The organism is Hyphomonas polymorpha PS728 (genome assembly GCF_000685315.1).
GTDB lineage: Bacteria > Pseudomonadota > Alphaproteobacteria > Caulobacterales > Hyphomonadaceae > Hyphomonas > Hyphomonas polymorpha.
This window is the reverse complement of record NZ_ARYM01000013.1, coordinates 56,656-110,250: the sequence shown is the minus strand read 5'-3', so window position 1 is coordinate 110,250 and position 53,595 is coordinate 56,656. Positions and strand designations below refer to the sequence as shown.

61 protein-coding genes (1 of these 61 only partly in view) are annotated in these 53,595 nt (G+C 64.6%); 35 read left to right on the top strand and 26 right to left on the bottom strand.

The window, feature by feature from the left end; all coding sequences use genetic code 11:
- Positions 1 to 113: 113 nt before the first annotated feature.
- Positions 114 to 479 (top strand): PRC-barrel domain-containing protein, encoded by a 366-nt coding sequence (locus HPO_RS12300; RefSeq protein ID WP_035599153.1) that lies wholly within the window; start codon positions 114 to 116, stop codon positions 477 to 479.
- Between the two features lie 164 nt (positions 480 to 643).
- Positions 644 to 934: a TM2 domain-containing protein gene (locus tag HPO_RS12295; protein ID WP_035599252.1), complete on the top strand. Its 291-nt coding sequence runs from the start codon at positions 644 to 646 to the stop codon at positions 932 to 934.
- A 96-nt stretch (positions 935 to 1,030) separates the two neighbouring features.
- Here the strand turns inward: HPO_RS12295 and HPO_RS12290 are convergent, their stop codons facing one another.
- On the bottom strand, positions 1,031 to 3,931 hold the full coding sequence (locus tag HPO_RS12290) for a PKD domain-containing protein (protein WP_035599151.1): 2,901 nt from the start codon (positions 3,929 to 3,931) through the stop codon (positions 1,031 to 1,033).
- A gap of 277 nt (positions 3,932 to 4,208) precedes the next feature.
- Here HPO_RS12290 and HPO_RS12285 point away from each other — a divergent pair, with 277 nt between their 5' ends.
- Genes HPO_RS12285 through HPO_RS12270 form a run of 4 tightly spaced genes read left to right on the top strand, consistent with a single transcriptional unit; the run spans position 4,209 to position 5,869 of the window.
- Positions 4,209 to 4,685, top strand: a complete 477-nt coding sequence (locus HPO_RS12285; protein ID WP_035599149.1) for a VOC family protein — start codon at positions 4,209 to 4,211, stop codon at positions 4,683 to 4,685.
- A gap of 4 nt (positions 4,686 to 4,689) precedes the next feature.
- A complete protein-coding gene (locus HPO_RS12280) occupies positions 4,690 to 5,064 on the top strand; it encodes a cupin domain-containing protein (RefSeq protein ID WP_051612573.1) in 375 nt (124 codons plus the stop codon).
- On the top strand, positions 5,061 to 5,408 hold the full coding sequence (locus HPO_RS12275; RefSeq protein WP_035599147.1) for an ArsR/SmtB family transcription factor: 348 nt from the start codon (positions 5,061 to 5,063) through the stop codon (positions 5,406 to 5,408). The genes HPO_RS12280 and HPO_RS12275 overlap by 4 nt, the downstream gene beginning before the upstream one ends.
- Entirely contained in the window at positions 5,405 to 5,869 is a 465-nt protein-coding gene (locus HPO_RS12270) for an SRPBCC domain-containing protein (protein ID WP_035599144.1), read from the top strand. Before HPO_RS12275 ends, HPO_RS12270 begins: the two co-directional genes overlap by 4 nt.
- Here the strand turns inward: HPO_RS12270 and HPO_RS12265 are convergent.
- Positions 5,844 to 6,338, bottom strand: a complete 495-nt coding sequence (locus HPO_RS12265) for a GFA family protein (protein ID WP_084324301.1) — start codon at positions 6,336 to 6,338, stop codon at positions 5,844 to 5,846. The two genes, HPO_RS12270 and HPO_RS12265, sit on opposite strands and share 26 nt — an antisense overlap.
- A 116-nt stretch (positions 6,339 to 6,454) precedes the next feature.
- Between HPO_RS12265 and HPO_RS12260 the strand changes: the two genes are divergently transcribed.
- From HPO_RS12260 to recR, 6 genes are all read left to right on the top strand, one after another.
- Entirely contained in the window at positions 6,455 to 7,381 is a 927-nt protein-coding gene (locus tag HPO_RS12260; protein ID WP_051612571.1) for a peptidylprolyl isomerase, read from the top strand.
- 252 nt (positions 7,382 to 7,633) lie between these two features.
- A complete protein-coding gene (locus HPO_RS19795; RefSeq protein WP_051612570.1) occupies positions 7,634 to 8,920 on the top strand; it encodes a macro domain-containing protein in 1,287 nt (428 codons plus the stop codon).
- Between the two features lie 156 nt (positions 8,921 to 9,076).
- Entirely contained in the window at positions 9,077 to 10,111 is a 1,035-nt protein-coding gene (locus HPO_RS12250) for a ribonucleotide-diphosphate reductase subunit beta (RefSeq protein WP_035599141.1), read from the top strand.
- Between the two features lie 202 nt (positions 10,112 to 10,313).
- Entirely contained in the window at positions 10,314 to 12,050 is a 1,737-nt protein-coding gene (locus HPO_RS12245; RefSeq protein WP_035599138.1) for a DNA polymerase III subunit gamma/tau, read from the top strand.
- 15 nt (positions 12,051 to 12,065) lie between these two features.
- Positions 12,066 to 12,389 carry a YbaB/EbfC family nucleoid-associated protein gene (locus tag HPO_RS12240; RefSeq protein WP_035599135.1) on the top strand — a complete coding sequence of 108 codons (324 nt, stop codon included), beginning with the start codon at positions 12,066 to 12,068 and terminating at the stop codon, positions 12,387 to 12,389.
- A gap of 54 nt (positions 12,390 to 12,443) precedes the next feature.
- Complete coding sequence (gene recR / locus HPO_RS12235; RefSeq protein WP_035599131.1) at positions 12,444 to 13,049, top strand: recombination mediator RecR; 606 nt, start codon at positions 12,444 to 12,446, stop codon at positions 13,047 to 13,049.
- Here the strand turns inward: recR and HPO_RS12230 are convergent.
- Complete coding sequence (locus HPO_RS12230) at positions 13,046 to 13,702, bottom strand: hypothetical protein (RefSeq protein WP_035599128.1); 657 nt, start codon at positions 13,700 to 13,702, stop codon at positions 13,046 to 13,048. The genes recR and HPO_RS12230 overlap by 4 nt on opposite strands.
- Before the next feature lie 291 nt (positions 13,703 to 13,993).
- Positions 13,994 to 14,878 carry a hypothetical protein gene (locus HPO_RS12225; RefSeq protein WP_035599125.1) on the bottom strand — a complete coding sequence of 295 codons (885 nt, stop codon included), beginning with the start codon at positions 14,876 to 14,878 and terminating at the stop codon, positions 13,994 to 13,996.
- Positions 14,879 to 15,244: 366 nt separating this feature from the next.
- Between HPO_RS12225 and HPO_RS12220 the strand changes: the two genes are divergently transcribed.
- From HPO_RS12220 to HPO_RS12210, 3 genes are all read left to right on the top strand, one after another.
- A complete protein-coding gene (locus HPO_RS12220; protein WP_084324300.1) occupies positions 15,245 to 15,586 on the top strand; it encodes a UrcA family protein in 342 nt (113 codons plus the stop codon).
- Positions 15,587 to 15,886: 300 nt separating this feature from the next.
- Complete coding sequence (locus HPO_RS12215; RefSeq protein WP_051612569.1) at positions 15,887 to 16,513, top strand: energy transducer TonB; 627 nt, start codon at positions 15,887 to 15,889, stop codon at positions 16,511 to 16,513.
- A gap of 120 nt (positions 16,514 to 16,633) precedes the next feature.
- Positions 16,634 to 17,896, top strand: a complete 1,263-nt coding sequence (locus HPO_RS12210) for an SEL1-like repeat protein (protein ID WP_157532805.1) — start codon at positions 16,634 to 16,636, stop codon at positions 17,894 to 17,896.
- Between the two features lie 7 nt (positions 17,897 to 17,903).
- Here the strand turns inward: HPO_RS12210 and HPO_RS12205 are convergent, their stop codons facing one another.
- Positions 17,904 to 18,089, bottom strand: coding sequence for a hypothetical protein (locus tag HPO_RS12205; RefSeq protein WP_035599116.1), 186 nt, complete (start codon positions 18,087 to 18,089; stop codon positions 17,904 to 17,906).
- A gap of 138 nt (positions 18,090 to 18,227) precedes the next feature.
- Between HPO_RS12205 and HPO_RS12200 the strand changes: the two genes are divergently transcribed.
- Complete coding sequence (locus HPO_RS12200; RefSeq protein ID WP_035599113.1) at positions 18,228 to 18,605, top strand: energy transducer TonB; 378 nt, start codon at positions 18,228 to 18,230, stop codon at positions 18,603 to 18,605.
- Positions 18,606 to 18,711: 106 nt separating this feature from the next.
- Here the strand turns inward: HPO_RS12200 and typA are convergent, their stop codons facing one another.
- On the bottom strand, positions 18,712 to 20,544 hold the full coding sequence (gene typA, locus HPO_RS12195) for a translational GTPase TypA (protein WP_035599110.1): 1,833 nt from the start codon (positions 20,542 to 20,544) through the stop codon (positions 18,712 to 18,714).
- 179 nt (positions 20,545 to 20,723) lie between these two features.
- Here typA and pgeF point away from each other — a divergent pair, with 179 nt between their 5' ends.
- Together pgeF and HPO_RS12185 are read left to right on the top strand one after the other, a co-directional pair.
- Entirely contained in the window at positions 20,724 to 21,488 is a 765-nt protein-coding gene (pgeF, locus tag HPO_RS12190; protein WP_035599108.1) for a peptidoglycan editing factor PgeF, read from the top strand.
- 93 nt (positions 21,489 to 21,581) lie between these two features.
- Positions 21,582 to 22,520, top strand: coding sequence for a ribose-phosphate pyrophosphokinase (locus HPO_RS12185; RefSeq protein ID WP_035599105.1), 939 nt, complete (start codon positions 21,582 to 21,584; stop codon positions 22,518 to 22,520).
- 35 nt (positions 22,521 to 22,555) lie between these two features.
- On the opposite strand, the gene HPO_RS12180 is transcribed toward HPO_RS12185, so the two are convergent.
- Complete coding sequence (locus tag HPO_RS12180) at positions 22,556 to 22,840, bottom strand: hypothetical protein (protein ID WP_035599102.1); 285 nt, start codon at positions 22,838 to 22,840, stop codon at positions 22,556 to 22,558.
- An 88-nt stretch (positions 22,841 to 22,928) separates the two neighbouring features.
- Positions 22,929 to 23,639 (bottom strand): molecular chaperone DjiA, encoded by a 711-nt coding sequence (locus tag HPO_RS12175; RefSeq protein ID WP_035599099.1) that lies wholly within the window; start codon positions 23,637 to 23,639, stop codon positions 22,929 to 22,931.
- Positions 23,640 to 23,873: 234 nt separating this feature from the next.
- Here HPO_RS12175 and HPO_RS12170 point away from each other — a divergent pair, with 234 nt between their 5' ends.
- The 3 genes from HPO_RS12170 (at position 23,874) to HPO_RS12160 (ending at position 25,857) form a co-directional block, all read left to right on the top strand.
- Positions 23,874 to 24,404 carry a fasciclin domain-containing protein gene (locus HPO_RS12170; RefSeq protein WP_084324299.1) on the top strand — a complete coding sequence of 177 codons (531 nt, stop codon included), beginning with the start codon at positions 23,874 to 23,876 and terminating at the stop codon, positions 24,402 to 24,404.
- Between the two features lie 206 nt (positions 24,405 to 24,610).
- Positions 24,611 to 25,174, top strand: a complete 564-nt coding sequence (locus HPO_RS12165; RefSeq protein ID WP_035599233.1) for a fasciclin domain-containing protein — start codon at positions 24,611 to 24,613, stop codon at positions 25,172 to 25,174.
- Positions 25,175 to 25,314: 140 nt separating this feature from the next.
- Positions 25,315 to 25,857: a fasciclin domain-containing protein gene (locus HPO_RS12160; RefSeq protein ID WP_035599097.1), complete on the top strand. Its 543-nt coding sequence runs from the start codon at positions 25,315 to 25,317 to the stop codon at positions 25,855 to 25,857.
- A gap of 69 nt (positions 25,858 to 25,926) precedes the next feature.
- Here HPO_RS12160 and HPO_RS12155 read toward each other — a convergent pair whose 3' ends face one another.
- From HPO_RS12155 to petA, 7 genes are all read right to left on the bottom strand, one after another.
- Positions 25,927 to 26,403 carry a YybH family protein gene (locus tag HPO_RS12155; RefSeq protein WP_035599094.1) on the bottom strand — a complete coding sequence of 159 codons (477 nt, stop codon included), beginning with the start codon at positions 26,401 to 26,403 and terminating at the stop codon, positions 25,927 to 25,929.
- Positions 26,381 to 27,343: a hypothetical protein gene (locus HPO_RS12150; RefSeq protein ID WP_035599092.1), complete on the bottom strand. Its 963-nt coding sequence runs from the start codon at positions 27,341 to 27,343 to the stop codon at positions 26,381 to 26,383. The genes HPO_RS12155 and HPO_RS12150 overlap by 23 nt, the downstream gene beginning before the upstream one ends.
- A gap of 70 nt (positions 27,344 to 27,413) precedes the next feature.
- Positions 27,414 to 28,292: an S-methyl-5'-thioadenosine phosphorylase gene (gene mtnP, locus HPO_RS12145; RefSeq protein WP_035599091.1), complete on the bottom strand. Its 879-nt coding sequence runs from the start codon at positions 28,290 to 28,292 to the stop codon at positions 27,414 to 27,416.
- A 17-nt stretch (positions 28,293 to 28,309) separates the two neighbouring features.
- Positions 28,310 to 28,798 (bottom strand): GNAT family N-acetyltransferase, encoded by a 489-nt coding sequence (locus tag HPO_RS12140; protein WP_035599089.1) that lies wholly within the window; start codon positions 28,796 to 28,798, stop codon positions 28,310 to 28,312.
- Positions 28,799 to 28,814: 16 nt separating this feature from the next.
- Positions 28,815 to 29,774, bottom strand: coding sequence for a cytochrome c1 (locus HPO_RS12135; protein WP_035599086.1), 960 nt, complete (start codon positions 29,772 to 29,774; stop codon positions 28,815 to 28,817).
- Between the two features lie 25 nt (positions 29,775 to 29,799).
- Positions 29,800 to 31,260, bottom strand: coding sequence for a cytochrome b (locus HPO_RS12130; RefSeq protein WP_035599083.1), 1,461 nt, complete (start codon positions 31,258 to 31,260; stop codon positions 29,800 to 29,802).
- A 15-nt stretch (positions 31,261 to 31,275) separates the two neighbouring features.
- Positions 31,276 to 31,839 carry a ubiquinol-cytochrome c reductase iron-sulfur subunit gene (gene petA / locus HPO_RS12125; protein WP_035599079.1) on the bottom strand — a complete coding sequence of 188 codons (564 nt, stop codon included), beginning with the start codon at positions 31,837 to 31,839 and terminating at the stop codon, positions 31,276 to 31,278.
- A gap of 174 nt (positions 31,840 to 32,013) precedes the next feature.
- On the opposite strand from petA, the gene hemF reads away from it, so the two are divergent.
- The gene (hemF, locus tag HPO_RS12120; protein ID WP_241767913.1) at positions 32,014 to 32,934 is read left to right on the top strand and encodes an oxygen-dependent coproporphyrinogen oxidase; all 921 of its coding nucleotides are present in this window, start codon (positions 32,014 to 32,016) and stop codon (positions 32,932 to 32,934) included.
- 4 nt (positions 32,935 to 32,938) lie between these two features.
- Here hemF and HPO_RS12115 read toward each other — a convergent pair whose 3' ends face one another.
- The 6 genes from HPO_RS12115 to HPO_RS12090 all read right to left on the bottom strand — a co-directional run bounded on the left by HPO_RS12115 (position 32,939) and on the right by HPO_RS12090 (position 36,497).
- Positions 32,939 to 33,325 (bottom strand): type II toxin-antitoxin system death-on-curing family toxin, encoded by a 387-nt coding sequence (locus tag HPO_RS12115; RefSeq protein ID WP_035599077.1) that lies wholly within the window; start codon positions 33,323 to 33,325, stop codon positions 32,939 to 32,941.
- Positions 33,322 to 33,546 (bottom strand): AbrB/MazE/SpoVT family DNA-binding domain-containing protein, encoded by a 225-nt coding sequence (locus tag HPO_RS12110; RefSeq protein WP_035599074.1) that lies wholly within the window; start codon positions 33,544 to 33,546, stop codon positions 33,322 to 33,324. Before HPO_RS12110 ends, HPO_RS12115 begins: the two co-directional genes overlap by 4 nt.
- 109 nt (positions 33,547 to 33,655) lie before the next feature.
- Positions 33,656 to 34,861: a CCA tRNA nucleotidyltransferase gene (locus HPO_RS12105; RefSeq protein ID WP_035599071.1), complete on the bottom strand. Its 1,206-nt coding sequence runs from the start codon at positions 34,859 to 34,861 to the stop codon at positions 33,656 to 33,658.
- On the bottom strand, positions 34,848 to 35,201 hold the full coding sequence (locus tag HPO_RS12100) for a DUF6111 family protein (protein WP_035599069.1): 354 nt from the start codon (positions 35,199 to 35,201) through the stop codon (positions 34,848 to 34,850). The genes HPO_RS12105 and HPO_RS12100 overlap by 14 nt, the downstream gene beginning before the upstream one ends.
- A gap of 77 nt (positions 35,202 to 35,278) precedes the next feature.
- Positions 35,279 to 35,902, bottom strand: a complete 624-nt coding sequence (locus tag HPO_RS12095; RefSeq protein WP_035599066.1) for a CoA pyrophosphatase — start codon at positions 35,900 to 35,902, stop codon at positions 35,279 to 35,281.
- A gap of 7 nt (positions 35,903 to 35,909) precedes the next feature.
- Positions 35,910 to 36,497: a DUF1285 domain-containing protein gene (locus HPO_RS12090; protein ID WP_084324298.1), complete on the bottom strand. Its 588-nt coding sequence runs from the start codon at positions 36,495 to 36,497 to the stop codon at positions 35,910 to 35,912.
- Between the two features lie 75 nt (positions 36,498 to 36,572).
- Here HPO_RS12090 and HPO_RS12085 point away from each other — a divergent pair, with 75 nt between their 5' ends.
- Genes HPO_RS12085 through HPO_RS12060 form a run of 6 tightly spaced genes read left to right on the top strand, consistent with a single transcriptional unit; the run spans position 36,573 to position 44,264 of the window.
- Entirely contained in the window at positions 36,573 to 37,568 is a 996-nt protein-coding gene (locus tag HPO_RS12085; RefSeq protein ID WP_035599063.1) for an AAA family ATPase, read from the top strand.
- Complete coding sequence (locus tag HPO_RS12080) at positions 37,565 to 37,954, top strand: hypothetical protein (protein WP_035599060.1); 390 nt, start codon at positions 37,565 to 37,567, stop codon at positions 37,952 to 37,954. The genes HPO_RS12085 and HPO_RS12080 overlap by 4 nt, the downstream gene beginning before the upstream one ends.
- Positions 37,951 to 38,511 carry a hypothetical protein gene (locus HPO_RS12075; RefSeq protein ID WP_035599056.1) on the top strand — a complete coding sequence of 187 codons (561 nt, stop codon included), beginning with the start codon at positions 37,951 to 37,953 and terminating at the stop codon, positions 38,509 to 38,511. Before HPO_RS12080 ends, HPO_RS12075 begins: the two co-directional genes overlap by 4 nt.
- The gene (locus HPO_RS12070) at positions 38,498 to 39,364 is read left to right on the top strand and encodes a DUF58 domain-containing protein (RefSeq protein ID WP_035599053.1); all 867 of its coding nucleotides are present in this window, start codon (positions 38,498 to 38,500) and stop codon (positions 39,362 to 39,364) included. Before HPO_RS12075 ends, HPO_RS12070 begins: the two co-directional genes overlap by 14 nt.
- Entirely contained in the window at positions 39,361 to 42,228 is a 2,868-nt protein-coding gene (locus tag HPO_RS12065) for a DUF4159 domain-containing protein (RefSeq protein WP_035599050.1), read from the top strand. The genes HPO_RS12070 and HPO_RS12065 overlap by 4 nt, the downstream gene beginning before the upstream one ends.
- Complete coding sequence (locus HPO_RS12060) at positions 42,225 to 44,264, top strand: hypothetical protein (RefSeq protein WP_035599047.1); 2,040 nt, start codon at positions 42,225 to 42,227, stop codon at positions 44,262 to 44,264. Before HPO_RS12065 ends, HPO_RS12060 begins: the two co-directional genes overlap by 4 nt.
- Before the next feature lie 16 nt (positions 44,265 to 44,280).
- On the opposite strand, the gene HPO_RS12055 is transcribed toward HPO_RS12060, so the two are convergent.
- The 3 genes from HPO_RS12055 to HPO_RS12045 all read right to left on the bottom strand — a co-directional run bounded on the left by HPO_RS12055 (position 44,281) and on the right by HPO_RS12045 (position 47,217).
- Positions 44,281 to 45,630 carry an MFS transporter gene (locus HPO_RS12055; RefSeq protein WP_035599044.1) on the bottom strand — a complete coding sequence of 450 codons (1,350 nt, stop codon included), beginning with the start codon at positions 45,628 to 45,630 and terminating at the stop codon, positions 44,281 to 44,283.
- A gap of 119 nt (positions 45,631 to 45,749) precedes the next feature.
- Positions 45,750 to 46,241 (bottom strand): GNAT family N-acetyltransferase, encoded by a 492-nt coding sequence (locus tag HPO_RS12050; RefSeq protein ID WP_035599040.1) that lies wholly within the window; start codon positions 46,239 to 46,241, stop codon positions 45,750 to 45,752.
- Between the two features lie 70 nt (positions 46,242 to 46,311).
- Entirely contained in the window at positions 46,312 to 47,217 is a 906-nt protein-coding gene (locus HPO_RS12045; protein WP_084324296.1) for a GNAT family N-acetyltransferase, read from the bottom strand.
- Between the two features lie 242 nt (positions 47,218 to 47,459).
- On the opposite strand from HPO_RS12045, the gene HPO_RS12040 reads away from it, so the two are divergent.
- The 6 genes from HPO_RS12040 (at position 47,460) to HPO_RS12015 (ending at position 51,944) form a co-directional block, all read left to right on the top strand.
- Positions 47,460 to 47,900: a response regulator gene (locus HPO_RS12040; protein ID WP_035599038.1), complete on the top strand. Its 441-nt coding sequence runs from the start codon at positions 47,460 to 47,462 to the stop codon at positions 47,898 to 47,900.
- Between the two features lie 96 nt (positions 47,901 to 47,996).
- Positions 47,997 to 48,611, top strand: a complete 615-nt coding sequence (locus HPO_RS12035; RefSeq protein ID WP_035599036.1) for a rhomboid family intramembrane serine protease — start codon at positions 47,997 to 47,999, stop codon at positions 48,609 to 48,611.
- 14 nt (positions 48,612 to 48,625) lie between these two features.
- On the top strand, positions 48,626 to 49,753 hold the full coding sequence (gene zapE / locus HPO_RS12030) for a cell division protein ZapE (protein ID WP_035599032.1): 1,128 nt from the start codon (positions 48,626 to 48,628) through the stop codon (positions 49,751 to 49,753).
- Positions 49,754 to 50,164: 411 nt separating this feature from the next.
- Positions 50,165 to 51,061, top strand: coding sequence for an RNA polymerase sigma factor RpoH (rpoH, locus tag HPO_RS12025; protein ID WP_035599022.1), 897 nt, complete (start codon positions 50,165 to 50,167; stop codon positions 51,059 to 51,061).
- Positions 51,062 to 51,129: 68 nt separating this feature from the next.
- On the top strand, positions 51,130 to 51,462 hold the full coding sequence (locus tag HPO_RS12020; protein ID WP_035599019.1) for an RcnB family protein: 333 nt from the start codon (positions 51,130 to 51,132) through the stop codon (positions 51,460 to 51,462).
- A 125-nt stretch (positions 51,463 to 51,587) separates the two neighbouring features.
- The gene (locus HPO_RS12015; protein WP_084324295.1) at positions 51,588 to 51,944 is read left to right on the top strand and encodes an RcnB family protein; all 357 of its coding nucleotides are present in this window, start codon (positions 51,588 to 51,590) and stop codon (positions 51,942 to 51,944) included.
- A 15-nt stretch (positions 51,945 to 51,959) separates the two neighbouring features.
- On the opposite strand, the gene HPO_RS12010 is transcribed toward HPO_RS12015, so the two are convergent.
- Entirely contained in the window at positions 51,960 to 52,475 is a 516-nt protein-coding gene (locus HPO_RS12010; protein WP_035599016.1) for a hypothetical protein, read from the bottom strand.
- Positions 52,472 to 53,041: a hypothetical protein gene (locus tag HPO_RS12005; RefSeq protein WP_035599014.1), complete on the bottom strand. Its 570-nt coding sequence runs from the start codon at positions 53,039 to 53,041 to the stop codon at positions 52,472 to 52,474. The genes HPO_RS12010 and HPO_RS12005 overlap by 4 nt, the downstream gene beginning before the upstream one ends.
- A gap of 36 nt (positions 53,042 to 53,077) precedes the next feature.
- Here HPO_RS12005 and HPO_RS12000 point away from each other — a divergent pair, with 36 nt between their 5' ends.
- Positions 53,078 to 53,595: the 5' portion of a TrmH family RNA methyltransferase gene (locus HPO_RS12000; protein WP_035599013.1), read on the top strand. The gene runs 307 nt beyond the window's last position; 518 of the gene's 825 nt are visible here — the first part of the coding sequence; the start codon lies at positions 53,078 to 53,080; its stop codon lies beyond the right edge, outside the window.

Here is a 53,595-nt window from a genome sequence, read left to right as displayed (position 1 = left end):
AACCGATTTCTTGAGAAAACCCCGCCCCCATCCTAACAAAGTTTAACACAACCTATGCGGGCTCGCGGCGTTGGTCCCGTACAGCAACCCCGAAAAAAAAGGAGACGACCTTTATGCCGACCCCATCCGGACATACCAGCGCTATCCCCGCCAGCCGCACGATCGGCACCTCCGTCTACAACACTGCCGGCGACAAGATCGGCAAGGTGGAAGACGTGATGCTCGACAAGCTCGATAACTCCATCCTGTATGCTGTTGTCGGCTTTGGCGGCTTCCTGGGCATGGGCGAGAAGTACCATCCCGTTCCGTGGTCGACGCTCGACTACAACAAGGACAAGGATGGCTATGTCGTGCCTTTCACCAAAGAGCAGCTGGAAGCGGCCCCGGCCGATTCCATCGAACAGCTGACCAAGAATGACGGCTACGCCGCCCGCGACGCGGCCTACAACTACTACAAGGTCCAGCCCTACTGGCTCTGATCCCCTGCCAGTAGAGCCTGGATAGAAGGCGGTGGCCCCGGCCACCGCCTTTCCTTTTGCTCCGGGCCCCCAATTCAAAAAATTGCCGTTTTTCGATAAAAAGTTCTGGAAACGCTCCCGCCAGTTCCTATATGATAATCGATAAGACAGCAGAGGAGCCGAAAATGGCCTTCACCACCGAAGACATGATCCTGATCGAGCAGCGCGCCGCCAATGAGAAGAAGAGCGCCGGCGCCGCCTATCTGCTCTGGTTCTTCCTGGGCTGGATCTCGGCGCACCGCTTCTATCTCGGCAAGCCGGTCACGGCGGTCCTGCAGATCGTCAGCTATTTCTTCCTCATCGGTTTTGTCTGGTGGGTGCTGGATCTCTTCCTCATCCCGGCGATCATCGAGCAGAAGATGGATGCCGCCCGCTCCGACGCGGCCTGGTCCATCCGCCGCAGCCGCTACGCCTGACAAGGGCAATACCCCAGCGGCTGCCCTCCTCCCACAGTCGCGCCCCAAGGCCCCGGAGCTTCCCGCTTCGGGGCCTTTTCCATTTCAGCGGCGCCCTCAGGGGCCAGAGATGTGAAGCATCCACCGGTCAGCAAGGGTATATGCATCGGCAACCGCCAGGGTGGTCTGACCGTCTCCGGTGAAGAACACGTGGATCGGCTGGCTCGTCACCGGCCCGGATGGCCCGGAAACCGAAGGAATATCCCAGTAGCCCGTCCGCTCGAACGTCGTATCGGCGTAGTAGTTGATACGGCCGATAACCCGGCCATCCGGCGCCAATGCCTGCTCGGCGGTCGCCCAAATGTTCCGCTCGGTCGAATGGTCCGCGCCATAAACGAACAGAGCGTCCTGAAGGCTGTCCCGATAGAACATGTCAACGCTCTGATCGGCCGATGTGTTGAATACATTTCCGCTGGCTGCCAGGATGGCATCGCCATCCTCACTGATCCAGACATTTCCGTGCACGGCATAATGTCCGTGATACGGAAATCCACCGGTGGGGCTGCCGGGCATGCCGGTGAGCAGCCACTTGTCCATGCGCGACGGTGACGTATCGACCGTCGCCGAATATGCCCAGTCCCCATTCGGATGCAGGCGCATCTTCGACCCCGCGCGCGCCATTCCGCCCGCCTGGGCCGTTCCTGTGGCGAAGTCTATCGATATCAAGCTGGTCCACTGATCCCGGTTGGGGATGAGATGGGCCCTTCCCCTCCGATCGAGTACGATGTCGCCCCAGTCTGCCGAATACTCCACCGATTGCACCACCCTGCCTGTCTGCAGATCGACCAGGCTCGCCATTCCCGGATGCGAGATGGCGGCCGTCCCCCCATCCGGCGAAATGCCGATCCTGTGCGCAACTCTCGGAAGTGCGAGGCGCGTCTCGGACAGATCGTCAAGCTGCAGCAGGCGCAGCTCCGCCTTGTCATCGGCTATGTATACGAACAAATTCAGCGCCTTGGAGAATTCCGCATCCGCCGGATGCCCATCCATCCGGTAGACCATCGGCGCGCCGCCAGCGGCCACATCAATGGTTACGGTGCGCGGCCCACTCTCGCGCGCCCCATCGCTGGCGGTGACCGACATCACATAGCGCCCGGCCACCACAGGGGTGAACTGCAGCGCCGGTCCTGTCATGTCCGTCAACACTAGCGAACTCATCGCCGGCTGGCTCGTCAGGCTCCAGCTGAAGGTCAGCGGATTGCCCTCGGGATCAAAACTCGCCCCCGCATCAATGCGCACAGGCCGCCCTGCCCGGCCCGCCGTCTGTGTCTGGACGATCAGCGTCGGCGGGAAATCCAGCACTTCGGTCGAAGGCGTCTTGAATCTGAGAAGATAGTATTCCTGCGGATTGGTCAGATGGTCCTGCGCCAGAATGTGGACCTCATCGCGGGTCTGGCTCGGATAAACCGCCTTGGCATACAATTGCCGCCCGCTGTCGGACTCCGGCAGCGTCAGGACACCCGACTGCTGGCCGGTCGCTGCATCAAATATCAGGATCTGCGGGCTGAGGCTGCTGCCTCCATTCTCGGGCACGACAAACCAACGATGGACGAAACGGCTGTAGGCCGCCTGCGCCACGCTCAGGCTCGCCCCACCCTGCCGGGTGAGCTGATATGCAAAGGTCATGTCCGCAAGCGGATTATCCCGGAGGCGCAGGGTCACCCCGCATTTGCTGAGCAGCGAATTTCCATCTGCGGCAACCCAGGCGTCGCCACAAAAGTAGTAATCACCGTGGTAAGGGGAATCGTTTTGCCCGAGGATTTGCCCCGCATCGAAACTTATACGTCTTATATCAGCTGGAGAAACATTCCGGTCGGCAAAATAGATACGGCCTCCAGACGGGTGCATCTGCGGGCCTGACCCCTCGAATATGCTGACATAGGATACCGATGCGACACCAGCCGGGCTTATGGTCATCACATTGCGCCAGGAACCGCCGCTGCTCCGTGTTGTATAAATATATCCGTCATCGGCAATTGCCACGGAATGCATACTGCCGCCCGCATCGTGGGTCGCCATCACGGTGTAGGTGGAAAGATCGATGACGCTCACCGATGTTTCGTGCGCGACAGCTGCCAGGGCCCCGTTGGGCGATATGGCAACAGACGTACCCACCGCCGGAAGCGTCGTCACCGCCGCCTCCCGCCCATCCCGGATCACCAAGAGGGCGCGCTCATGCACGCTCACGATCACGCCGCCGCCGGGCTGCTCGGCAATATGCCGGAACGGCGCATTGAGCGTCTGGACCGCGTAAGTTGACACGCGCACCGTCTCGGTTTCCACCACCGTGGAGGTGTATCCGTCACTCGCCTCCAGCGAGAAGGCATAGTCCCCCGCCACGTCAAAGTTCAGGGATACGACTGCGCCCGTGAAACTCTGGCGCAGGTTTGACGCGTTCGGCGCCCGCGTCAGCCGCCACGTGAATGTAAGCGGATGGCCATTCGCATCGCTGGAGCCGCCCGCATTCAGCAGCACCTCGTCCGCCACCGCCGGACGTGTGGCTGACACCTCCGCCACCGCCACTGGCGCATCATTGGTCAGGGTCACCGTCACGGTGTCGGTATTCTCGGCGCCCGCCGGATCAACCACGCGCAGGCCGATCACATAGCTGCCCGGCGCCATCGCATTGAGGCGCGCGAGCGGCACGCTCTCCCCGGTGATCGTGGCATCGGCCCCGGCCGGCTCGGACACGATGGACCAGACATAGGAAAGCGGATTGCCGTCGGGATCGGTGCTGGCGCTGCCGTCGATCTGATAGCCGGTTGGCACAATGGCGGCGGTGAAGTCCGGCCCCGCAGACGCCACAGGCGGGCGGTTGGCGGGTGGCGGGGTGACGCCTCCCCCGTTTCCGCCGCCGCCGCCGGGCGCGCCACCGGTGCCGCCGCCTCCGCCACCTCCCCCGCATGCAGCCAACAGAAAACCGAGCGCAGCAACCGCTGCCGCAATACCAACCCGCACAGAAAGCCCCTCGTTTAGATTGGACCATCCTCCTCAATAGTTGCGGACGCCGCAATCCCAAATTTGTGAAAATATTGCGCCAATACCCTGTCCAGATTGAAATAATTAATTATTCCCCACCGGCGCGAACAGCCCTACCCCTTCACCCCAAAATAGCCCGGCCCGCGCCGGGCGCCCCCCTTGATCCAGACCCGGAATGCTTTGAACGAGAAGCGCGGGCCTTGACTAGATGTTTCACTTTTGTAGAAATATTATCAAGAAACGGAAGGAAACGCAGATGTCAGATTTCTCTCGCGGCAAGGGCGTCTCCAGCGCCGTCACCTATGTGGACCCCAACGCCGCCTTCCGCTGGCTGGAGGAAGCCTTCGGCTTTGAGCCGGTGATGGTGATCCTGGATGAGAATGAGCGCATCGCCCATTCGGAGATGGCCTTCGGCAATGGCCTCATCATGGTCGGCGGCGAATGGTCTGAAAACCATCGCAGCCCGAAAAGCCTTTCCGGCGTTAATACCCAGTCCGTCCACATACAGCTTGCGCCCGGCGAAGACATTGATGCCCATTGCGCCCGCGCGCAAAAGTCCGGCGCCGAAATCCTTCAGATGCCGGATGATCAGTTCTACGGAGACCGCACCTACCGCGCCCGCGACCCTGAAGGCCACATCTGGACCTTCGGCGTCACCGTCAAAAAGATGAGCCCCACCGAATGGGACAAGGCCGCCGGCGGCAGCCTCCACACCCGCACCCGGCTGGATTGATCCGATGCGTTTTGATCTGGAAACCACCTATCTCGCCATCGATGGCAAGGGCGAAGTCATCCCCATGCCCGTCACCGACACCTTCTGGCAGACGATTGACGCCTCCCCCGCCGCCACCCGCTCGATGCTGGCCGTCTACCCGATGACGGCAGATTGGGTCAGCTGGGAGCGGCACCCGGAGGGAGAGGAAGTGCTCGTCCTGCTCGAAGGCCATATCGAGATGCTGATGGATGATGGCAACCGCCAGACCGTCGCCGAAATGCGCGCCGGCACCACGCTGGTCGTGCCCGCCGGCGTCTGGCACCGCGCTCTGGTGCGCACGCCGGGCCGCCTGCTGGGCCTCACCTATGGGCCGGGCACGGATCATCGCCCGGCATGAACAGCGCCCGCCTCGATACCGTCTTCGCCGCTCTGGCCGATCCAGACCGCCGCCGCGCGGTGGAGCTGCTGGGAGAGCGCCCCCGCAGCGCGGGTGAGCTTGCCAGCGCGCTTGGCCTGGCCGCTCCGGCGATGAGCCGGCATCTGCGCCTTCTCAAACAGGCAGGCCTGGCGCAGGAAAGCCATCCGGAATTTGATGCCCGTGTACGGATCTATTCCCTGAAGGAGGGCGCCATGGCGGATCTGAAACTCTGGCTGGCCGAAACCGAAGCCCTCTGGACCGGCCAGCTCGCCGCCTTCAAGGCGCATGTCGAGGGCAAGGCAAAGGCGCGGAAAAAGCCGTGAGCGCGGTGATCGTCTCCCTCCGCGTCGCCGCCACCCCGGAAGAGGCCTTTGACATCTTCACCGCAGAGATTGCCGCCTGGTGGCAGCCCTCCGGCCTCTTCCAGCTTACCCCGCGCGGGGATGGCACGCTGAGCTTTGAGGAAGAAGTCCGCCTCATCACCACCCTCCCCAATGGCAAGGTGTTCGAGATTGGCCGCGTCACCGCCTGGCAGCGAGGCCAGCGCCTCGCCTTCTCCTGGCGCCAGGCGACCTTCACGCCAGACCAGATCACCCATGTTGACGTCCACTTCGAGGCGGTCGGCGAAGAAACCCGCGTCACGGTGGAGCATCGCGGCTGGGACACGATCCCTCAGGAACACGTCGCCCGCCACGGCTTTCCCCTCGCCGCCACCCAGATGCGGCTTGCCGAATACTGGCGCGCCCAGCTCGCCGCGCTCAGCCGGGCCCGTAGATCGCCGTGAAGTGATCCCACAGCGCCGCGCGCGTCGTGGTGAACGCCTCCACCACCAGCGCATCCGTGGCGGCCACCGCATCGGGCCACGCCTCCTCGACGAAGATGTGCGAGGTCGGGATCGCCCAACCGGCAGCGTCCAGCGTTCCGGCGCAAAGGATGATCAGGTCCGGCGCCACATCCGGCCCGTGCCACAGGCGCGTCCCGCAATGACGGCAGCGATAGATGGAGATCTGATTGCCGCTGCCCCCGGTGCGCCGGAAAAGGTCAAGCTGGCCAGAGGTCACCTCAAACCCGGCTTTCGCCACATGCAGGTAAACCCCAAACGGCGCCCCGGCGAGGCGCTGGCAATCCCCGCAATGGCAGGCATTCACCGCCATCGGCCGCGCGCGCACCCGGTAACGCGCCCGGCCGCAATGGCATCCCCCCTCCAGCGGCAGGGAGGGCAAAGGCGGGCGCAACACATCCATCCGTTTCATATTCAAATCTTGCGCCGCCCACACCGCCCGAACAAGCCCCGCTTTTGCATGGCTCGTTTCCGGCCTGGCTCCGCCGGCAATTGACGGGCGCGCGGGGGTGGCAGACAGTTGCGCGCATGAAACGCGCTCTTCTTGCCTCCGCCGCCCTTTTCTGTGCCGCCTGCGTCACATCCAGTCCGGTCCTGTCCGAAACTGTCCCGGAACTGACCGAAGCTGACCCCGGCTGGCGCGCGGTTGACCCGGAAAATCTGATCATCGTCACGCTGGAAACCGGCACGGTCGCGATCGAGCTTTTCCCGGACGCGGCCCCCGCCCATGCCGCCCAGATAAGGGAAGCCGTGCGCGAGGGCTTCTATGACGGGGAATATTTCTACCGCGTGGTCGAAGGCCATGTGGCTCAGGCCGGCCGCGAATTCGACATGGCCATCGCCGCCTGGCCCACCCTGCCCTTCGAGGCGGAACGCGCAGTCGCCGCCGAAGGCTTTGCCCCGCAGGGGAACGTAGACCTTTACGCAGAAGAAGTTGGCCACAGACAAGGCTTTGCCGTTGGCCGGGAGGGGGACAGGGAATGGCTTCTCAACTGCCCCGGCGCCCTCGGCATGGCGCGCGATACCAACCCCGAAAGTGGCTCCACCGAGCTCTACATCCCCCTTCAGCCGCGCCGCTATCTGGACCGGAACTACACCATCTTCGGCCGGGTGATTGACGGGATGGAATTCATCCACCGCCTGCCCCGCGTTGATCCGGCCACGGAAGAAGAAATGAACGCGATGATGGGGGAAGACGAGGAACTCGCCCATCAGATCAGCCAGTATCGCCGCTCCAAACTGGCGGATAACCAGATCATATCGGCCCGTATGGCCGCCGATATCCCCGTGGACAGCCGCCCGGCCTATGACGTCATGATGACGCCCTCCGCCGAATGGGAAGCCCTGAAAACCTCCAAGCGGGATTACACCGGCATCGCCGCCCTCGCCTACACCCCGCCCAAGGTGCTGGACATCTGCTCCCTCCCCGTGCCCGCCCGCCGGGCGGGGGAGTGACGCACGGATGGGCACTGCCCGGCCTCCGGCGAACCTTACGCATTTATAATCTCCCGCGAATCCATCCGGAAACAGAGCACTAGCACGCGGCCTCTCCTGTCGGGCGAAGCGGCGGAGCTCTCCTGTCTTGCCAGCCTTGCCGGGCCATAGTTTCGTTTTGGTTCGGGTGCCCCGGGCTGCCGGTCCGGGCGGGTGGGCTTTGCGCCTTGCGGCGGGGTGCCGGAATGGCTTCGAGAGGCAGGGCGTGTGAGCATGGCGTTCGAGGGAAAGTCGCAGGGCGAGGGCCGCCCCGCCGAGACCGAAGGCAAGACCCAGACCGGGCGGCGCTGCTTCGTCATCCTGCCCTATCCGGCCAGCGAGGAAGCCGCATCCGGACCGGATTTCGACGCGGTGTATGAAGAGCTTATCCGCCCCGTGATCGAGCATCTCAACCTCGACATCCTCCGCGCCGACCGGGTGAGCCGCTCCGGCCTCATCCATAAGGAGATGATCGAAAACCTGCTGGAAGCCGACGTTGTGATTGCCGATGTCACCCTCGGCTCGCCAGACGTGTTTTTCGAGCTCGGCATCCGCCAGACCGCGCGCCGGGCGGGCACCGTCATCCTGCGCCATGCGAAAAGCGCCGTGCCCCTTGCCATATCGGGCATGCGGGCGCTGGATTATGATCTGGACGCGCGCGGGGGCATCTCGCGCCAGCAGGTGATCGAGGATTGCCGCATCCTCTTGCGCACGCATGTGAGGAACAGCCTCGACAATCCGAGCACGGACAGCCTCGTCCACACGCTGATGCCGGGGATGGACGTCTCCCTGCCCGGCCGCATCATTCCTGAGCGGCGCTACATCTCCTACCGCGTTGGCCCACAGGGGCCAAAACCCTCGAAGCTGATCGAACTCGTCACCGGCGACATTGCCGACATTGACGACATGGATGTGTGGGTGAACCCCGAGAACACCCGGATGGAGTTTGGCCGGTTCCACGAAACCACCATCTCGGCCGCCATCCGCTATCTCGGCAGCCGGCGCGACCGGCATGGCTTTGTGCGCGACGACATGATCGCCCGCCTCCTGGCCCAGCGCGCCGGCGGCCACCAGCTGCGCACCGGGGTGGAGCCGGCCACCGCGCTGATCACGGAAGCAGGCATGCTCAGCCGGTCCAACAAGGTGCGCCTGCTGGTGCACACCGCCGCCTATCAGGGCGAGCCGGGGCGCGGCTACCGGCTGATCGGGGCCTATCGCAAATGCGTCAGCAACGCGCTGGCCGCCGTGGACGCGGAAAACCGCCGCTTTGGGGTCAGCCCGAAACGGGCGCTGAAATCGGTGCTCATCCCCCTCTTCGGCACGCGCAGCAGCGGGGAAAGCCCGCATGAACGCGCCCAGGGCCTGATCCAGACCGCCCAGCAATACCTCCTGAACTGGCCGGACTCCCGCATCGAGCGGGTGGCCTTCCTCTGCCATACCCAGGCCGACCTCGACCTCGCCCAGGCCGCGCTCTACCGGATGGGCCTGCGCGCGGTTGCCGTGCCGAGGGGCGCGCGCTAGGCAGGCAGGGAGGGGCTTTTTTGTGGGATTCGCTGGGGTGCGGCACATGCACATCTTGCGGTATTAACCCATTTTAAGCACTATATGTGGTGTGTTGAGTGTCCGAACCGGCCGGATTCGCCGGCCTTAACCGACCTGATGAATGGAGCCCGCCCCATGGCAAACGTAAGCAATGATCGCCCCGGCCTGCTGACGCCGAGCCTTGCCTACAAGCCCTTCCGCTATCCCTGGGCGTACGAGTTCTGGAAGAAGCAGCAACAGGTTCACTGGATGCCCGAGGAAGTGCCCCTCGGCGAGGACTGCAAGGACTGGGCGGTGAAGCTCTCGGACGCCGAGCGCAACCTGCTGACCCAGATCTTCCGCTTCTTCACCCAGTCGGATGTCGAAGTCGGCGCCAACTATATGGAACACTACATGCCGCTGTTTAAGCCGGTGGAAGTGTCCATGATGCTGTCGTCCTTCTCCAATATGGAGACGATCCACATTGCGGCCTATGCGCTGCTGCTGGAAACCATCGGCATGCCGGATTCGGAATTCTCCGCCTTCATGGAATACAAGGAGATGGCCGCCAAGCACGACTATCTCGGCCAGTTCGGCACGGAGACGAACGAGGACATCGCCCTGTCGATGGCCGTGTTCGGCGCGTTCACTGAAGGCCTGCAGCTCTTTGCCTCCTTCGCCATGCTGATGAACTTCCCGCGCTTCAACAAGATGAAGGGCATGGGCCAGATCGTTTCCTGGTCGGTGCGCGACGAGAGCCTGCACTGCGAGGGCATGATCAAGCTGTTCCACACCTTCTGCGCCGAAACCGGCGTGATGACGGACGAGCTGCGCGAGCGTATCCGCGAAAGCTGCCGCACGGTGGTGAGCCTGGAAGACAAATTCATCGAGCTTGCCTTCGAGATGGGCCCGGTCGAAGGCATGACCGCCGACGATATCAAGAACTATATCCGCTATATCGCCGACTGGCGCCTTGGCCAGCTGAAGCTGGAGCCGATCTACGGCATCACCAAACACCCGATCCCCTGGCTGACCGAAATCCTCAACGGGGTCGAGCATGCCAACTTCTTTGAGCAGCGCGCGACGGAATATTCCAAAGGCGCCACGAAGGGCGACTGGCACGGCGATGACGGCGTCTGGGGCCGCTTCGACGCCCGCCGGAAAGCCGCAGAGAACGTGCCGGCGGAGTGATCTGCTTCCAAAGCCCCTTCTCTCTTGGGAGAAGGGGTTGGGGATGAGGGGGAAAGCCCTCACCCGATCATGCTTCCTCTATCTTGCTCCCCCTCACCCCTGCCCCTCTCCCGCAGGAGAGGGGTGAGTTGCTCTGCGGAGGAGAAGCAGCTGAACTCCCATTTGCGCCCCAGCCCCGGCCCCGCTAAGGTCCGGCCGATCCATGAGCGCTGACGATTCCTCCACAGGCGATGACGCCACGGGCGCCCTTTTCGGGGGCGAGGACACGCCTGCGCGCGGCAAGGCGTATGAGGTGCTGGCGCGGAAATATCGCCCCCGCCGCTTTGAGGATCTGATCGGCCAGGAAGCGATGGTGCGCACGCTCTCGAACGCCTTCGAGACGGGGCGGATTGCGCATGGCTTCATGCTGACGGGCGTGCGCGGGGTGGGCAAGACGACCACAGCGCGCCTCCTCGCCCGCGCCCTCAATTATGAGCCCAAGGCGGACACCAAGGGCAAGAAGGGCAAGGCTTCGGGCCCCTCCATCCATCTGGACCCGCCGGGCGAGCATTGCGACGCGATCATGGCGAGCCGGCACCCCGATGTGCTGGAGCTGGACGCAGCCTCGCGCACCGGCGTGGCGGATATGCGCGACCTCCTGGACTCCGCGCGCTATGGCCCGGTTTCGGCGCGCTACAAGGTCTATATCATCGACGAAGTTCACATGCTGTCGAATGCGAGCTTCAACGCGCTTCTGAAGACGCTGGAAGAACCCCCGCCGCATCTGAAGTTCATCTTCGCGACGACCGAGATCCGCAAGGTGCCGGTGACGGTTCTCTCGCGCTGCCAGCGGTTTGATTTGAAGCGCCTCGATACCGGGGAACTGGCGGCCCATCTGGGCAGTGTGGCCCGCAATGAGGGGGCGAATGTTTCCGAAGAGGCGCTGGCGCTGATTGCGCGGGCCGCCGAAGGCTCTGTGCGCGACGGGCTGTCGCTGCTGGATCAGGGCATTGTTCAGACCACGGATGGCGAGGAAGTTTCCGGCGCCGCCGTGCGCGCGATGCTGGGCCTGGGCGACCGGGCCCGCCTCTTGGACGCGGTGGAGAAGGCCGTATCCGGCGACGCCAAGGGGGCCCTTGCCGAAGTGCGCGAGCAGGTAGCAGGCGGGGCAGACCCGGCGGTGATCCTGAAAGACATCCTTGATATTGCGGCCGATATTTCCGTGGCCCAGGTAACGGGCGATGACTGGACACCGGCCGGACCGGCAGATTGGGCAAACCGCACAAAGGCGCTGGCCCAGCGCCTGACCCCGGCGCAGGCGGCGCGCAACTGGCAACTGCTCCTGTCGGGTTATGGCGACCTGCAGGTGGCGCCGGACCCGGCGACCGCGCTGAACATGGTGATCCTGCGGCTGGCGGCGGCCTCCACCCTGCCCTCGCCGGAAGAGGCCGCGCGGATGATTGCCGAGGGGGCCCGGCCGCCGGGAAAGGATAGCCCGCCCCTTAAGGCCCCGCCGCAGGTGCCCGGCGGGATACACAGCTTTGCCGACATGATCGCCATGATGGACGCGACCCGCGAGGTGGCACTGCAGGTGGACACCGAACGTTTCGTGCGGCCTTCACGGTTTGAGCCGGGGCGGCTGGCCTGCGCGCTGGCGCCGGGGGCCCCGGCGGGCCTGCTGGGGCGGCTGAAGATATTCCTGGAAAGCTATAGCGATCTCGACTGGACCGTCGAGGAAGCCGAGACCGATGCTGAGTCCATGCGCGAGCGGGAGCGGCGGGAAAAGACCGAGCGGATTGAGGCGGCGATGCAGCATCCGCTGGTGGCGGCGACCCTTTCGGCGATCCCCGGCGCGGTGATCCTGGATGTGGGCCAGATGCCGCCGCCGCTTGAAATCGAGCCATCGCAGGACGATGTGGCCAGTAACATTATTCCTCTCAAAACCCGCCGGCCGGCCTGACGGAGACAATATCCCATGAAAGACCTCGCCCAGATCATGCAGCAAGCCCAGGCCATGCAGGCCAAGATGGCCGAAGTGCAGCAGAAGATCGAAAACACCGAAGCCGACGGCGTGGCCGGAGCGGGCCTCGTGCGCGTGAAGCTGCGCGGCAAGGGAGAGATGGTGTCCGTCACCATCGACCGGAGCCTGATGGGGGACGATCCGGAGATCGTGGAAGACCTGATCAAGGCGGCCCATTCGGACGCCCGCAAACGCCTCGACCAGGCGATGGAAGAGGCGATGAAATCGGCCACCGCCGGCTTTGGCGGCCTGATGCCGGGGTTCAAGCTGCCGTTTTAGGCGCAGACGCCGCCAGGATGACATACCCTTCAGACTCAGGCAGAAGCCCTTTCCATGTCCCAACGTTCTGCCGGTCCTGAGCTTCTTCGACTGATTGATCTGATTGCCAAGCTGCCGGGCCTGGGGCCGAGGTCGGCGCGGCGCGTGGCGCTGCATCTCCTGAAGCGCAATGACACGCTGCTGAAGCCGCTGGCCGAGGCGATGGCGGAAGCGGGCGCGAAGATCCAGAAATGCCATGTCTGCGGCAATTATGACACCGTGCAGCCCTGCGCCGTGTGCCAGATGCCGGGGCGCGATGACGGCGTGATCTGCGTGGTGGAGGATGTGCCAGACCTTTGGGCGCTGGAGCGCGGGGGCGCGTTCCGCGGGCGCTATCATGTTCTGGGCGGGGCGCTTTCCGCCATTGACGGGATCGGGCCGGAAGACCTTGGCATTGCCAGCCTTGTGGCGCGGATCGAGGCGGGGGGTATCCGCGAGGTGATCCTGGCCCTGAACGCAACAGTAGATGGTCAGACCACGGCGCATTATGTGGCCGACCTGCTGGCCGGGAAAGGCGTGGATGTGACGCGGCTCGCGCACGGGGTTCCCGTGGGCGGTGAGCTGGATCATCTGGATGACGGAACGCTGGCGGCGGCGCTGCGCGCGCGGCGCGGGCTTTAACCGGTATCCCGCCGCATCTGCAGCAGGGCGCCCTCAACCAGGCCCTGCACCTGCCCCAGCAATCGGAAATTCACGGCATTGTCACTGGCAGCGCGGGCAGCCTCAAAGCCCCGGCGCGACAGGATTGCTTCCGGGCCGGGCGCCAGAAGGCGGCGCATCCGCAGAATGTTCGCCTCCGGATCAAGGAAGACGGTTTCCAGCGCCCGGAGGCGGCGGACCAGCCGCGCCGTGGGCAGCAGCGTGTCTTCGGTGAGGGGCGGCGCGGCATCGCCGGGATTGGGGGTAGGCGGAGGAACTTTCTTACCGATGCGGCGGCGCGCATCTGGTTCCGTCAGGCAGAAAAGTGGGGCACTGATGCGGGCCGGCGCATCGGGTAGAGCCCTGCCGCTGGAAGCGGGCCGCGCCTTTGACGGCGAAACCTCTCTCGGTAATGCGCCGCGCGCGGCGGCAATCAGGAACAGGGCGCGGCGCGCCATGGCTTCGATGAAGGTAAGCTCTGCCGCGATGGCCTCATGCACGGGCCGGGGCAGAAAGACCGTGAAGCCGAACCGCCCAAGACCAAGACGCGGGACGAGCGCAACCGCCAGCATCTCTGCCGCAATCTGGGCAAAGCGAATGAGGCTGGTGGCCCAGGGAGCGAAGTCTGAACGCATGGGCATACTCTAAAGCCGGGCCCGGCGTGTTGGATAAGGCGGAGCGGCGGAGGGGGAAAGCCCTTTCCTTTCAGGGCGCAGGCGGGGAAACGGCCTGCGGATTGGGGCGCGCTTATCCCCCTTTCTGGCGGTGTCAGAACGCGGACATTTCCGGACACCTGCGGACAGGCCCGGACAGGCGGTGGACAAATCCGGACATTTTCGGACAAAACGGGGCAAGGCGCGGACGCGCCGGAAGGAACCCCGCCCCTTCCCGAGGAGAGAGACTTCAGAAGATCGTCTGCTGGCGGATCACTGATCCAGATCGGGGAATTTTTCCTGCAGGTTGACTATCATGCGGCTGAGGAAGCCGGCATTTTCTTCCGCGCCGCTGCCCCGGATGGCCGGGGCGGCGCGGCTGAAGGCGGCGGCATGGGCGAGCGCGGCGCGGGCATGTTTGCGGGCCTCCCCGGGGCGGAACTCGTTGGCATAGACGGCGCGGTTGAAATAGGAGGCGAGCGCCCAGTCGAAATAGGCAGCCCGCTCCGGGCAGGCCGCCTGCAGACGCAGGAGACGCCCGGAGATGCGGCCCACGGCGCCCGGATCGGCCGGCGCCTTGGACAGCGCGCGGGCCTCATATTCCGCGCCGCTGCCGCGATCTTCCGTATAGGGACAGGATTCCAGCGGGGCATCCTGCGCGAAGATCGGATGGACGCGTTCCATGCCCGGCGTGGTGGCCAGTACGGCAAGCTGCGGGATAATGACCGATTCCAGCGTCGTGAAGACCGGGCCGTAGAGATAGAGCTTCACCTCTGCGCCATCGGTACCGGTGACGACGGTGCCCGTGCCGTTGGCATAGGCGTGGTCGGCGCGCAGGGCCGCGTCATAGGCTTTGCTGAAAAGGGTCAGCTGGGTGCCGGGATCTGGCACGGCGCTGGCGAGGGAGACGAACAGGAGGGAAGCGAGGCCCTGAATATCGCTGCTGCCGGGACAATGGGTGGCGGCGATTTCGGCCGTCTCATAGATTTTTTCCAGCGTGGGGGCCGCGCCTAGCTCGATTGCGGCCTGCATATTGAACACGATCTGGGCAGCGTTTTCGGGGCAATCGGGGGCCGCAGGGGCGCCCTGCCCCGTCTCTGCCAGCATCGGGGCGGCGGGCAAACAGAAGAGGGCAGCCGCAAGGAGCGCGCGAATCATGGGGGCAATCTTCCTGTTGTTTCCGCCTGACTGTGGCGAGGCGGGCGGGGCCGCGCCAGCCCCTGTCTCGGGGGGCGGATTTCAACGCCTGTTCAAAGATTGGGCAGGTTTGCCTGCCCGCGGGGCAGTGAGGAGTGAACAACAGCGGTTTTGTTCAGAAGGGGGCCGATTGTCATTGCTTTGTCGCACCTGCGAGCTAATTGTTGCGATGCAGCATGAGCTGGGCCGCTCCGGTCAAGGCCATGGCGCGAGGCACCCCGTCCACCGGGACCCCGCCCCATACCGGAGCAGGATAAGCCCCCGGACGCGCTGCGGGAGGAGTTTTCCTGCCGGCAAGACCGGCGCTAACTCTGAAGGACTGATCCAATGCTGAAAGCTACCTCAATGATCCTGGCTGCTGCCATGGCTCTCACCCCCGTTGCCGCTGCAGGCTCGCTGAAGGAAGTGACCCTGTCGATGGACTATGATCCGGCCCTGCTGACCACCGAAGCTGGTGTCGAGACACTGGTTTCCGAGCTTGAAAGCAAAGCCCGCAAGCTGTGCTCGCAGCGCGTGCCGGCCCTCGGCTCGATCTATCTCGACGCTGATTGCTCCGCTTCGCTGGTGAAGGCCGCCGTGCAGCAGATCCATGCTGACCAGGCCAGCAGCGTTGAACTGGCGCCTGGCTTCCAGCGCCTGGCCGCTGTGGACTACGCGCTCGCCAACTGAGCCCCCCGATTTTCCGGAACAACGCCAGACCAATGTTTCCTCCCGGTCCGCGGCGTTGGAGGGGCCATCTGAGGCCAAGGGTGGCCCCTCACTCCGGCTTTGCCTTTCACTGTGCCTGAGCACAGGGCGCCCGGCTTTCAAGCCGGGATTGCGCCTGTCTCCACTTTGCCCTTGACGCAGCGTCACTCTTCCCTAGCGTAAATCTGGGCAGCAAGGGGCTGCCTCATCCGTGACCGGGCCATCAGAGCCCTGCCGGATACCGCCCGCAGAGCCGGGCCGCAAAGCTGGAGGAGAGACGACATGATTTCCATGAATACAGGACCCTACCGCCTGACGCTGGCCACGCTGATGGCGGCGCCGCTGGTCTATGGCCTGTTCCTGGCGGCCAATGCGCTGATCACGGTGCGCGAGGTGAACCTGGTGGCGAGCCCGCAGCGCGTGCTGGAAAAGGTGACGCCGCAGATTACCGAGCCGAGCAAACCCAACACGAAGCCCAAGCCCCTGCCCCTGGAGGTCGCGCCGAAACCCCCGCCGCCACCGCGCCCGGCGGTGGCCAGCGAGGGCCTGGTTCCCACCGGCCCGGTCTGGAGCGGGGATACGCCGGAGATCTTCGACATCGGCAAGATCACGTTCGGCGCCATCTCTGCCAGCCCGATTGACGGGCGCGATCTGGTGGCGGTGCGCCCGCCGATGCCGGTGATCCCGCCGGGCGCCATTTCGCGGGGAATTTCCGGCAGCTGTAACGTCTCCTTCGATGTGGACACGGCCGGGCGGCCGCAGAATATTTCGGCGCAGTGTACGGATAATGTGTTCCGGGCCGAGGCAGAACGGGCCGTGCGCCAGGCGGAATTCCTCCCCGCCATCCGCAACGGCCAGCCCGTGATCCAGAAGAATGCGGTCTACCCGATCGAATTCATCGTGGAGTAGCGGGCCCCGGGGCAGGCCTGCCCTGCCCCGGTTCTGCGGCTTTCCCCCCACTGCCCCCGGTGTTGACCCCTTGGGCGACGCCGCCAATAGTGCGCCGGGGTCGACAAGCGGGGCCAATGCATGAGGTTTGGATCGAGACTGGCAGGCCTCCTGGCGATGCTGGGAACGCTGGCGCTGATGCCGGCGGCGGCCGCGCAGGAGGCGGGCGCAGAGGGTGGCGTGCTGGAGGCGGCCTGCGGCGCGGGCGAAGCGGAGGCGTGTCTGGCGCTCGGGCATCTGGAGGCCGACGGGGAACGGGCGCTGGCGCTTTACCGGGAGGCCTGCGCGCTGGAGAGCGGGGCAGGATGCCTGGCTGGCGGCGCGCTGCTCTATGGCGGTCGCGGCGTGGCGGCAGATATTCCGGGGGCGGTGGATCTGTTCGAGCAGGGCTGCGGCCTTGGCGAGGGCGAAGCCTGCCTGCGCCTGGGCGGGGAGCTGGAATTTCCAGACTTTGGCGAGGCCGACAGCGCCGGCGCGCTGGAAGCCTATGCGCGCGCCTGTGAGGCCGGCCGGCCGGAGGGATGCGAGAAAGCGGGGATCGAGATGCCGGCAGCGCCTGTGGAGACGGTTGGCGCGCCGATGGCCCCGGCAGAAGCCGACAAGGACGCCGCCGTGATCGTGACGGCCTATGCGCCGCCCGCGGAGGATGAGGCCCCCGAAATGGGCGGGCCGAGCTTTGCGGCCGAGGCGCTGCCCGACCTCGATTTCGGGGCAGCGATGGCGGAGCCGGAGTTTCTGCCCGAGAATGAGGCAGCAGAGGCGACAGCGGAGAGGGCCGAAGACAGTCCGCCCTCGGAGGAAGATCTGGCGCTGGCCGAGGAGCGCCGGACGATGGCCGACGCCTGCGGGCGGGGCGATCTGGAAGCGTGCGAGATATTTGCCGCCTGGCTGCGCGATGGCACGGGCGGGGAGGCAGACCCGGTGCGCGCGCGGCGGATATTCTCCGTGATCTGTACCGAAGGCTCGGTCAAGGGGTGCTATGAGCTGGCCTGGATGATGTTTGATGCCGGGCAGGAACCGGAGGCGAGCCCGCTGGAGCTTTCGCGCGCGCGGTTCCTGTTTTCCGAGACGTGCAAGGCCGGGGTGATCGAAGCCTGCCTGCAGGCGGGCGATCTGCGCCGGGAGGGCGTTGGCGGCACTATCGATATCGCCGGCGCCGGGCGGCTCTATGCCATTGCCTGCGAGGCTGGGCTGGAGCCCGCCCGCCCGCTGGCGGCGGAGGGAACGCCGCCAGCGGCGGAGACCGCCGCGCCGGAGGAAGCGGACGAAGCGGCGGCGGCCTCAGAGGACGATCTGCCCGCGGACGAAGACGCCCCGGCAGAGGACGAGACCATTTCTGACTGAATGCAGCTTATTCGCTGGTGGGCGTGTGGTCTTTCTGGCGGGTTTTGCCGACGCCCATGACCATGCCGAGGCCGATCAGCGTGACCGCGCCAACGAGGATCCAGGTGAGCGCGATGCCCAGAAGGAACGCGCCATAGGCAAGGCCGCCGACGAACAGCAGGAAGCCGATCAGATAAATGGCAAAGGATGACATGACGAACTCCAGACTCCTTGTGATGAGGAGTTAAACGGCTGCCGGGCAGCAAGGTTCCTTTGTTCTTTTTCAGGGCTTGGCGCGCCGCGCTTGACGGCGGCGCCTATAGGGATACACTTTCCCGCGGAGGTGGCGCGCATGAACCGCTTGACGTTACTGATCGCCGCAGGCCTGGCGGTAGCGGGCTGCGCCACGCAGGAGGCCCTTGCCCCTGAGCTGGCTGCGGTCTGCCCTGTGCCGGCAATGCCCCTGGTTTTTCCGCACCCATACTATCCCGAAGCCGAAGCCCAGAATGGCTATGAGGATCGCTGCACGGTGCGCTTTGATGTCGGCGCGGCGGGCACGCCGGAAAATGTGACAGCGCGCTGCACCTACAAGGCCTTTGCCGACTCTGCCGAAGCGGCGATGCAGGACGCCCGGTTTGATCCGGCGCTTTCAAAGGCCCTGCCCCAAGGCGCCCAATGCGCGGGCTTCAACTTCGAATACAGCCTGGAGCCTCTGCCGGAGGCCTCCTGACGGGCAGAAGGACGGCATGAAAAAAGCCCTCCCCGGCCAGGGAGGGCTTTTTTGGGAGAGAGGGTCCCGGATAAGCGCTTTGCTCTTTCCGGGATGACACCGGAGCTTAAGCGTCGGCGCTCTGTTTGGAGCGGCGCTTGCGCTCGTTGGGGTCGAGGTAGATTTTCCGCAGGCGGATGTTTTTCGGGGTGACTTCCACGAGTTCATCGTCTGCGATATAGGCGAGGGATTTTTCCAGCGTCATCATCAGCGGCGGGGTGAGGCGGACGGCTTCGTCCGAGCCCGAGGCGCGCATGTTGGTGAGCTTCTTGCCCTTGAGGACGTTCACTTCCAGATCATTGTCGCGGTTGTGTTCGCCGACGATCATGCCGCCATACACCTTGTCGCCCGGATGGATCATCATCGGGCCACGGTCTTCCAGGTTCCAGAGGGCGAAGGCGATGGCTTCGCCCTGCTCCATGGCGATCAGCACGCCGGTATGGCGGCCCTGGATCTTGCCCTTGTGGGGGGCGTATTCCTGGAAGATGCGGTTCATGATGGCGGTGCCGCGCGTATCCGACAGAAGCTCGCCCTGATAGCCGATCAGGCCGCGCGTCGGCGCATGGAAGACCAGGCGCGTGCGGCCAACGCCCGAGGGGCGCATGTCGAGCATTTCGGCTTTGCGCTCGTTCATCTTCTGGACGACGATGCCGGAATGTTCGTCATCCACATCGATGATGACTTCCTCGATCGGCTCGAGCTTCTCGCCGCCGGGGCCTTCCTGCATGACGACCTGCGGACGGGCAACGCCAAGCTCAAAGCCTTCGCGGCGCATGGTTTCGATCAGGACGGAGAGCTGCAGTTCGCCCCGGCCGGAGACGGTGAAGGCTTCGGCATCGGTGGCGCGCTCAACCTTCAGGGCGACGTTGCCTTCGGCTTCTTTCTGGAGGCGGTCCCAGATCATCCGGCTCGTGACTTTCGTGCCTTCCGTACCGGCGAGCGGCGAATCGTTGACGCGGAACGTCATCGAGATGGTCGGCGGGTCAATCGGCTGGGCGGCGAGCGGCTCGGTGACCGAGGGGTCGCAGAAGGTATCGGCGACGTTGGCCTTGGTCATGCCGGCGAGGGAGACGATGTCGCCTGCGGAGGCTTCTTCGACCGGCACGCGCTCAAGGCCACGGAAGGCGAGGACTTTGGAGACGCGGCCCTGCTCGACGAGCTGGCCATCGCGCGAGAGTACCTTGATCGACTGGTTCGGCTTCACCGTGCCCGAGGCGATGCGCCCGGTCAGGATACGGCCGAGGAAAGGGTCTGCCGAAATCGTGGTGGCGAGGAAGCGGAACGGGCCTTCGGAAACTTTCGGGACCGGCACATGGTCGACGACGAGTTGGAAGAGCTCGTCCATGTTGGCGCGGGTCTCTTCATACTGTTTCGACATCCAGCCCATCTTGCCGGAGCCGTAAAGCACCGGGAAATCGAGCTGGTCGTCGGTGGCGTCGAGATTGGCGAAGAGATCGAACACTTCGTTGAGCACTTCATCGACGCGGCGCTCGGCCTTGTCGATCTTGTTGATGGCAACGATGGGGCGCAGGCCGAGCTTCAGGGCCTTGGACACCACGAACTTGGTCTGCGGCATGGGGCCTTCTGCCGAGTCGACGAGCACGATCACGCCGTCCACCATGTCGAGAATACGCTCCACTTCCCCGCCGAAGTCGGCGTGGCCGGGGGTGTCGACGATGTTGATGCGGTAGCCGTTCCATTCGACCGAGGTGGTCTTGGCGAGGATGGTGATGCCCCGCTCTTTTTCCAGATCGTTGGAGTCCATCATCCGCTCAGCCGTCTTTTCGTTGGCGCGGAAGGTTCCGGACTGTTTCAGGAGTTCGTCAACGAGCGTGGTCTTGCCATGGTCAACGTGGGCGATGATGGCAATGTTGCGCATCTTTTCGAGCGGCGTGGTCATAAGAATTGGCTTTCCGGCGGGCGGCGTTTGGGAGGAAAACGGGCGCTGTCTGGTGGATTTGGGCGCCCCCTAGCAGACATGCGGCGTTTTGCATATGGCAGAGCGGCAGGTTTTGACGCAGCCCCTGCAGCGGGGAGCGGGTCTTGACGGAGCCGCCGGGGACCGGCAGCACGGGAGGCATGAGCACGCCGCTGACCCCTGCCCCCCTGCTCTCCGGTATTTCCGGACTAAGTCATGGTTTCTTCGGGCGGCGCGGCGGGGTTTCCGGCGGGATTTATGACAGCTTGAACTCCGGCGAAGGCTCCGGCGATGATCCGCGCAATATTGCGGAAAACCGGGCGCGGATTGGCGCGGCAATCGGGGCGAAATGGCTGCTCTCCTGCTATCAGGTGCATTCCCCGGACGTGGTGCGGGTAACCGCGCCCTGGGACGAGCGGCCGAAAGCCGATGCGATGGTGACGGACCGTCCGGGGCTGGGCCTCTGCATCCTGTCGGCAGACTGCACCCCAGTCCTTTTTGCGGACCCAGATGCGGGCATTATCGGCGCGGCCCATGCCGGCTGGAAGGGGGCGATTGCGGGCGTTCTGCTGCGCACGCTGGAGGAGATGGAGGCGCTCGGCGCCAGGCGCGAGCGCATCCGCGCCGCCATCGGGCCGACCATCCAGCAGGCGAGCTATGAGGTGGGCCCGGAATTCCGCGATCAGTTTCTGAGCCAGGACAGCGCCAGCGAAGACCTGTTCATTCCCGGCAAGGGTGACCGGTTTCACTTTGACCTGCCGGGCTTCTGCCAGCGCCAGCTCACCTCTGCCGGGGCGGGCGAGGTGTTCAACCTTGGCCATGATACCTGCGCGATGGAGGAGATGTATTTCTCCAACCGGAGGCGAAATCTGCGCGGGGAGCCCGACTATGGGCGCAATGCGTCGGCGATTGTGTTGCTTCCATAGACCGCAGAGATTCCAGAATCCTGTGGCTTGCGACTCGGGCCGCCCTGTTACAAAAGCGTCGCGAACCCCGCCCGGTCACGAGAGAGCCCTCCCATGAAGCTGATTTCCTGCAACGCCAACCGGCCCCTCTCCGAAGCCATCGCCGATTATCTGGACATGCGGCTGACCCGGTCAGAGGTCAAAACCTTCGCGGATCAGGAAATCTTCGTCCGGATTGATGAGAATGTGCGCGGCGAGGATGTGTTTGTCATCCAGTCCACTTCCTTCCCGGCCAACGACAATCTGATGCAGCTGCTGATCACGATGGACGCGCTGCGCCGCGCCTCGGCCCGCCGCATCACCGCCGTGATCCCCTATTTCGGCTATGCCCGGCAGGACCGCAAAACCGATGGCCGCACGCCGATTTCGGCCAAGCTGGTGGCCAATCTGATCTCTACCGCAGGCGCTGACCGCGTGCTGACGGTGGACCTGCATGCCGGGCAGATCCAGGGCTTCTTCGATATCCCGACCGACAACCTGTTTGGCGGCCCGGTGATGGTGGACGACATCAAGGAACGCTACGGCAAGGAAAAGATCATTGTCGTCTCGCCTGACGTCGGCGGCGTGGTGCGGGCGCGCTCGCTGGCCAAGCGCCTGGACGACGCAGACCTCGCCATCGTCGACAAGCGCCGGCCGGAAGCGGGCAAATCCGAGGTGATGAACATCATCGGCGATGTGAAGGGCTGCCGCTGCATCATGCTGGACGATATGTGCGATAGCGGGGGCACGCTGGCCAACGCCGCCGCCGCGTTGAAAGAGCATGGGGCAAGCTCTGTTTCCGCCTATGTGACGCATGGGGTGCTGTCAGGCTCAGCCGTCAGCCGGATCGAGAATTCGGTTCTGGACGAGCTGGTGATGACCGACACGATCCAGCCTTCGGAAGAAGCGCTGAAATCAAAGAACATCCGCGTTCTGCCGATCTCGCCGCTGCTGGGCGAAGCGATCCGCCGGATTGCGAACGAGGAAAGCGTATCGAAACTGTTCGACCGCTGAGGGGACGGCCCCTCCCTGCTCCGGAATTTTGAAGTTTACTCGACCGTCCAGCCACGCGGCGTGCGGCGGGCTTCCAAGGTGATGGCGCCTTCCGGCATCGCTGACGCCTGCGAGGGGCCGGCGCGGCGCGCGGCGGTGAGACGCATGGCGATGGCCGCCGCGGCCAGCGTGATGCCGGCAATCGCCGTGACCAGAGCCACAAGGCCCGCCACCAGAACCAGCATCAGTCCGGCCAGCACCTGAACGGCGAGGGCAACGCCCATCCGCAAGGCAGTGAGCAGGCTGGCGACGGGATCGGAAGGGGCGCGTGTATGTACCATGTGTGTCACTTTCGCATCGCAAGATGGCGCGATGATGGCGGAGCGTCAACGCTGGTGAGGCATTCTGCGCGCGAACAAGGCAGCCGGGCTAATCCTGACGTACCAGCAGGCCGCGTTCAGCCCGGATCTTAGCATAGGCCGCCGTGATGGCCGCCGCCTTGGCATGGACGCTGTTTTCGAACTCGCGCGGGGCGCCCTTCTGGATGATCAGATCGGGATGGTGGTCTGCCATCAGGCGGCGATAGGCGGAGCGGATGACGGGAAATTCCGCGTCATGGGGCACGCCGAGCACATGATAGGGATCGTCCCGGTCTGGCCCCAGATGGCTGGCGCGGATGCGGCGGAAGGTGGCTTCGTTGAAGCCGAAGGCATCCGACACGGTGCGCAGATAGGTCAGCTCCGGCTGGGTGATGACGCCGTCAGCGCCTGCGATCTGGAACAGGCCATCGAGCACGCCTTCCAGGAGGCAGGGCCGGTCACTGTACCGCCGGCCGATGCGCCGGGCATAGGATTCGTAGCCCTTCACCGTCTGCCGGGCGAGATTGAATACCCGGCGGACATTCTCCGCCTCTTCCGGCGGGGCGCGGAAGACGCGGGCGAACACCATGATTTCCTGATCGGTGACATGGCCATCGGCCATCGCCATCTTGGCGCCGAGACCGACAACCGCCGCCGTGAAGCCGACATCATTGGCATCAGGCGCGCAACGTTCTCCATTCGGTTCCGGCGGGGGGGCCGGGTCCGGTCCGTGGTCAAACAGGCGTCTGCCGCTCTCGAGAAGTGTCGTCCATAAACTCATGATCAACCCTGAGTATAGCAGGGGTTCGACTGCCTTGGACAGAGACGGTTTCTGACAAGCACGTGAAGTAATCTCAGCCATACCCCGTATACGGGCGGGGGCGGTGATGGTTGCGGGGCGAGGAGATCATTAAAGTTCGGTCATCAAGTGAGCTATTTCGTATACGGCTCCGTATGCGAAACCAGCTGGAGAAAACTTCAGCGCGATTTTTCCAACTGACAGGACCGACGCCCCATGAAGATGTTTGTATCCGCAGCTGCTGCTGCGCTTCTGATCGCCCTTCCCGCCGCCGCGCATAACCATGGCGACAAGCCCGCCGCCGAAAAGGCGGACAAAGCCGAGTATGCCAAGGCGACCGCCGACATTGTGGACACAGCCGCCGCTGCCGGTTCGTTCACCACGCTGCTGGCCGCTGCCGAAGCGGCCGGCCTGGTGGACGCGCTGAAGGGAGATGGCCCGCTGACCGTGTTTGCGCCGACCGATGAAGCCTTCGAGAAGCTGCCCGAAGGCACGGTGGCGTCCCTGCTGCTGCCGGAGAACCAGGACCAGCTGGCCGGCATTCTCAAGCTGCACGTGATTGCCGGCAAGGTGAAATCGAAAGATCTCGCCGGCCAGCAGATCGAAGCAGAAACGCTGAACGGCACCGTCTCGATTGACGGGACCGACGGCGTGACCGTGAACGGCGCGAAAGTGATTTCCGCCGACATCAAAGCCTCCAACGGCATCATCCATGTCATCGACACGGTGCTGCTGCCGGCAGGCTGATCCTACCCCTCCCCTCCTCAGACACCCCGAACCTTGCCTGGGCAGCCTCCTCGCTGCCCAGGCTTTTTCGTGCGATTGGGGTATGCCCGGGACAAAAATTAACCATTTTGAAAGAATCCGCGCTTGCTCCGGGAACGAATCTTTCCGCGCGCCGTTTGATCTTCATCGAACAGAGAATCCACGCCGAGCTTGCCGGAGGATCGAAGATGAAGACGTTTGCCTTTGCTGCCCTCGCAGCCCTGATGATGAGCCCGGCAGCCTTTGCCGATGCCGACAAGGCCGCGCCCGCGAGCGCGAGCCTGCAGCTGGGCGCCGCCCGCGCCGTAGCCGCTGTGCCAGCAGCCAAAGGCGAGCGCGCGGTGGAGAAAGCCTCCAAGACCGGACGGTTCAACACGCTGATGGCCGCCATCGATGCCGCCGGTGTGCGCGATGATCTGGGGCAGATGGGCACTTACACTTTCTTTGCGCCAACCGATGCCGCCTTTGAAAAACTTCCCCCCGGCGCCATGGAGCGCCTGATGCGCCCGGAAAACCGGGATCAGCTGATCAGCCTGCTGCGCATGCATGTGGTGGCCGGCGAAGAACTGACGGCAGAGCGGATGCGCGGCGCTCAGATGACTGCCGAAACCCTGAACGGCCCGGTTGCCATTGACGGAACCGATCCGTCCACGGCCGTCTGGGTCAATGCCGTGACGGTGAGCGGACCCGACATCCGCGGACCGGACGGCGTTTTCGTGGGCATCGACACGCTGCTGTTGCCGACCGGCTGAACTGATAATTCCCGCCCGAGACAGCGCGGGGATTAAAGCTTGGTCATTTGGAGGAACTTGGCCGGGCCTCAATCGTCATTACTGCAGCGAGTGAGGCAACAAAGCCTGTTTTCAGCCAAATCCCGGAAAGGCGCGATCTCATGAAAAGCATCCTTCCCCTTGGCGCGGCCCTACTGCTTTGGGCGTCGCCCGTGATGGCCGCGCCGCAGACTGCAGGCGACGAACCCGCCCAGCAAAGCGCCGCGCAGGATAATCAGCCCACGAATGACCTGATTGAAGTGGCCAGCCATACCGGCGCCTTCAATACGCTTGTGGAAGCGGCGGTGGCAGCCGGGATTGAGGATGATCTGCGGGCAGAGGGGCCGTATACGGTCTTTGCGCCGACCGATGCAGCCTTTGCAAAATTGCCGGCCGGCACGGTTGACCGGTTGATGCAGCCGGAAAACCGGGGCGAGCTGATCAGCCTTATCCGGATGCATGTGATTGCCGGGGCGCGGCTGACGACGGCAGACCTGGCCGGGCAGCAACTGACCGCAGAGACCCTTAACGGCCCGCTGGCGATTGACGCTTCGGATGCGATTACCGGTGTGCGTGTTAATGATGCGTCGGTGACGCTGACCGATATTGAAGCTTCGAATGGCGTGATCCATGCCATCGATACCGTTCTCCTGCCGGCCAACTAGGCCGAAAGGAGAGTACCCCGTGTGTGGGCCCCGTCTGGACTTCAAATCCAGGCGGGGCTTGGCGAGGGATTACTCAGCGGCGGTTGTGGTGTCCGAAACGATGCGCCACTCGCCGCCGGTCTTGCGCAGGACAAGCGTGTAGAGGCCCCAGGGCTGCTCACCCTGCCAGTCGAGCTGCCATTTGCCATGGGCGATGGCGGCATCGGCCGAGAGGATTTCGATTTCATGATCGGTGGTGGTCAGCGTGCCCATCTCGGCGCCGGTGCCATAGCGCGCCTTGTAGCGGGCAAGCGTCTCGTCCCAGCCGCGCGTGATATTGCCACCCGAGGCAAAGCGCAGATCCGGCGAGCGCAGATAGCCGGCCATGAAGCCCTCGATGTCGCCCTGATTCCAGGCGGTATCCTGCGCTTCGAGCAGGCTGAGGATGACGGCTTCGTCAGCGGCGCGCTCGGCCGGGCTGACCCCCGAGGTGGCGCAGGCGGCCAGCAGCAGGAAAGCGGCGCCCGACAGCGCCGCGGTGAGCCTAGTTGGTACGCTGAGGATCATGGTCTTGCCCGGGGATGTCCTGTTCCTCCAGGGAGGTCTCGTCTTCATAGGTGTAGCCGGTGTCCTGCGGGGCGGCCTGTTGATAGGTGACCTCTTCAGCGGCAACCTGATCCTCTGGGCCCGGATCGTAGGCGGCGGCAGGCGCAAGCTCTGCGGCGTCATCATCTACCGGCGCGTCTTCTTCCTTCTTGCGGCCAAAGCCGAAGAGGCCGCCCTTGCCTTCGGGCTTTTCCTTCTCTGCCTTTTCCGCCCGGCGGCGGCCAAGAGGCCCGCGCTCATCGGCGTGACGGTCATACTGCATGGAATAGTATTCCCAGGCTGTATGTGTCAGCGGGCGGGGCGTCAGTTCCAGGCCGTAAAGGCGCAGGCGCTCGACCACCTCATCGCGCAGGTGCATGCCGGGGAAAGCATCGGCGCGGAAATTCTTGGTCTTCATCCAGTCGCGCACCGACCAGCTGCGCACCCGGCCAATTTCGGCGGGCAGCGCGCCCTTGTGGACTTCCCAGATATAGAGCGCGGCGATGCCGTTGATGGCCGCGTCCATAGCATCGTCCAGCTCGGTTTCCGGCGCCCTGCCCTGAGCGAGGATGGCGCGCAGGCCGAGCTTGCGGGCCTCCATCTCCTGATAGGTGGAGCCGAGAACGGCAATGCCGTTGCGGTTGGTGTTGATCAGGGACCGGTTGACCCCATCCAGCTGCGGGCTGCGGATCGGCAGCAGCACATCCGGGCCAACGCCGGGATGATGGGCGACCTGGGACAGCTCGCTGATCATCCGGTGGAGATTGATGCGCAGCTCATGCGCGACGCCTGCCAGCGCCGAGGCGCGGCCCGCGCTGGCTTCTTCCCGCATCCGCCAGAGGTTCCAGGCGACCAGGATCAGCAAAGCGATGGCCAGCGAGAGGCCACCGGTCAGAAAGGTATAAAATTGTGCTTCGCTCATTCTGAGTCCCCCTGCGACCAGCCCGAAACGGGGCAGCGCGCGCCGGGCTGACGCCAAGCGTTACCAACTTCTAAACGCCGAGCGCGCGGCCTGCAATCGCCTGCAGCTTATCAATCATGACAGGATCGCGTAGCTGCGGCGCCGTGATGAGGGCAGAATCCAGACAGGATTCAATGCCCTGCGGAGAGGGTGTACGCGGCGTACCGCTCAGCCGGGCGGCAAGCAGGAGGATGGCGCGGCGGGCAAGAGCCGTATTCTGCGCCATGATTTCGAGCACATGGGTGACGCTGACGGCCTCGGTATCGGCGCGCCAGCAGTCATAATCGGTCACCATGGCGAGGGTGGCGTAAGGCAGCTCTGCCTCCCGCGCGAGCTTGGCCTCTGGCATGGCCGTCATGCCGATCACATCGCAGCCCCATTGCCGGTAGAGATGGCTTTCGGCGCGGGAGGAGAATTGCGGGCCTTCCATGGCGAGATACGTGCCGCCGCGATGGACGGTGCCGCCGGCCGCTTCCATGGCGCCGGCCGCCAGGGCCGACAGGCGGGCGCAGACCGGCTCTGCCATCGAGACATGCGCAACAAGGCCCGCGCCAAAGAAGCTGGACGCGCGCGAGACCGTGCGGTCGATGAACTGATCCACGGCAACCGTGTGGCCGGGGGCATAAGCCTCCTGCAGGGAGCCGCAGGCGGAAATCGAGAGGATGTCGGTCACCCCGGCCATCTTCAGCGCGGCGATATTGGCGCGGTAGGGCACCTCGCCGGGGGAAAGCCGGTGGCCGCGGCCATGGCGCGGCAGGAAGACAAGCTCCACCCCGCCGATCCGGCCGGAAACCAGCCTGTCGGATGGGGCGCCCCAGGGCGTCTCGACCTCTGTTTCGCGCCGGTCTTCCAGCCCATCGAGCGCATAGAGGCCGGAGCCGCCGATGATCCCGAGTTTCCAGCCGCTCATGGCGCGCTCCCCTGCCCTCAGAACCACTTGCGCATGCCGATGGGCGGGGGCGAGCGGGGGTTGGGCGTTGTCAGTTCAACATCTCCGGCAAGGACGTAGCCAAGACCGGCATAGAAGTCGATCAGGCGGGGCTGGTCGGTGCGGATGGCAAGCTGGGCGCCGGCGAGGGCCTGTTCCCGGCCCATCTCTTCGAGCGCTTCAAGGATGCGTGCGCCAAAGCCGCGCCCGGTAAATTCCGGCAGGACGCCGATGCGCTTGATTTCCATCCAGCGGCCCTGCCCACCGGGGCCGGGCACGCCGACCCAGCGGCCAGACCCGATGGGGGCCGCCCCAGCCTCGAGGATCACGGCCCCGCCGTTGGCGATCTGCGCGGCAACGGTTTCGGGTGTTTCGCTGAAGACGGTGGATTCGGCCGAGACCCGGCCTGTCCAGATGCGGCGCGTCAACGCCTCAACGAGAAAGCCATCCGAAGGGGTGGCCCTGCGGATGGCTATCAGTGGATTCATGCTGGACGGGGTGAGACTAGTGCTCAACCTTCCGCCAGATTTGCTTGTAGGAGAACCACAGCAGCGTGCCGAGGATCAGCAGGAAGACCATGGTGCCAAGGCCGGTCCGCTTGCGGGCTTCCAGCTTGGGCTCAGCGGCCCAGGCCAGGAACTGCGACACGTCATAAGCCATCTGGCTGACCGTTGCTTCGGTGCCGTCAGTATATTCCACGCGGCCCGGCGTCAGCTGCGGGGCCATAGCGAGGAAGCCGCCCGGCGGGGCGTGGCGCGGGTCGCCCTCATAGTTCGGCTTGGTGTCGCCGGCCATGTAGGGGTTGTAGTACTGGCCAGCCGGCTGGACGAGATAGGCCGTGTGCTCAGGGTGGTAGTGGCCGAGTTTCTCGAACTTCGAAACGTCGAGCACCTTCTGATACAGCGTTTCGCCATTCTCCTGGACTTCACGGTCCTCGAAGAGGGCCGGGTCCGGATAGCCGGTCATCAGGTTGTAGACATAATCGGCGCCATAATGGCGGGCCTTGACCATCACCGACAGATCCGGCGGCAGGGCGCCGCCATTGGCCGCGCGGGCAGCCGCATCGTTCGGGAAGGGCGAGCGGAAACGGTCTGCCGGCATGGCCGGACGGAAATCAAATTCGCCAGCCTCGTTGGGCTCGGCATTCATGACTTCGTTCTCAGCCGCCAGCGCCTTCACGAACGGGTTGTCGTTCGGGTTGGGATAGGCCGGATCATAGAACGGGCCGCCCGGCTCACCGAGGTTACGGTAGCTCAGCAGTTTCATGCCGTGGCAGCTGGAGCAGACCTGTTTGTAGACCTGATAGCCGCGCTGGACGGACGCCTTGTCATACTGACCCGTGACGCCTTCGAACGGCCAGCCCCCTTCGGGACCGTGCGGGTGCTTGGCACCGCCAGCGGCATGGGCGAGGCCCGCAAAGGCCAGGCCGGCAAGACCAGCAGCGAGGATGCGGAAGGTTTTCATGTTCTTTCTTTCCCCAGCTTGCATCTTACTCAGCCGGCACTGCGTTGCCCGTATCCTTGGGCTTACGCTTGAGCACGGATTTATGGATCGATTCCGGCAGAGCCTTCGGCTTCTCGGTCAGGCCGATGAAGAACAGGGCCACGAAATAGCCGAAGTACAGGAATGTCAGGATCAGCGACAGGTGACGGAAGGCGAAGGTCGGCGCCGGGACAGCCGCAAGGCTGGGATTGGCGCCGGCCGGCAGGCTGGCCATGAAGGCCTTTGCCTGCTCGAAGGCTTCTTCGCCGCCTTTATAGCTGGCCGTGGCGGGCGCGCCTTCGACCGTGTAGCTGACCACGAGGCTCGGATCGCCCTGCAGGGCCGGGATCACCGCGTCATCCGGGTTGGCCGCGCCGCACCAGCCGAGCAGGAAGCAGACCACGACAAAGCCGAAGAAGAACTGACGGGCCACCGGACGGTAGCGCATCGATTTGACTTTCGACGTGTCGAGCCAGGGCAGCACGAAGAGGACGGCAATGGCGGCGAACATGAAGATCACGCCGAGCAGTTTCGCATCGATCGGGCCAAGGTCGAAGGTGATGGCGCGCAGGATCGCGTAGAAGGGCAAGAGATACCATTCAGGCACGATGTGGGCCGGGGTCACCAGGGCGTTGGCTTCGATGTAGTTGTCGGCATGGCCCAGAACGTTGGGCGCATAGAAGACGAAGACAGCGAACATGATCAGGAAGATCACGATGCCGAAGGCGTCCTTCACCGTATAGTACGGGTGGAAGGGCACGGTGTCTTTCTCGACTTCCTTCACTTCAACGCCGGTCGGGTTGGTGTTGCCCGGAACGTGCAGCGCCCAGATGTGCAGGACGACGGCGCCGGCAATCATGAAGGGCAGAAGGTAGTGCAGCGAGAAGAAGCGCTGGAGCGTCTGGTTGCCGATCGAGGGACCGCCCATCAGCCAGGTCTGGATGCTTTCGCCGACCAGCGGGATGGCACCGAAGAGGCCGGTGATCACGTTCGAGCCGTGATAGGACATCTGGCCCCAGGGCAGCATGTAGCCGAGGAAGGCGGTGGCCATCATGAGAAGGTAGATCACGCAGCCGATGATCCAGAGCACTTCGCGCGGGGCCTTGTAGGACCCGTAGTAAAGGCCGCGGAACATGTGGATGTAGACCGCGAGGAAGAACATTGAGGCGCCGTTGGCATGGATGTACCGCAGCAGCCAGCCATAGGGCACGTCGCGCATGATGCGCTCGACCGAAGCGAAGGCGCCATCGACGCTGGCTTCATAGTGCATGGCCAGGATGACGCCGGTGATGATCTGGATGGCAAGGCAGACGGCCAGGACGCCACCAAAGATATACCAGTAGTTCAGGTTCTTCGGCGTCGGGAAATTGATCATCGTGTCATTCGCGAAGCGAATGATCGGAAGACGGGTGTCGAGCCAGCGCTCAAAGGCTGAGTTCGGCTTGTAGGTAGACTCATGTCCGCTCATCTAAAGGTATCCTTCTCAGAGGGAGATGTTGACGACCGAGTCGGAGACCCAGCGATAGTTGGGAACGGGAAGGTTCGACGGCGCGGGACCTTTGCGGATGCGGCCTGACGTATCGTAGTGCGAGCCGTGGCAGGGGCAGTACCAGCCGCCATAGTCGCCCGTATTGCCCTGAGAGGGACCGACAGGCACGCAGCCAAGGTGGGTGCAGGAGCCGGAGGTGACGAGGATCGCCTTGTTCAGCGAGCCATCGGCCTTCGGGCGAAGACGGGCATCATCGGTTTCCGGATCAGGCAGGATCGAGATGTTGACCGATTCGGCAGCCGAGATTTCAGCCGGCGTGCGGTGGCGCACGAAGAACGGCTTGCCGCCGATCAGGATGCGGATCTCGCCGCCCAGCGGAACCTTGGAAACGTCGACGTCGAGCGCCGAAGCCGCGCGCGTATCGGCGGCCGGGTTCCACTGGTCCACCAGCGTCCAGGCGAACATGGCGGCGCCGCCGAGAGCTACTGAACCGGTGGCGATGTGAATAAAGTTGCGGCGGTCTTCATCGACCGCCTCGGCGTGGGTCTCTGTCGTCACGTTTCTATCCGTCCCTGGTGCGTGGCGTTAGCCGCTGTCTTTACTAAAGCTGCGCGGGCCGCACATTGCGGCAAGTAGGCGCGGGGCGCGGCAGAAACTGCGCGTCCTGCCCCCAGTTGGGAGAGGGCGTTACCGCCGTTCCGCCCCTGTGACAACTGGGGACTTGCGAGGCAAATGCCCACAGCGCAACAGTCGGGCATGATCAGTGCCACCCAGACTGCCGAGTTTACGGCGCGCAAGGCGCAGGCAAGCGCCTGGTTCCGCGCGCTCCAGGAAGACATCATTGCCCGGTTCGAGGCGATCGAGGACGCCGCCCTGCCCCCGCTCTATCACGGGGACGCGGGGCGATTCGTGCTGAAGGAGTGGCGCCGGGGCGATGGCAGCGAAGACCTGGGCGGAGGCCGGATGGGCCTGATGCGCGGGAAAGTGTTCGAGAAGGTGGGCGTGCATTTCTCCGAAGTTCACGGCACGTTTTCCGAGGCCTTTGCCGCGCAGATCCCGGGGGCGGACCAGTCTGGCGGGCAATTCTGGGCGAGCGGGATTTCGCTGATTGCCCATCCGCTGAACCCGCGCGTGCCGGCCGCGCACATGAACACGCGGATGCTGGTGACCAGCGAGGCCTGGTTTGGCGGGGGCGGCGACCTCACCCCCCTGCTGGCCTATCAGCGCGACCAGAGCTTTGAAGATACGGTGGATTTTCACGCCGCCATGAAGGCTGCCTGTGATACCCATCCCGGCGCCGATTACGCGCACATGAAAGAGTATTGCGAGACCTACTTCCACCTGCCCCATCGCAGCGAGCCGCGTGGCACAGGGGGCATTTTCTATGACCGGTTCAATACCGGCGACTGGGACAAGGATTTCGCCTTTACCCAGGAAGTGGGCCGGCAATTTGCCCATATATATCCGGCCCTTGTGCGCCGGCGGATGAACGAAGCCTGGAGCGAGGCCGAGCGGGACGCTCAGCTGATCCAGCGCGGGCGGTATGTGGAGTACAACCTGCTCTATGACCGGGGCACGACCTTTGGCCTGAAGACCGGCGGGAATATCGAGAGCATTCTCTCATCCATGCCGCCCATCGTGAAATGGCCTTGAAAGATCAGACCTTTTCGCAGGACCGGCGGAGCCAGGCGGCGTAAGCTTCCTCGGAGATTTCGCTGGCGGCGAGCTGTAGTGTGTAAGCCAGGCGCTCGGCCATGGGCGCAGCCATCTTCCAGCCATTGGCCTCCAGGAAGAGCAGCGCGGCGAGAAAGCCGATGCGTTTGTTGCCATCGAGGGAGAGATGGTTCTTGATCAGCCCGCCTGCATAGAGCGAGGCCAGCGTGAAAAGGTCCGTCTCGCCATAGGACCAGGCGTTCAGGGGGCGGGAAACGGCGCTTTCCAGCAAGCCGGGATCGCGCGTGCCGGGAAGTCCGCCATGCAGGTCAATCTGCCGGTCATGCAGGCGGATCAACAGGTCGAGAGGGAGCCAGAGGGGCTCGCTCATTTCGCCAGCGCCCGCAGAACCTCACGGTTTTCATCCATGATGCGCTCGGCCATCTGCATCAGCTTGTCCACCTCTTCATCGGAGATGGAGAGCTTCACGCCCGTTTCGGTGGGCACGACATCCAGCGTGTCGCCCTCTTTTACCTTCAGCTGGTCGAGCACCTCCTTGGGCAACACGACGCCGAGGGAGTTGCCGATCTTGCGGATTTTCAGCTTGGTCATGGGGGCCTCCTGATGGAATAACATGCGTTATAACATGGGGCGGGAATTCTGGGAACCAAGGGCGGCCAGCGCGGGTTCATCCGGCGGACAAAGCCGGACACGCCCTGCCTCACTTCAGGCGTGAGAGCAGGTCTTCGCGGGAGAGCCGGAAGCCGGACGCAATCCAGGCTTCTTCCAGGGCGTGGAGCCGCTTGCCGATGTCGGGGCCCTTGAGGCCGGCGGTCAGGGCGTCCTCGCCCCCGACCGGAAAGACCGGGCGCATCCAGCTGGACTTGTCCGTCAGGATCGGGGCGAGCTTGTCCTCTCCCCCGCTGGCCGCTTCGATCAGGGCGCGGTCGAGCACCGCCTGGGGGGTAAACCGGTAGAAGGCTTCCCGCCGGGCGCTTTGGCCGAGGCCGAGCATGTGGCCGAGCGCCGGATCGGCCCAGGCCTGCAGCCGGGCGGCCTCCTGATTGGAGAGGCGCAGGGCGGTGGCTGCCTCCGACATGTTGCGCGGGCGGCGGGGCAGCATCGCCATCAGGCGCTGCATGGGATCTGCGGCCAAGCCATGGGCGGCCTCGACTTCCACCAGCCCGGGCACAAAAGCCGCTGTCGCGCCCGGCAGGACGATGGCCAGGACGCCGGCCTCTTCCATCGCCATCAGGGCCGTGGATGGATCGGGCGCTGAAAGCGTGCGCTTCAACTCCTTCCAGATCCGCTCGGCAGCGATTTTCTTCAGCCCCTCCCGCTGGCGGGCGCAGGCCGCCTGCCCGGCCCCATCAATTCCGGCGCCATACCAGGCATTGAAGCGGTAGAAGCGCAGGATGCGCAGATAGTCCTCGATCAGGCGCTGATCAGCCTCACCGATGAAGATGACACGGCCGGCAAGGGCGTCTTCGATCGAGCCGGGCACGACTTCGTAAAGCGTCCCCTCCGGCCCGGCATAGATGGCGTTCATGCGGAAATCGCGGCGGGCGGCGTCTTCGGCCCAGTCTTCCGTGAAGGCGACGACAGCGCGGCGGCCATCGGTTTCGACATCCCGGCGCAGGGTGGTGATCTCCACCGGCACGCCCTTGAAGAAGGCCGTGACGGTGCCGTGCTCTATCCCTGTCGGGATGACGCGGATGCCGGCCGCTTCCAGCGCGGCGACGGTTTCGGGCGGGGTGAGCTGGGTGGCGACATCGACATCATCGGCGGGCAGGCCGCGCAGGGTGTTGCGGACGCAGCCGCCGACATAGCGCGATCCATCCTTGCGGGCTGCTTCCAATGCCGCCATCACGGCCCGGCTTGAGGGCGCCTCCAGCCAGCTTGCCGCAATTTGCTCAGTTCGGGTCATCTGCGGGCGGGGTCTCGGCAGGCGCCGCAGGGGGCGCGAGACGCCCGCGCTGCAGGCCAACATCTTCGGGATGGCGCTCGCACGGATAGGTGCGCTGCGGGATCAGCTGGCCGTTTTCATAGCGCGCGGGCTCCACACACATGTCGCGCTCACGCGGCTCCAGCGCGATCAGCACGAACCAGGCGATGGTGGCCAGCCCCAGGCCAATGGCGAACAGCATCTGTATGGGCCATTTGCGTTTGCCGGCTTCCTCGGCCGAGCGGGTCGCGAGCGAGTAGATGCCGAACACGAGGAAGGGCAGTGAGAATATGAAGACTTCAAACAGCAGGCGTCCGGCCATGTCGGTACTTTCCCCGCAACTCTTACAAGGCCTACATAAGGCGCTGAAAGGGTTTGAGAAACCCTGAAGCGCCAAGATCAGTCGCTTTCGTAGAGCGTCTGGTAGAGGCGGCGGATGATGCCGGCAGTGACGCCCCAGATGCGATAGCCGTTATAGGGCATCTCGTAATATTCCCGGTGGGCGCCCTTATAGAAGGCGGTGCCGGTCAGGTAGTTCTTGGGGTTCATCAGCAGTTCGAGCGGGGTCTCGAAGATGGCAGCGACTTCGCCCGGCTCCGGCACCGGCTGGAAATCAGCCGGCAGCAGGCCGACAACCGGGGTGATGCGGTAGCGCGTGCCGGTGATGTAGGGCGAGGCCTTGCCCAACACGTCCACATCGTTCGGGTGGGCGCCGACTTCCTCATGCGCTTCGCGCAGGGCGGCGGCGACCTCATCCAGATCAATCGGGTCTACCTTGCCGCCGGGCAGCGCGACCTGGCCGGCATGGTCGGCCATCGTGGTGGGGCGTAGGGTGAGGAGCGCCGTGGGGCCTTCCCGGCGCGGGATGACGCCGAAGAGGACCGCCGCCGGGCGGATGATGGCGACTTCTTCGGGCGTGAGGAAATCCATGTCGCCCATTTCGGTAAGCCGCCCCTGCCCTGCGGGCGGGTCGAGCTTGGCGGTGACGCGCTCTACAAAGTCATCAAGGGTGCGAAAGGACATCGGGGGCCTATGCCGCAGGTCCGAGCGGAAAGAAAACCCCTTTGCTCCAGACGCCCAGCAGATTCTCGTCCTCCAGCGAGGGTTCGGCGAGGTCCACCAGTTCATAGAAGACCGGGCGGGCGAGCTTGGCCTCGAGGCGGCCGCGCACGAGAACGTAAGGCGCAGGCTCGCCGGTTTCGGGGTCTGTCTCGACGCGGATAGGGCGGTCTGGCCCGGCAATGGTTACGTCGCCCACCGTGGTGACAAAGCCGATTTCCTGATCCCGGCCCGGCGCGCCCAGCAGATCCAGCCGGCCGGCAAGGAAAGGTGCGTCTTCGACATGCACGATCACTTTTTCATGAGGGGTGACCAGGAAAGTCTGCCCATCGGCGTCCTTGCGCAGGATGCGGGCGAAGAGTTTGACCAGGCTGGCGCGCTTGATCTCGCCGCCTTCATGCCACCAGCTGCCATCGGCGCGGATTTCCATGCCAATGTCTTTGACCCCGGCAGGATTCCATTTCTCTACAGGGGGTAACTCAGCACCAAACTTGCCTTCCGGCAGGATGGCCTTAAGCGTTTCCTCAACGCTCAGAATTGTGCCGGGACTGGATGTCACATCTTTCTCCGCCAAAATGACGCCTTAGACATAGGGCTGATAGCCAGAGACGTGAAGCCGGAGGCGCCTGAACACATGGCCGATACCACAAACACCGAAACTGCCGTGGCAGATGCAGAGGCTGCCGCCGAAGCCCTTGCCCGCGTGAAAGCCGAGATCGGCAAGGCCGTGTTTGGCCAGGAGAAGGTGGTGGAGCTGTCGCTCGCCGCCGTGCTGGCCGGGGGGCATGCGCTGCTGATCGGCGCGCCGGGCCTGGCCAAGACACGGCTGGTAGAGGCGATGGGCACGGCGCTGGGCCTTGCCAATCAGCGCATCCAGTTCACGCCCGACCTGATGCCGTCCGATATTCTCGGCTCTGAAGTGTTGGACGAAAGCCCGAGCGGGGAGCGCAGCTTCCGCTTCATCAAGGGGCCGGTGTTCACCCAGCTTCTGATGGCCGACGAGATCAACCGCGCCTCGCCCCGCACCCAGTCTGCCCTTCTGCAGGCGATGCAGGAGAAGCATGTGACGGTGGCCGGCGCCCGGCATGACCTGCCCGCGCCCTTCCATGTACTGGCCACGCAAAACCCGATCGAGCAGGAAGGCACCTATCCCCTGCCCGAAGCGCAGCTTGACCGGTTTCTGTTGAAGGTGGACGTGGCCTATCCCGACCTCGACACCGAGCGGCGCATCCTGATCGAGACGACGCGCGGCGCCGAGGCGCCGGTGAAAGCGGCGCTGAACGCGGCCGAGCTTCTGAAGATCCAGGCGCTGGTGCGCCAGATGCCGGTGGGCGAGAAGCTGGTGGCGACGATCCTGAACCTCATCCGCGAGGCACGGCCCGAGCAGACCACGGATGCGCGCGTGAAGCGGCTGGTGGATTGGGGGCCATCGCCGCGGGCGGGCCAGGCGCTGATGCTGGCGGCGCGCGCGCGCGCGCTGCTGCGCGGACGTCTTGCCCCGTCAATGGAGGATATTGAAGCCCTCGCCGACCCCTGCCTCGGGCACCGGATGGCGATGCGGTATGACCCGACCGGGGACGCGCCGAAGCTCAGCGAGCTGATCAATGATCTGGTGAGGAAGGCTGCATGAACTTTCGCATACTGGCGGGGGCCGGAACCGGATTGCTCGCGTCTGCCTGCTCAGGCGGGCCGCAGGCCGGGCTGGACGCGGCAGTGATCGCCTGCGGCGATACGCTGGCGCAGAACGCTGCCTATGTGCGCCAGCATGTGGAAGCGCGCGAGGAAAAGCTGAAGGTCATCCGCTTTGCCTCCGAAGAAGCGATGGACGCCTATAATGAGGTGACCGACACTTTCACCGTTCTGGGCATCGACCTGGTGGCCATGCGCAATGTGATCGAGACGGAACGCGGCCTGCCGGACGATACGGCGACCTACACATTCGATCACACCACGGATGAAGAAGCGACCGCACGGATCGAGGCGGCCAAGGCGTGCGCGGGTCCGCTGCTGGAATGATACTTGCGCCACAGCCTCTCATCGTCTTCGTCACCGCATTAAGCGTTGGACTTGGCGCGTGCCAGCAAGCCAGCCCGCCAGACGCCGCCTATGTTGAGTGGTGCAAGACGGAATTTGAGGTGGCGCGCGCACTGACAAGCGATGTGAATGATTTAGTCATGCAGCACATTCCTCCTACACCACTCTTCTCAGCGGCTGACTTTGAGAGCGAAGAGGCGTTTTTCGAGTTCCTGAATGAACGGGCCGCCAATCCGCCAGCTCCAACTGTGCTTCCTGCCGATATTGCCGCGCTGTATGAGGAGAATGAAAAGGTCTGGTGGCAGCTTAACCGCATACGCAGCTCCTTTTCGGATTCCCCACTGCCACCCAATGACGCAAGCAATGGACTCTTTGCTGACCCGAAAGCAGCACTCGATCAGCGCGATACAGTAATCTCACGCAAACGGGAAATGCAGAACAAAGGCGAAAAGGCTGCGAGCCTCCTGCCTGCTCTCGAAAAATGTGCAGAACGGCTTCCCTCGAATAAATCGGAGGGGTGTTTTGATGCCTGCTTCTGACCTGCGCGCCGAAGCGGAAAGCCTGGCACGGCAGTTGCCCGGCTTGAACTTCAAGGCAGAAGCCTCCGAAGCCGCGCATATCGGCTCGGCCGGGCGGCGGCGTGCGGGGACGGGCGAGAATTTCTGGCAATATCGCCGCTTCACCCAGGAAGACGCGCCGGGGCGCATTCACTGGCGCCGATCGGCCAAGGGCACGGAGCTGTTCGTGCGCGAGAGCGAGCTGGAAACAGCGCGCACGGTCTTGTTCTGGGTCGATGATGCGGCGGGGTTTCGCTGGAAGGGCGCGGGCGACCTGCGCACGAAGGCCGAAGAAGCCACCCTCCTGATGCTGACGATGGCCATCCTGATGTCGAAAGATGGCGAGCGCATTGGCGCGCTGGGCTCTGGCCGAAGCCCCAGCTTTGGTAAGCGCGCGGTGGACCGGCTGCTGGACGACCTCTCGCGCGGCACCAAGGGGCAATTCCCGCCCCCGCCGAAGGCAAGCGCAACGATGGTGGTGGCGTCTGACTTTTATGATCCGCCAGCGGAATGGCAGGCGCGGCTCGGCCCCCTTGCGGGAAGGTGTCCCGAGGGCGTTCTGCTGGCCGTGTCGGCGCCGGTAGAGATTGCGTTTCCGTTTGAGGGACGCACGAAGCTGTCGCGTCCCGGCACGGGCGATGAGCGCATCCTTGGCCGGGCCGAGACGATGCGCGAGGAATACATGCGCCGCTTCACCGAGCAGCGCGAGGCGCTTGCCACACTTGCCGCGCGCATGGGCTGGGGGCTGGTGACGCATGTGACCGGCAGCCCGGCGCTGTCTGGCGCCTCGCGCCTCAAGGCAGAGATTGAACGCTTCGGAGTGGTGGCGCGGTGACGGCAATCGGGCCTTTCCTGCTGGGGGCGCCGCTGGCGCTGTTTGCGCTGCTGGCGCTGCCACTCATTTGGTGGGTGCTGCGGGCGACCCCGCCTGCGCCGAAGGAGGCTGAGCTTCCCTCGCTGCGCCTGCTGGAAGGGGCAGAGCCTGAGGAAGAGACGCCCGCGCGCACGCCCTGGTGGGTGTGGCTGATCCGTACACTTGCGGTCATCGCGGCGATCCTTGGCCTCTCCCAGCCCGTCTGGGCGCCGGGCGCGCGCACGACCGAGGCAGGCGGCGGGCCGCTGCTGATCGTGATCGACAATGGCTGGGCCTCTGCCCCGCGCTGGGGCGAGCTGACCAATGCGGCGAGCGCCACGCTGGACGCGGGCGACCGCGACGGGGCGGTGCACCTGTTGCTGACAGCGCCGCGCCAGCTCAACGCCGACCCCGCCGAGCGGCTTTCCCGCGCAGACATGGCCCGGCGCCTTTCCAGCCTTGATCCCCAGCCCTGGGCGACCGACCGCGGCGATGCCCTGGCCCGGCTGGACGCCTCGAACCTCACACCGGCGCGGATATTCTATGCCAGTGACGGGCTGGAAACCGAAGGGGGCGCCGCCTTTGCTGCGGCCCTGGCGGCACGCGCGCCGCTGACCGTGTTTGCCGCCCCGCCCGAGGGCCCTGCCGTGATCACCGGACTTTCGGCGCAGACCGATGCGGTGACCGTGCGCCTGGCCCGGGCCGATGCGCGGGGTAGCGCGCGGGCCTTTGTTTCAGCGCTGACGCAGGACGGCTCGGCGCTTGCCTCCGCCGAGGCGGTGTTTGCCGAGGGCGCGCGGGAAGCGGAGGCGCAATTTTCCATTCCGGCCGCAGCGCTGGCGCGGATTGCGCGGTTCAATGTGACCGGGCGGGCGGGCGCGGGCACGGTGTGGCTCTGGGATTCGGCGGAGCGCACGCGCCGCGTCGGCATCGTCGACACGGGCACGGCGGCCCAGCCGCTGCTCTCGGACATGCACTATATCCGCAAGGCGCTGGAGCCCTTCGCCTCAATCTCCACCGGAGACATCGAGACGCTGGTGGCGGCGGCGCCGGACGCGATCATTCTTTCCGATGTCGGACAGATACCGAAGGCCGATACCGAGCGGCTGACAGAATGGGTGGAGAATGGCGGGGCACTGATCCGCTTTGCCGGGCCGCGCCTGGCCGCGCAGGGGGACGACCTTCTCCCCGTGACGCTGCGCCGGTCTTCCCGCGCCATTGGGGGCGCGCTGGCCTGGGAAGAGCCGCAGGGGCTGGCCCCCTTCCCTGATACTTCGCCCTTTGCGGGCCTGCCCGTGCCCGGCGATGTGCGCGTGCGCCAGCAGGTGCTGGCGCGGCCCGAGCCCGATCTGGCGCGCAAGACCTGGGCGCGGCTCACCGATGGCTCGCCCCTCGTCAGCGCCGACAGCCGGAGCGACGGGACGCTGATCCTCTTCCACATCACCGCCGGGCCGGACTGGGGCGACCTTGCCTATTCCGGCGTGTTCGAACAGATGCTGCGCCGGGCGATTGCAGCGGGCCGGGGCGAAGCGGTGGAAGATGGCGACGGCACCTATATGCCCCAGCTTTCCCTCGACGGATTTGGCCGCCTGACACGGGCGAGCCCCAATGCCGCGCCGGTCAGGGCTTCCGAATTTGCCACGATGAAGCCTTCCGAAATCCACCCGCCGGGGCTTTATCAGGGGCCATCGGGATCGCGCGCGCTGAACATTGGCGCAGGCGCCGCGCCGCACCTGATGACGCAGTGGCCGGCTTCGGCCCGCCTTCTGGGCGACGCAGAGGCCCGCTCCCTGCGCCTGGCCGGGCCGATGCTGGCGATTGCCGCAGGCCTTCTGGCGCTGGACCTTTTCATTGCCTTGTTCGTAGCCGGACGGCTGCGCGGCCTGACCCGCCGGGGCAAGGCGGCGGCCAAGAAAACAGGGGGGGCGGTGGGCGCGCTGATCCTGGCCTTTGCCTTCCTGCCGCAGGAGCCGGCCCACGCCCAGGGCGGCTATGAGCTGTTGCCCGATGGCAGCTATCGCGCGATCCCCTCGCCCTCCACCCGCGTGGTGCCCCTGCCGGCGGGCAAGGCGAGCGAGAAGGAAATCGAAGCGGCCCTGGTAATGCGGTTTGGCTATGTCGAGACCGGCGACCGGACCCTCAATGAGCGCACGCGCGCGGGCCTGCGCGGGCTGTCCAATATCCTCAACATGCGCACGTCAGTGGAGCCGGCAGAGCCCCATGCGCTGAACCTGGAAACCGACGCGCTTGAGCTTTATCCGTTGATCTTCTTTGTGGTGCCGGAGAATGCCGCGCCGCTGACAGACCGGGCGGTGGCGCGGCTCAACGCCTATCTGCGCGCGGGCGGCGCGCTGGTCATCGACACGCGCGTGGGCGGGGACCCGGCAGCGCAGACGGATGTGTCCCGGCTGGAAACCCTGCTGGCAGGCCTCGACGCGCCGCAACTGCAGACCGTGCCGGACAATCATGTGCTGTCGCGCAGCTTTTATCTGATCAAGGATTATCCTGGCCGGTTTGCCGGGCGGCGCCTCTGGATCGAGAAGACGGGCGAGCCCGGCGCCACGCGCGGGGACGGCGTCTCGCGCCTGTTCATCGGCGACGCGGACTGGGTGTCCGCCTGGGCTGTGGATGAGAATGGCCGCGACCTCTATTCCGTTGACGGAGGACCGCAGCAGCGCGAAACTGCGCGACGGTTTGGCGTCAACCTCGTGATGTATGTGCTGACGGGCAGCTATAAGGACGACCAGGTGCATATTCCGGCTCTGCTGGAGCGCCTGGGCGAACAGAATGAAACCCCCGAGCCTCTGCTGCCGGGCGGCAATCTGCTGGATGGGGGGCCGCGATGACTGAAGCGGTGCGCCTCAGCCTTGAGCCTTTCCTGGGCTGGCCCCTGATCTGGGCGCTGGTGGCGCTGACGGTTGGGGCGTGGACGGCGTATTTCTTCCTGCGGGGCCGGGCCTGGCTGACACGGGCGGTGGGCCTTCTGGTGGTATCTGCCGCGCTGCTGAACCCCACTCTGGTGCATGAGGAGCGCGAGCCCCTGCCCTCAGTGGCGGCGCTGATCCTCGACAAATCCGAGAGCATGCAATTTGGCGAGCGGGACCGGGCGGCGGCAGCCGCTTATGAAGCGCTGAAGGCAAAGCTCGCCGAAGACACGAGCCTGGAAGTGCGCACGCTGGAAACAAGCCCCGGCGATGACGGCACCTATCTCTATGGCGCGCTGGAAGGTCTGATGGCGGATGTTCCGCGCGACCGGATTGCCGGGGCGATCATGGTGACCGACGGCCAGGTGCATGATCTGCCTGATCCGGCGCGCGTGGAGGCGATCATCGGGCCGCTGCACGGCGTGATCGCGGGCGACGAAGACCTTGGCGACCGGCGGATCGAGATCGTCAATGCGCCGAATTTCGGCATCGTGGGCGAGACAGCCACCCTCATGGTGCGCGCCGAAGACCCGCGCGGCGGAACGATGGACCTTGCCGTTTCGCTGAATGGCGGGGCGCCCGAGCGCGTGCGCGTGGAGGCGGGCAAGGAGACGCCCGTGCCGATCGAGATCGAGCGGCGGGGCGAGAACATCGTAGTGATCGAGGCGCCGCCGGGGCCGGAGGAACTGACGCTGGCCAACAACCGCGCGGCCACTTCCATTGCCGGCGTGCGCGACCGGCTGCGCGTTCTGCTGGTGACGGGCAAACCCAACCAGGCGGGGCGCGTGTGGCGCGACCTGCTCAAATCCGATCCGTCCGTAGACCTTGTACATTTCACCATTCTGCGCCCGCCCTTCAAGGTGGACTATGCGCGGCCCGATGAGCTGGCCCTCATCGAGTTTCCGACCGAGGAACTGTTCGAGCAGAAGCTGACCGAGTTCGACCTGATCATCTTCGACCAGTATGAGCGCCAGGGCGTGATCACGCAGGCCTATCTCAACAATATGTCTCGCTACGTGGCGGATGGCGGGGCATTGCTGATCGTGGCGGGCGAGCAGTTTGCCGGGCCCGCCAGCCTCGCGCGCTCGCCGCTCGCCTCGGTTCTGCCTGCTTCCCCCACCGGCGTGATCCGCACCGGCGAGTTCGTGCCGCAGCTGACCGGTCCTGGCAAACGCCATGCCGTCACCGCGCCACTGGACGGGCAGCAATGGGGCGGCTGGATGCGCTATATCGAGGCCAACGCCGTAGGCGGCGATGTGCTGATGAGCGGGCCGGACGGGCGCCCGCTGCTGATCGTTGACCGCGTGTCCAAGGGGCGCGTGGGGATGCTGATGTCGGATCAGGTCTGGCTGTGGGCGAGCGGGCATGATGGCGGCGGGCCATTTGCCGAGCTGATCCGCCGGGTGGTGCACTGGATGATGAAGGAGCCGGAGCTGGAAGAACGCCGGCTGGCCCTGACCATCGAGGCAGGCGAGGCAAAGATCGAGTTGCGCACACTGCTGGACGCGGCCCCGCCGCTGGAGGTGCAGACGCCGGAGGGCGAGGTGCTGACCCCGCGCTGGGCCCCGGCCGGTCCCGGCGTCTTTACGGCAGAGGCGCCGGTCGAGGAGCTGGGCATCTACCGCGCGCGCTCGGGCGGGCTGGAGGCGATTGCGCTCAGCGGGCCGGAAAACCCGAAGGAATATGCCAATCTGGAATCGACCACGGCGCTGGTCGCCCCGGTGGCGGCAGCGACCGGCGGGGGCGTGTTCCGGCTGAATGATACGGGCACGAACATTCCGGATGTTCGCCGCGTTGGGCCGCGCGGCAACGCCGCCGGGAATAACTGGCTGGGCCTGCGCGAGCGCGGCGCCTATGCGGTGCGCTCGTCCACCAGCCAGGGGCTGGTGCCGGGTATTCTGGCGGCGGGCCTGCTGGTGATCTTCCTGCTGCTGGCCTGGCGGCGCGAGGGACGCTGACGCATCCTTCCCTCTCTCAGGGCGGCGGCGCCGCTTCCGCCTGCTTCATCCGCTGGCGGACCATCCAGATGAGGATCAGCGGCGGAAGGGCGGCGAGCGGGCTGAGTGAGAAGTAGAGCGCAAAGCCGCCCATCGAGGAGCCGGTGACGCCCTGCAGCGCGGTGACCCCCAGCCCGGCAAAGCCGCCGAGAAAACCACTGAGCAGAGACATCAGCGAAGAGAGCAGCGCGAACTGGGCGGCGGTGGCGATGGGGTTGGTGAGGCGGCTGGCCCAGGCGACGATGGCCGCCATGGCGAGGCCGCCGCTGAAGCCTTCCACCACCGTGATGCCAGCCCAGATGAGCTTCGAGCCACCTGACAGGGCAAGGATGCAGAAACCGAGATTGGATAGCCCCGCGAGCGTAACCCCGATGGCCATGGCCGCGAGCGTGCCGAAGCGCAGGCCTATAAGCCCGGCGGCGACCACCCCGCCCAGCGTCGCCGGGAAGCCGATGGCGGTGCGCATGCCGGCAATTTCGGCTGTCGAGAAACCAAGGTCTATATATAAGGGCCCGACCATCGGCACGATCAGCCCGTCCGGCAGGAAGAACAGCGCGATCAGCGGCAGGAATACATAGAGGTTGCGGCCATGGTCCTGCCAGAAAACCTTCACGGGACGGACGAGCGCGCCGCCAACCGAGGCAAGGCCTGTCAGCGGCTCGAAATTACGCGGCTTCTGCGGCTCCCGCGCCAGCAGGAGCGCCGAGAGGCCCGCAATACCGCCCAGCGAGGCAAAAGCGTAAGCCATCTGCCAGCCAACAATGCCGGAGGCGGCCAGTAGCGGCACATTGCCAAGGAAATAGCCCGAGCGCAGGCCAAGGATATAGGCCGAGGCCATCAGGTCCTGCTCTTCATCCTTCGCGCTTTCGATGCGCCAGGCATCCACCGCGATATCCTGCGTGGCGGCGGCAAAGGAGGTGAGCATGGCGAAGCCGGCAAACACCGCCAGCCCGCCGGAAGGGCCGGTGAACGCCATGCCAAGAATGCCGATTGTGACGAAGATCTGTCCAAGGAGCATCCAGGAGCGGCGATGGCCGAGCCGCTTGCCGAGGATGGGCAGCCGGATCCAGTCCACAAAAGGCGCCCACAGGAATTTGGCGGAAACGAAGATGCCAACCCAGCCCATGAAGCCGATGGCGGTGAGCGCGATGCCTTCCTGCCGCAGCCAGTAGCCAAGCGTGGCGCCGACCATGACGGGCGGCATGCCCGTGGCAATGCCGAACACCATCGCAATGGCGACCTTCGGCTGGCGGAGTGATCCCAGAACTTCGCGCAGGCCGGCCTGTGGCCGTACCGGCTCGTCCTGGCCGGTCACAATGTCGGCCATACTTCCTCCCGAAGCGCAGCCGGCCAGCCCCTCGCCTCATGGGTGGGCAAGGTTTTGATGTGCGGTCATTTGCGCTGAGGCGGAGTGTGTCAGCGCCTCCCCCGCCCTGCAAGCAGAAATCAGGCTGCCGTTACGAGACCTTCGAGCAGGCTGGCGTCGCCTGCCAGATCCTTCACCATAACGCGGGACTGGTCCTGGGGCCCTGGGAAAGTCAGGCGGCCGCGCGGCGTGATGGTGAAGCCCACCTTGCCGAAAAGGCTGTGCGCGCCAATGAGAATGGCTGCCGGCCAGCCAGCTTGCCTGCCTGCGTCGAGGGCCGCCTCGGTAATCTTCAGGCTGAGGAAACTGCCGCGATAGGCAGGGTCAACCGCCACCGGGCCATAGAACAGCGCCGGCATCCGCGAGGGCCCGACCACCAGCGGCCAGACGCGGCAGACGCCGATCACTTTTCCGTCATCGAGGGCGACGCGGTTCACCTCCGGCAGCGAGTGGGAATACTCGCGCAGGCGCTCTGCCGTCTTGGCAAAGTGGCCAGGGCCGAAGGTACGGTCGAAGAGGGCTTCGATCGCTTCGGCATGAAGGCTCGGATTTTCCGGTACAATCTCGATCATGGCGGGGCGCTCTAGGGCGCATTTGCCCGCCCCGCAAGCGCCTTGGTGTGAACGCCCGCCCTGCCCCCATTTACACCGGGCGAAAGCGCGCGTCCGCGTTCTCCAGAAGGGCGTAAGCGACATGCGCCTTCAGGGCTTCGGTCAGGGCCACCGGGTCGCCGGCCAGCACCTCCGGCGGGATCGTCTCGCCGAAGGTCATCCGGAATTGCGAGCCGCGCTTGTTCAGAAGCTCGTTGAAGAGGGTGATGTCGCGCAGCTCGTTGGAGAGATCACAGAAAAGATAATAGAGCGCCGAGTTGCGGGCATCGAGATTGAGCGGGATGACCGGCGCACTCTGCTTGCGGGCAAGGCCGACCACGGTGGGGAACCAGTCCTTCTCGATCATCCGGCCTTCCTGGCGCAGCGCCAGGCGGCCGGAGGGGAAGATGACGACGCATTTCTCCTCGGCAAAGGCGGCGGCAGCGCGCTTCAGGGTTTCGCGCGTCTTGGCGGGCGAGCGCTTCTCCGCCACCCATTCGACCGGGATGATGACATCCTCAAAGCGCGGATTGACCCGGATGGCGTCTGCATTGGCGAAGAAGACGATATCATCGCGCTTCTGTTTCAGCAGATCCCAGACGGCGATGCCGTCGGCAAGGCCCGTGGGATGATTCGCGGCCACGATGCAGCGGCCCTTCTCCGGCAGGCGGTCCAGGCCACCCACGGAAATATCAAAGGCCAATTGTTTTGAGAGGCGGTCAAAACTTTCCCGGCCCGTCAGCTGAACCAGTTCATCGGCCATCCGGCGGGCCTTGCTGTAACCCAGAATGGAATAAAGCAGCGGCCGGGCAACCGGCCAAGCCGGGCTGGCGCGCAGGCGCGGACAACGCTCCTCGATCAAAACATCAACAATATGCACGTCACGGCGCTCTGCCTCGGGCAGAAATGCCGATTGCGCAGCGGGAACTGCAGGATGGGAGAGAGGGCCGTCTGTCATCGAGAATGTGCTTCCTTCCACCCCAAATAGGTGTGCGCAAAGCATAGAGCCGCCAGAATAAAACGGAAAGATGGCTGCTTTCCCTTGCGGCCAACCCTGAAATCCATCGGAATTTCAACACTTCGGAAAGTTTCGCTTTACCAAGACGCAAGACGCCCGTGGCATTGTGAACGTCAGACGGGCAGCGGCTTAACACCTCTTACCCCGCTGCCATTCAAAAACATCCAATGGGGTTGAGTTTCATGAAGGTGCTTTGGATCGAAGATCACGAGCCGGTACGTACGATGCTGGCGCATGCAGCCGACAAGGCTGCGCGCGCGCGTATTCCGGTGGATCTTGTTATGGCGGAAGGCCTGCTGGCGGCTGAGCGCCGCCTGCGCCTTGAGCGCTTTGATCTCGTGATCGTCGATCTGCAGCTGCCGGAAACCGGCGATGATGTGGATATGGCGGTGGCCCGCGTGGCCAATATGGGCAAGCACCGGATTGCGGTAGCCTCTTCCCGGCCGGAACGCGATGAGGTGGTGTCTTCGGCTGTCCGCTGCGGCGCCAACATCCACCCGCAGGCGGTTTTCAAGGCGGGCCTCAACTTCAACCGCTTCATCCAGCGGCCTGAATCCTTCGAGGACTTCCTGCTGGAACTGATGCCAGCCGCCGGCGCGCGCAGCACCGTTCGCGCGGCCTAATACCCGCCAGCCGCTTGCCGCCCCACGGCCAGACTTGCTAAGCCGCCCGAAGGCCCTTCGGGCGGTTTTTACTTCTGAAGGGAAAGACCAAGGCGCATGGCAGACATCTTTTCCTACCCGGCGACGCTGACACTGATCGTGCTGAATGTGTTTGCCAGCCTCATTGCGCTGCGCAACCCCGCATTCAACGCCCAGAACATCCTGTGGGTGCGCCCGATGCGGGAGCAGGGCGAATGGCACCGGCTGATCAGCTCCGGCTTCCTGCACGTGAACGGGTTTCACCTCTTCATCAACATGTATGGCCTCTACATGTTCGGCCCGGTGATCGAGCATGTTCTGGGGGGCGTGAACTTCCTCATCATCTATCTTGCCGCCCTGATCGGCGGCAGCGTCTGGGCCTATCTGTGGAACCGGGCCAATCCGGATTACCGCGCGGCGGGCGCCTCGGGCGCGCTTTCCGGCATCATCCTGGCCTTCTGCATGATCGCGCCTTTCTCCACCCTGTTGTTTCTGTTCATCATTCCGATGTGGGGCATCGTGTTTGGCGTGGCCTTCGTCGCGCTGAGCTATGTCTTCTCGCAGCGGGCTGACCGGATCATTGGCCATGAGGCGCATCTGGGCGGGGCGGTGGTGGGCATCGTGACGACGCTGCTGGTGGAGCCGCGGGTGTGGACCTCCTTTCTGGCGCAGCTTGCTGAAAAGTTCGGGTGAGGACAGTTCAGACGATGGGCGGTGTGCGCGCGAAGTATGAGGCGAAGGTGGCGAGCGGCGCGCTGTCGGAGGATCCGGCGCAGGCAGAAGCCGCCGGACTGCTGGATGACCTTGCCCGGCGCCTGGCCGACCAGCCAAAACCCGGTTTATTTTCAAAGCCGAAGCCTGTGCGCGGGGTATATCTCTGGGGCGGTGTGGGCCGGGGCAAGTCCATGCTGATGGACCTCTTCTTTGGCGAGGCCGTGACCCAGCCCAAGCGCCGGGTTCACTTCCATGAGTTTATGGCGCAGGTGCATGAGCGGCTCGGCATCTGGCGCAAGATGACGGACGCGGAGAAGAAACGCTCGCCCTGGCGGGTGAAATCAGCCGGGGATGACCCGATCCCGCCGGTGGCCAAGCAGATTGCGGCGGAAGCCAGGCTGCTGTGCTTTGACGAATTTCAGGTGACGCAGATTGCCGATGCGATGATCCTGGGGCGGCTGTTCGATCAGCTGTTCCAGCGGGGTGTGACCGTGGTGGCGACCTCCAACCGCCACCCCGACGAGCTTTACAAGGACGGCATCAACCGCCAGCTTTTCCTCCCCTTTATCAAGGAGTTGAAGGATCGCTGCGGGGTGCTGGAGCTGGTATCGGCGCGCGATTACCGGCTGGACCGGCTGGTGGAAGCGCCCGTCTGGTATGCGCCGCTGAACGCCGCCAGCGCTGCCGCGCTGGACAAGGCCTGGGACCGGCTGACACTGGGGGCCGAACCGCAGCACTGCGTGCTGACGGTGAAGGGCCGCAAGCTGGAGGTGAGCCGGGAGGCCGCCGGGGTGGCGCGATTTACCTTCGAGGAGCTGTGCGCGCGGCCGCTGGGGCCGATCGACTACCTGGCCATTGCCGGGACGTTTCACACGGTGATCCTGGAGGGCATTCCCCTGCTCTCTCCGGACAAGCGGAACGAGGCAATGCGCTTCATCAGCCTGATCGATGCCCTCTACGAGGCGAAGGTGAAGCTGGTGGCGAGCGCAGAGGCCGAGCCGGGCGCGCTTTACCCGGAAGGCGACGGATCGTTCGAATTCGAGCGAACGGCGAGCCGGCTTTTCGAGATGCGGTCGAAAGATTATCTGAGCCTTGAGCGCCAGGATGTCGATCTGAGCTGAACACCCTGAAAAATCAGGACATTTCAGGTATTTTGAGCGCCCACGGCGGGACAGGGCGTGACACCGGATGGACAAATCCGGACAGTTTCGGACAAATCCGGACACTTCCGGCACGGTGATGGCCACAACTTGCGCTGGGCGGACGGTTTCTTACATTCCCTTCAGGACCGGCCCGGATATACCCCGGCCCGACCTGACAACACGAAGGTGTGAAGCCGGCGGGAAACCCGTTACCGGCCCTCTTCCACATGCATGCCTCAATTCCTATTTATGCATCTGCGCGATGAGTGAATTGCGCACGCCTGGAGACGACGCCGCCGCTAAGCGGGGCTAAGGTTTCAAGGTGAGCCCCAAAGACGGGAACAGGCTGCCGCGCCAAGACGGGGCCGGTTCCGAGAAGGAGGAATGAACATGGCGAATGCGAACGCAAAAAGCTCGGTTGCCCTCAGCCCCGAACAGGGCATGAGCCGCTATCTGAGCGAAATCCGCAAATTCCCGATGCTCGAGAAGAATGAGGAATTCATGCTGGCGCGCCGGTGGCGCGACCATGAAGACACCGAAGCGGCCGAGAAGATGGTGACCTCCCACCTGCGCCTCGTGGCGAAGATTGCCATGGGCTATCGTGGCTATGGCCTGCCGATGGCCGAGGTGATCTCGGAGGGTAACGTTGGCCTGATGCAGGCGGTGAAGAAATTCGACCCCGACAAGGGCTTCCGCCTGGCCACCTATGCGATGTGGTGGATCCGCGCGGCCATTCAGGAATACATCCTGCGCAGCTGGAGCCTGGTGAAACTTGGCACCACGGCCGCGCAGAAGAAGCTGTTCTTCAACCTGCGCCGCCTGAAGGGCGAGATGCAGGCGCTGGAAGAAGGCGACCTGAAACCTGAGCAGGCCCGGCTGATTGCCGAGAAGCTGAACGTCACCGAAGCCGAAGTGTTCTCGATGAACGGGCGGATGAGCGGGTCTGATGCCTCGCTGAACGTGCCGATGGGCACCGATGGCGACATGGAATGGCAGGACTGGCTGGCCGATGATGAACCCGGCACGGCCGAAACCTTCGCCAACCGCCAGGAACTCGACGCGCGGATGGACCTGCTGACCCAGGCGATGGAAGACCTTTCCGAGCGCGAACGTCACATCCTGACCGAGCGGCGCCTGATCGACGAGCCCAAGACGCTGGAAGAACTGTCGGAGCAGTACAATGTCAGCCGCGAACGCATCCGGCAGATTGAAGTGCGCGCTTTCGAGAAGCTGCAGAAGGCGATGAAGCGCATGGCCAAGGAACAGGGCCTGCCCGTCGGCGCCTGACGCATATGTGAGGGAACTCTCCGGAGCAGTTGCGGGTTTATTCCGCGTAACTGCAACGGAGATCCCTCATGTATCTCAAGACAATTACTCTGTTGATGGCCGGCGCCATGGGCGCGGGCGCCGTCGCCTTTGCTGACCCGCCGCACCGGCGTGGGCATGACCTTCCCCCTGGCCTTGCCAAGCAGGGGAAAATCCCGCCGGGACACGCCAAGAAGATGTGGCGCAAGGGCGATCATCTGCCCGTGCATTACCGCGAGGTATATGTGCGCGATTACCACTATTACGACCTGCGCGAGCCGCCCCGCGGCTACCGGTGGGTGCATGTGGATGAGGACGCCTATCTCGTTGAGATTGCCAGCGGGCTGATTGCCGAAGTGCTCGTCAACGCGCTGTCGAACTAACCCGGCGCTGCGCCCCCCTCCCGTTTACGCGCCGCCCCTCTCAGACCCTGCCTCTGCTGGCCGTTTCCCCGGCTGGAACCAGAGGCGGGGTTTTCGCGTTGGGGAATTGAGAGGAGAAAATTTCAATGTCTTTGCGCGCCGTGATCCTTTTATTGGCATCTGCCATGGGTGGAGGACTGACGGCGTTGGCAGACCCGCCGGCAAGCGAGGCGCCGGCGCAGGCGTCGTTTGATCTGGCCAGCGTTGACCAACCTCACCCCGGCGACGCGCCCGTGATGGCGCCTGACCGGACGCCGATGTGGGGGAGAGGGCAGATCCTTCCGCCGGAATTTCGCGGCGAGGAGTTCCGCGACTGGGAAACCTATCATCTCTCCGCGCCGCCCGAAGGCTATCGCTGGGTGCGCGTTGAGCGCGGGGCGTATCGCGTGAAACAGGAGGACGGCTATATCGCCGAGGCGGTGTTTGGTCTGCCTACAGACTGACGAGTTGAAGGTGCACTATTCAGCGCGCGCGTCCTGCATACTGAAATCATCCACATACCAGGCGCCGCGCTGGCGAACCCAAACAATTTCGACCGAGCGCTGAACATTATTCAGGAAGTCCACCTGGGCGAGGCAGGTGACGAAATCCCCTTCCCGCGCCTCTGCGCCGCGATAGGACTGGGCGGTGCAGCCCGGCTTTGAGATAAAGAGGGCGCCGCCGGTTTCAGCGAGGCCCGAATTGAGGCGGGCGAGCGCTTCGGGAGAAAGCTGCGCGCCCTCTGCCAGGCGGGGATCGCCCGCTGGCGCGAAGCCGCGCTGCGCCGTGACCGAAAGGATCAGGGCGCGGGTGGGCTCAACCCGCTCCAGCGAATTGGCAATGAGACCGCCAAACAGCCAGGCACAGCCGGCAAACATCAAGACCGTCAGCCCAAGGACGACCAGCGACGCAATTTTCAACGCCTTGGGGAGGCGCGAGGGCGGCGGGCGCAGGCGATGGAAGACCTCCGGCTTTGGGCGGTCTGACGGGGTCATTGCGGACCGGCTTGGGGCACTTCCTCGCCCGCCTCGATCCGGTCAAGCTTTTCGGCCTTGTCGATCAGCACGGTATTGTCGGTGAAATGGGTCTGGAAATCGAGAAGCTTCCAGGTCTCATCCTCCCGCACCCAGCGCACGGCGATGGTGACCGGAGAGAGCTCTGCCGTGGCAGAGAGCGTGCAGTTGGCGAAGGTACCCGATTGCGCAGGATCAGCATTCGCGCTGCTGACAATGTTGCAGGAAGCCGGGGTGAACTGAGACACCTCGCCGAACTGTTTCATGAACCGGTTGAGGGAATCGAGCGAGCCCTGCTCCACCCCGGCGCGGCGGGCATAGACCGGATCATCCGCAGGCGGCAGACCTTCCGCCATGAAACGCTGGGCGAGCATCTCTGTCGCGGCGTTGCGGGCGGTGACGGCCTTGTAGAGATCAATGCCGCCCTTGACGCAGCTGCCCAGAACATAGAGGAGCAGCGCGCCCCCGCCGAGGATCCACCACAGCCGGCGCGACTTGCGCGGGACGGGCGTTTGCTCATAAGGCTGCGTAGTGTCCGGTTCCGACATTTCCCCGCTCCGTAAGGTTGCCCCAGAGACAAGCAGATGAAACCTGATCAGGCAATACGCATTGAGCGCCCCGATGACCCGCGGGTGGAGGCCTATGTCTCCCTCCGCGAGCGCGACCTGACGAATGGGCATGGCGGCCGGTTTATCGTGGAAGGCAAGGTGACGCTGGAAACGCTGCTGCGGCGGGGCCGGTTTGAGGTGGAGAGCCTCTTCCTGTGCGAGACGCGGCTGGCGCCGCTGTCGGGTATTCTGGGCCATGTGCCGGAGGGCGTACCGGTTTATGTGGCGCCGCAGGGCGTGATGGATGTGGTGGCAGGATTTGCGATGCATCGGGGGGTGCTCGCCTGTGGACGCAAGGGGAAGAGCGTTCCGCCTACGGAGTTTCTGCGCCGGGCGCCGCCGGGCGAGCGCTCCACGCTTCTGCTCCTGTCGGAGCTGTCCAATCATGACAATGTGGGAGCGTGTTTCCGCAATGCGGCGGCGTTTGGGGCCGATGCCGTGCTGCTGGACGCGGCCTCGTGCGATCCGCTTTACCGCAAGGCGATCCGGGTTTC

Bases quoted from the DNA above. Each gene is read 5' to 3' on its own strand.
- HPO_RS12185 (WP_035599105.1), top strand. From the start codon at position 21,582: ATGAAGCTGATTTCCTGCAACGCCAACCGGCCCCTCTCCGAAGCCATC.
- HPO_RS12155 (WP_035599094.1), bottom strand. From the start codon at position 26,403: ATGATCCTCAGCGTACCAACTAGGCTCACCGCGGCGCTGTCGGGCGCC.
- HPO_RS12080 (WP_035599060.1), top strand. From the start codon at position 37,565: ATGAACTTTCGCATACTGGCGGGGGCCGGAACCGGATTGCTCGCGTCT.
- HPO_RS12015 (WP_084324295.1), top strand. From the start codon at position 51,588: ATGTCTTTGCGCGCCGTGATCCTTTTATTGGCATCTGCCATGGGTGGA.
- HPO_RS12075 (WP_035599056.1), top strand. From the start codon at position 37,951: ATGATACTTGCGCCACAGCCTCTCATCGTCTTCGTCACCGCATTAAGC.
- HPO_RS12140 (WP_035599089.1), bottom strand. From the start codon at position 28,798: ATGAATCCACTGATAGCCATCCGCAGGGCCACCCCTTCGGATGGCTTT.
- HPO_RS12130 (WP_035599083.1), bottom strand. From the start codon at position 31,260: ATGAGCGGACATGAGTCTACCTACAAGCCGAACTCAGCCTTTGAGCGC.
- HPO_RS12225 (WP_035599125.1), bottom strand. From the start codon at position 14,878: ATGATTCGCGCGCTCCTTGCGGCTGCCCTCTTCTGTTTGCCCGCCGCC.
- HPO_RS12020 (WP_035599019.1), top strand. From the start codon at position 51,130: ATGTATCTCAAGACAATTACTCTGTTGATGGCCGGCGCCATGGGCGCG.
- mtnP (WP_035599091.1), bottom strand. From the start codon at position 28,292: ATGAGCGGCTGGAAACTCGGGATCATCGGCGGCTCCGGCCTCTATGCG.
- HPO_RS12295 (WP_035599252.1), top strand. From the start codon at position 644: ATGGCCTTCACCACCGAAGACATGATCCTGATCGAGCAGCGCGCCGCC.
- hemF (WP_241767913.1), top strand. From the start codon at position 32,014: ATGCCCACAGCGCAACAGTCGGGCATGATCAGTGCCACCCAGACTGCC.
- HPO_RS12040 (WP_035599038.1), top strand. From the start codon at position 47,460: ATGAAGGTGCTTTGGATCGAAGATCACGAGCCGGTACGTACGATGCTG.
- HPO_RS12115 (WP_035599077.1), bottom strand. From the start codon at position 33,325: ATGAGCGAGCCCCTCTGGCTCCCTCTCGACCTGTTGATCCGCCTGCAT.
- HPO_RS12300 (WP_035599153.1), top strand. From the start codon at position 114: ATGCCGACCCCATCCGGACATACCAGCGCTATCCCCGCCAGCCGCACG.
- HPO_RS12240 (WP_035599135.1), top strand. From the start codon at position 12,066: ATGAAAGACCTCGCCCAGATCATGCAGCAAGCCCAGGCCATGCAGGCC.
- HPO_RS12055 (WP_035599044.1), bottom strand. From the start codon at position 45,630: ATGGCCGACATTGTGACCGGCCAGGACGAGCCGGTACGGCCACAGGCC.
- HPO_RS12245 (WP_035599138.1), top strand. From the start codon at position 10,314: ATGAGCGCTGACGATTCCTCCACAGGCGATGACGCCACGGGCGCCCTT.
- HPO_RS12095 (WP_035599066.1), bottom strand. From the start codon at position 35,902: ATGTCCTTTCGCACCCTTGATGACTTTGTAGAGCGCGTCACCGCCAAG.
- HPO_RS12085 (WP_035599063.1), top strand. From the start codon at position 36,573: ATGGCCGATACCACAAACACCGAAACTGCCGTGGCAGATGCAGAGGCT.
- HPO_RS12160 (WP_035599097.1), top strand. From the start codon at position 25,315: ATGAAAAGCATCCTTCCCCTTGGCGCGGCCCTACTGCTTTGGGCGTCG.
- HPO_RS12280 (WP_051612573.1), top strand. From the start codon at position 4,690: ATGCGTTTTGATCTGGAAACCACCTATCTCGCCATCGATGGCAAGGGC.
- HPO_RS19795 (WP_051612570.1), top strand. From the start codon at position 7,634: ATGGCGTTCGAGGGAAAGTCGCAGGGCGAGGGCCGCCCCGCCGAGACC.
- HPO_RS12110 (WP_035599074.1), bottom strand. From the start codon at position 33,546: ATGACCAAGCTGAAAATCCGCAAGATCGGCAACTCCCTCGGCGTCGTG.
- HPO_RS12135 (WP_035599086.1), bottom strand. From the start codon at position 29,774: ATGAAAACCTTCCGCATCCTCGCTGCTGGTCTTGCCGGCCTGGCCTTT.
- HPO_RS12165 (WP_035599233.1), top strand. From the start codon at position 24,611: ATGAAGACGTTTGCCTTTGCTGCCCTCGCAGCCCTGATGATGAGCCCG.
- HPO_RS12260 (WP_051612571.1), top strand. From the start codon at position 6,455: ATGAAACGCGCTCTTCTTGCCTCCGCCGCCCTTTTCTGTGCCGCCTGC.
- HPO_RS12205 (WP_035599116.1), bottom strand. From the start codon at position 18,089: ATGTCATCCTTTGCCATTTATCTGATCGGCTTCCTGCTGTTCGTCGGC.
- HPO_RS12105 (WP_035599071.1), bottom strand. From the start codon at position 34,861: ATGACCCGAACTGAGCAAATTGCGGCAAGCTGGCTGGAGGCGCCCTCA.
- HPO_RS12285 (WP_035599149.1), top strand. From the start codon at position 4,209: ATGTCAGATTTCTCTCGCGGCAAGGGCGTCTCCAGCGCCGTCACCTAT.
- HPO_RS12050 (WP_035599040.1), bottom strand. From the start codon at position 46,241: ATGATCGAGATTGTACCGGAAAATCCGAGCCTTCATGCCGAAGCGATC.
- HPO_RS12230 (WP_035599128.1), bottom strand. From the start codon at position 13,702: ATGCGTTCAGACTTCGCTCCCTGGGCCACCAGCCTCATTCGCTTTGCC.
- HPO_RS12215 (WP_051612569.1), top strand. From the start codon at position 15,887: ATGATTTCCATGAATACAGGACCCTACCGCCTGACGCTGGCCACGCTG.
- HPO_RS12100 (WP_035599069.1), bottom strand. From the start codon at position 35,201: ATGGCCGGACGCCTGCTGTTTGAAGTCTTCATATTCTCACTGCCCTTC.
- HPO_RS12180 (WP_035599102.1), bottom strand. From the start codon at position 22,840: ATGGTACATACACGCGCCCCTTCCGATCCCGTCGCCAGCCTGCTCACT.
- HPO_RS12210 (WP_157532805.1), top strand. From the start codon at position 16,634: ATGAGGTTTGGATCGAGACTGGCAGGCCTCCTGGCGATGCTGGGAACG.
- zapE (WP_035599032.1), top strand. From the start codon at position 48,626: ATGGGCGGTGTGCGCGCGAAGTATGAGGCGAAGGTGGCGAGCGGCGCG.
- HPO_RS12265 (WP_084324301.1), bottom strand. From the start codon at position 6,338: ATGAAACGGATGGATGTGTTGCGCCCGCCTTTGCCCTCCCTGCCGCTG.
- HPO_RS12035 (WP_035599036.1), top strand. From the start codon at position 47,997: ATGGCAGACATCTTTTCCTACCCGGCGACGCTGACACTGATCGTGCTG.
- HPO_RS12200 (WP_035599113.1), top strand. From the start codon at position 18,228: ATGAACCGCTTGACGTTACTGATCGCCGCAGGCCTGGCGGTAGCGGGC.
- rpoH (WP_035599022.1), top strand. From the start codon at position 50,165: ATGGCGAATGCGAACGCAAAAAGCTCGGTTGCCCTCAGCCCCGAACAG.
- HPO_RS12175 (WP_035599099.1), bottom strand. From the start codon at position 23,639: ATGAGTTTATGGACGACACTTCTCGAGAGCGGCAGACGCCTGTTTGAC.
- HPO_RS12010 (WP_035599016.1), bottom strand. From the start codon at position 52,475: ATGACCCCGTCAGACCGCCCAAAGCCGGAGGTCTTCCATCGCCTGCGC.
- HPO_RS12005 (WP_035599014.1), bottom strand. From the start codon at position 53,041: ATGTCGGAACCGGACACTACGCAGCCTTATGAGCAAACGCCCGTCCCG.
- HPO_RS12060 (WP_035599047.1), top strand. From the start codon at position 42,225: ATGACTGAAGCGGTGCGCCTCAGCCTTGAGCCTTTCCTGGGCTGGCCC.
- HPO_RS12150 (WP_035599092.1), bottom strand. From the start codon at position 27,343: ATGAGCGAAGCACAATTTTATACCTTTCTGACCGGTGGCCTCTCGCTG.
- HPO_RS12250 (WP_035599141.1), top strand. From the start codon at position 9,077: ATGGCAAACGTAAGCAATGATCGCCCCGGCCTGCTGACGCCGAGCCTT.
- HPO_RS12275 (WP_035599147.1), top strand. From the start codon at position 5,061: ATGAACAGCGCCCGCCTCGATACCGTCTTCGCCGCTCTGGCCGATCCA.
- HPO_RS12070 (WP_035599053.1), top strand. From the start codon at position 38,498: ATGCCTGCTTCTGACCTGCGCGCCGAAGCGGAAAGCCTGGCACGGCAG.
- HPO_RS12220 (WP_084324300.1), top strand. From the start codon at position 15,245: ATGCTGAAAGCTACCTCAATGATCCTGGCTGCTGCCATGGCTCTCACC.
- pgeF (WP_035599108.1), top strand. From the start codon at position 20,724: ATGAGCACGCCGCTGACCCCTGCCCCCCTGCTCTCCGGTATTTCCGGA.
- typA (WP_035599110.1), bottom strand. From the start codon at position 20,544: ATGACCACGCCGCTCGAAAAGATGCGCAACATTGCCATCATCGCCCAC.
- HPO_RS12170 (WP_084324299.1), top strand. From the start codon at position 23,874: ATGAAGATGTTTGTATCCGCAGCTGCTGCTGCGCTTCTGATCGCCCTT.
- recR (WP_035599131.1), top strand. From the start codon at position 12,444: ATGTCCCAACGTTCTGCCGGTCCTGAGCTTCTTCGACTGATTGATCTG.
- HPO_RS12045 (WP_084324296.1), bottom strand. From the start codon at position 47,217: ATGACAGACGGCCCTCTCTCCCATCCTGCAGTTCCCGCTGCGCAATCG.